Source organism: Leuconostoc mesenteroides subsp. mesenteroides (genome assembly GCA_009676745.1).
Taxonomy (GTDB): Bacteria; Bacillota; Bacilli; order Lactobacillales; family Lactobacillaceae; genus Leuconostoc; species Leuconostoc koreense.
Window position 1 is genome coordinate 270172 of record CP046062.1, and the last position, 57671, is coordinate 327842.

The following is a 57671-nucleotide window of genomic DNA, read 5'->3' on the forward strand; positions in this document are numbered from 1 at the left end:
TTCGTAGTTCCATGATCCTTGCAAGAATTGTGAACGCCAAGCAACTGACATACGATCTTTACGTGTTAATTCAAGTTTTTTTTCAGCCATCAGCTTGCCCCTTTCTAATACTTGTTCAAAATGTCGCCGACAGGATCGCCGCCACTATTTGAACCGCCGCCATTGTTGTTACCGCCCATCTTTGACAAGTTGATATAGATCAAAGCAAGTGCAAGACCAATTGCCCCTAAAGCAATCAATGTCAACTCACTGACAGCAGCAAGTGCAAAGCCAATAGCGAAGAATGGCCAGACTTCTCGAGTAGCCATCATGTTAATAACCAAAGCATAACCAACAGCAACAACCATACCACCACCAATGGTCATACCACCAGTTAACCATTCTGGCATAGCAGTCAGAGCAGACCTTACTGCTGAAGCTGGTACTGCTATCAATAATGCAGCCGGAATAGCTATACGCAGTCCTTGCAACACTAAAGCAAATAAGTGCAATCGCTCTATTGTATTTATTTTACCTTCCTTAGCAGCTGCATCGGCACCATGGGTTAATCCAACGGCAACAGTACGCACAAGCATTGTTAAGAACAAACCAGCAACAGCCAAAGGAATCGCTGAAGCTACGGCCACTGAGATTCCTGTATTAGAGAAATCACCACCTTTAACCATAATGATTGAGGAAGCTACTGAAGCCAAAGCCACATCAGGGGCAACGGCTGCACCAATGTTTGCCCAACCTAAGGCGATCATTTGCAATGTACCACCTAGAATAATTCCTGCTGTAAGATGACCAGTTACTAACCCAATCAGCGTAGCTGACACTAGCGGTTGATGAATTTGAAATTCATCCAAAATACCTTCCATACCTGCAAAGAAGGCAATAATTACGACTAAAACTATCGCAATAACAGACATATTAGACACCTTTCTTAATTAAACATTTTTCATGTCAAATTATTTAACATTCGCTTTCTTAATTAACTCAAACAAGTTAGCCTTACTATCATTAGGAACTTTTCGAACATCGAATTCAACACCTAAATCACGTAACTTTTCAAAAGCGGCCACATCATTTCTATCCATAGACAAAACTTTGTTGACCATTGTTTTTCCTTCTGAATGTGCCATTGAGCCAACATTCAATGACTTAATCGGCACACCACCTTCTACGGCAGTCAAGACATCTTCGACCGTTTCAAACAGTAGGAATGCATCAACGCCACCAAATCGATCATCTTTAGCCACTTCAATCATTTTACTGATTGGTACAATGTTTGCGCGTACATTGTTAGGCGCAGCTTGTTGTATCAAACTCTTACGTAATTCATCCTTAGCCACTGCATCTGAAACAACAATAATACGATTTGCTTTTGAATCAGGTGTCCACGCTGTGGCGACTTGACCGTGAAGCAAACGTGTGTCTAAACGAGCGAGCTTAATATTGATATGCCCTTCTTTTAAGCCAACAGTATTTTCGGAAGTTTTGGCTTCCGTTTCTTCTTTGGCTTCTGGAACTGATTTCACACCATCTTTAGCAACGGGAACTAAATATGTAGCTAATCCAGCAGCTGTATCGTGGCTCAAGCGGCCAGCATAAGCTTCAATCAGCATTGGCAAATTCAGTCCTGCAACGATAGCCATCTTTTCTGGATTTTGCTTTTGAATTAAACTAGCGCGGTTAAATGGTGAGCCTCCCCACAAGTCAACCAAAAATAGGATTTGGTCATCATTACTAAACCTCGCCAATGCCTCCTGGTAATGTTTATCTAAATCATCTGGACCTTCATTAGGCAAAAATGTCACAACTTCAACATTTTCTTGCTCACCGAAAATCATTGAGCCTGACATCAATATGCCTTTAGCAAAGTCTCCATGACTGGCAATAATTAGATTAACCATCCGGTTATCTCCTTCTCATTAAAATACTTACTATATGATTATAACGGAACAACACATTTTTGTAAACGCTTTCACTTGAGTTTTTTGTTACCGTTTACATAATTAATTATAATCCTAGTTTACAAAAAAGTACAAGTTTTCACTTTTTCTTACACACTTTGTATTTTCCTTTCATAAAAAAGTTTTCAAAAAGATAAATTATTAATGAAAACAAATGAAACTTCTGCTTAACACCTGGCAACGTTTTCTAAACTCACCTTACAAGCATGTCCATGTTTGTTGTTTCAGGTGTGACAAAACTGCGTATGATTGTCATATCGCCATCTAATCGATACTTTTTTGCATCACTCAATACTATAAAACTATTCCCTTTTTTGATTGGATCGGCATCAATAAAACCTGACCCTTCAATGACTGTAAACAATTCATAATCGTGCGTTTTTTTAAACAACGACGGACCACGAACCAACAACTTATCTATGGTAAATTTGGTTGCTACAACCAAACGTTCAATAACTGTTTGGTCAATAATCGTCGTATCTTGAATTAAAATAGGATCTACATGAGGTACGGTAGTAACCGCTAAAGCTTCTTCAATTTGAAGCGGACGCTTTTCTTTAGTACCGGCATCGATTCGATCAAAATCGTAAAATCGATAAGTTGTGTCAGAACTCTGTTGTATCTCCAAAGCAATAATGCCAGCCCCTAATGCGTGAAACGTACCAGAAGCGACATAAAAGAAATCACCTTTTTGTACTGGAATCGTACGTAATAACTTGTGCCAATCTTTTTGATCAACCATCTTTTTTAGTTCATCTTGTGTTTTCGCATGATGACCATAATATATTTTAGAACCTGGCTTTGCATCTAAAATATACCAACTCTCTGTTTTACCAAACTTTTCATGAGACTGCTCATCATTCGGATGAACCTGAATCGACAAATTTTCATGGGCATCCAAAATTTTTACTAATAGTGGAAATGCTTCGTCATGTCCATGACCACCAAACAACTCCGGATGATTTTGCCAAACTTGCTTTAATCCCTGACCCGCTAATTGCCCGTTAATTATAGTAGACTGTCCATTGTTATGGGCAGCAACTATCCAAGCCTCTCCAGTATGATTATTCGGTATTTTATAACCAAAGGTTTTTAGAGCACTTCCGCCCCACATCTTTTCATGCAACTCTGCTTGTAAATGTAATATCGTCATAATGTAATCGCTTTCATTTTTCTTCAAAAAAATTTTATTTTAAGTTAAATCCTTTATCTTTAGCATACTGCGTCAATAGTGGCGTTGTTTTTTGGTTACGAGTCAACATTCGAGCATTATTTTCTGTCCAAGAACGTTCAATGCCTCGATTTGCATAATATTCAACCATCACTTCATTATACACGGTAACTGCCTCTTCTAGCTGTGCTTGATTATAGCGATCTTTCATCAAAAAACCATTTTCATCAAGTTTTGGCTTAATACCCGGATTATCCGCCGGGTGACCAATTGAAAAGCCCATCACCGCTTTCACATAACGTGGCAAATTGAGATGCTCTTCGTAAATTTCAAAGGCTCCTAATGCGCCGGCCATAGTTACACTACCCAACCCCAACGATTCAGCCGCAACTTGAGCACGCCCGAGGGCAATTCCTGCACTCACGATGCCACCTTCAAGTAACGCATAACTTTGTATATTCTCTTCTGCCTGACGACGCTGCTCATCGTTTAATCCTATTAAGTCTTTATTATAATCAACTGTTATAACAAAATATCTTGCCGCAGTTTCAATATATTTCATACCTACCTTAGTAGTAATATCGGCTTTTATATCTTGTGATGTGATTTCTATAAAGGTTACTGGTTGATAATTATTCATATTAGGCCCAGCAGTTGCAGCATGAATAATTTCTGAAACTTGTTGATCAGAAACTATTTCATCTGTAAAAGAACGTATGGACATATGTTGATTAAGCACATCTAAAGTCGGGTTAGACATAGTACAATCCTTTCATGAAACCAAATAATATTCATAACTAGATAGTACCATAAAATTATGATAAAATAATAAAATATTAATTGGAGAAATTTATGCAATTCGGGAAGTTTCGATTAGGATTACGTACGTTAAAGACTGCTTTAGCCGTTATGCTCATCATTACATCATTTTATTTTTTTAATCGGCCGCCTTTTGTTGCCTGTTTGGCAGCGGTTTTTGCACTGCGAGAAAGTTGGGATAAAACGCTCAACTTTGCCAAAGTACGGTTGATTTCTAACACAGTTGGTGGTGCTTTTGCACTATTTTATTTTATCGTTCATCAACAAGCACACCAAGCTGCCTGGGTTTCCATGATTCTTTTACCGTTACTCGTCATTGTTGTGATTGTTTTATTAGATGGCTTCAACTACAATAGTGGTGTTATTGGAGCAATGGCTGCCTTATTAATGATTTCATTAAATATTCCAGCCGGTGCAACTATAGTTTATGTCATTGATCGTATCATTGATACTTTCATCGGTGTAGTTATAGCCATCATGATTAACCGATTCTGGTCACCAAAAAAAGCGACGTAAGCCGCTTTTTTAAATACCTAAATATTGCTCAATTGTCTTCAAAACGCCATCGTTTGTATTCACATCGACGGCTTTTTTAGTAACTCTTTGTTGCATAAATGGCTCCGCATTAGGCATCACGAACCCATTTTCATATTTAGTCAGCATTTCTAAATCATTGCCATTATCGCCAAACACCATTACTTCACTATCTAAAACATTATAGTAATCTTGCAAAACTTGTAGTCCAGTTGCTTTATCAACACCTTTTCCTAAAACATCAACAGATCCGAATCCGGACCCAGTTGCATGTAATTCATTGCCAAAAATATTTCTCAGCGCTGACACATGCTGATGCACTTCATTATTTGGCCACACAAAAGTAATACCCAAAATGCGATCGTCAACTTGCATTAACTTTTCGACTTGCTTAACATTGGGATAAAATTGAAAAACCATTTCTGCAACTTGACCAGTAGCGTGATTAGACACATATGTTCCTTTGTCACCTGTCATGATGATGATGTTTTCCGCTGACTCCGGATTTTTAGCATTCCAGTCAATGACTTTTGCTAATTGATTAGCTGACAAATGTACCGAATACAGCTGTTGTTCAAATGTCGATACAACTGCACCATTGGAACCAACAAAATCTATTTCAAAGCCATTATTAATTGTTGGGGCAAACAATTGTTGTAGATTTTTAACTTGGCGCCCTGAAGCTGCAACAAAGCGCATATCGCGTGCCTTCATGACTGATAAAACACGCTCAAATCGATCTTGACTATATACATCATTTGCTGTTAAAAACGTACCATCCATGTCCGACGCAATTAATTTAATTGACATTACTTGTCTCCTACTCGTAAATACTATCTTTCAATTGTACCAAAAAAGCGCTGTTAAGCGCTAATTTCATTTAAATTGTTTAAGATATTCTTGATAACCAGATTCATCAATTACCCAATCTAATTCGCCAATATACTCAGCATTAGGATCATGGTAAGCAAATGCATGCTTGAATATGTACAACCCATCTGAATCATCAAATTCACCAACACCACCAAAATCGTATTCAACTTTGCCTAGTTCAAGGCCCCATTTCAGCATTTCGTATTGGATAGCAGCAGGACCATTATGCTTTCCAAATTCACGATATGAACCAGCGTACATGTACCAAATTTCATCGCCATAAGAGAATCCAAGGCCACTGGCAATGACTTGACCTTCGTAATGCGCTAGATAAACACGAAATAATCCCGTACCCGCCCATAATTTTTGCATGCGTAAAAAATAGTCGATTGGTCGATGGGTAATGCCATGGTTCTTCGCCATCGACACATATGTATCAAACATTGCGCGAATGTCTTCTTCGCTGTCACCACTTGTCACAGTGACCCCATCACGAAAAGCACGCCGAATGCCATTTCTGGTTTTTGGCTTAAAATGAAGCATTAATTCCTCTTCATTTGTAATGGGCTTAGCTCCTTCACCGCGCCCATCATAGTACAAAACAATATTCTTACGTGGTTGAATATTGCCATGCATTTGCTTAACTTGTTTATTTCTTGTTTTAAATCCAGCATCAATATACTTTTGGTTTAACGCATCAGAATATGGCACCTCAGGATCCATACGTACTAAAAATACATTATCTGGTAAAGCTGCCAATGCTTCATCAATCATTGACTTCATCAAATCAATATCCCCAATATCTGCTACTGGCCCTCGGCCAACGTATGCTAATAGCTTCCCAGGTACTGCTTCGACGGTCAAAACAGACATGGCGGCATCAATTTTTCCGTCAGTTTCATGGTAAACATAAATGTGTCCCCAGTTAGATTTCAGCTCTCCCCACAATGGATCTTGTGTCACTTGCCCACGAGGATTTTCACGAACGAATTGCTGATAATCAGTTACTTTTTTGGAATCATCTAAATTTAAAATAGTCATGTGAAATTATAATCCTGTCGTAATCGAACCGTAGTTTTCGATGAAATAAACCAACGTCTGTAATTCATTTGTTAAGTCGACGTTTTGCACACGAACACCTGTTGGAACAGTCACACGTACTGGTGTAAAGTTCAAAATACCTTTGACACCCGTTTCAACTAACTGATTGGTAATTTCTTGTGCGACACCTTGTGGAACCGTCAAAATAGCAATATTGATACGTTGTGCTGTTATTTGCTCTTGTAACTCTTCCATTGAATAAATTGGTACACCTGACAAAATTGTGCCTGTGCGCTTTTCGTCTGCATCAAATGCTGCTGCAATACGCATATTTGATGATTGATGGAAGTTGAAGTTTAACAAAGCTTGTCCAAGATTACCAGCACCAATTAATGCCACATTAATCAAGCTGTCTTGGTCCAATACATTGGCGAAAAAATCTAAAAGCGCCTTAACATCATAACCATAGCCACGCTTACCTAGCGCACCAAAATATGAAAAATCTCGACGGATAGTTGCTGCATCGAACTTAATAGCTTCACTCAATTCTGATGAAGATATTCGTTCCTTGCCAGCATCATGTAAAAATGTTAGATAACGAAAATATATAGGTAGCCGCTTAGCAGTTGCACGCGGTATTTTAGGTTGTTGGGTCATAATTATCTCCATTAATTAAACTTGTGAACTTTTGCATAACTAGTATACCATATATAAAAAGGTTTTAGCAAAAGATAGTGATGTTTTCACAATGATATCAGGATTGTAACAATTCAAAATCTAATCCCGGATCCGTATTTAAATCTAAATCAGCAAAAATATTTTTCTTGTAGTTCCAATAACCAGCAGCACCAATCATTGCCGCATTATCCCCTGTATACTGAATTGGAACAGGTATAAATTCTGTTTTTGGAAAATCGTTCAATAGTATGGTCAATTCTTCACGTAATTGAGAGTTTGCGGCAACACCGCCGGCTAATACAAAGCTTTTAACGGGAAAGTTTTCTAGCGCTCGTTTCGTTCGACCAATTAACGCATCCACAACAGCATTTTGAAAGCTTGTCGCCAAATCATCTTGGTTGATTGTCTCTTCTTTTTGGTTGGCGTGATGCACATAATTAATTACTGCACTCTTCAAACCAGAAAAACTAAAATCATAGTTATCTTCATGTGCCATGGCAGTTGGAAATTTAATGGTTGGTTGACCTTTATGAGCCATTTCATCAATTGTTTTCCCAGCAGGATACGGCAAATTTAATAGACGCCCAACTTTATCAAAGCTTTCTCCAGCTGCATCATCACGTGTTTCACCAATGACTTCAAATTGGTTTTCTTCACGCATCAATACTAATTCAGTATGCCCACCAGAGACCATTAATGCCATCGCTGGATACTTAATCGGCTTGTTAAAATTTGCTGCCGCAATATGACCTGCTAAATGGTTAACTGGAATGACCGGCAAACCATGCGCCAGAGCAAATGTTTTCGCCCCCATTAAACCAACTAATAAAGAACCGACTAGTCCCGGTCCATATGTTACGGCAACCGCATCAAGCGCTTTTGGATCCACATGAGCCGTATTTAAAGCATCATCTAGTACTCGGGTAATCCATTCAATATGATGTCTGCTGGCTACTTCAGGCACAATGCCGCCAAAGCGTTGATGTGAATTGATTTGGGTAGCTACACTGTTGCTTAGAACAATGTGACCATCTTCAACAATAGCGACGCTTGTTTCATCCGCACTTGATTCAAAGGAAATTATTTTAGTCAATTTTTTTCTCCATCATAATTGCATCATCACCATTTCTATAATACTTTTCGCGACGATAATACTCCGTAAATCCTAGCTTTCTATATAGTGCTTGAGCGGCACCATTTTGAGCTGATACTTCAAGCAAAAATCGCGTAACGTGTTTCATATTAAAAATGTGTTTAAAAATATTCTGTGCTACACCTTTTTTTTGATAGTCAGGATGCACTGCAACACTAACAATTTCAGCTTCATCAAGTATTGTTGTAACACCAACAAAACCGCCATCCCCGATGAAATAAGTTGTCCTGGGACTAGCTAAATCATGTTCAAAAACACTTTTAGGCCAAGGGGATGATCCAAAAGCAGCATCGGCTATATGCCATATCAGGTCAATATCTTCAGTTGTTGCTCGTCGAATCATCAAAGTGTAGTGCCATCGATACCGCATCTTCACGATTATCGAGGTAATATCCTTTCTTAATACCTGTTCGCTTATAGCCTAGTCGCTCATATAATGCCAACGCGCCCTGGTTAGACACTCTAGCCTCCAAAGTCATTGATAACACACCTGTTTTTTTTGTAAACGATTTTAGTTCTTGCATGAGTATCGTACCTAAGCCGCTATTTTGCCACACTGGTAATACAGCTATGTTGGTAATATGCATATCATGAATGTCAGTACGTAAAGCAGCACCAGCAAAACCAACAATTTGTCCACGTCGTTCAATGACTAAATATAATCGAACATGAGGTCGTGACAGTTCACTCACAAAATCACGTAAAAGCCACGGTGCTGAACCATTATAAACTGCTTCCTCAATTTTTATTAGCATATCGATATCTGACATCGTAGCTCGCCTTAATAAAAATGTGATTCCTTGCACGTCAATAACTTTTTCGGTATATTTTGGCAAACTATTTAATAAATGCTTTGATTTTCTAAACTTCAAAAACATAGTTTTCTGGTTTATCCTCACCAGGATGAGCAGCAATCCAGTTGAGCTCTGCTTGTGTTTTGCGTAGATAATTTGGATTAAAATCTTGAATATTCTTTGTAGGTGTTTTTTGCAACCCGAGTGCTACAATACCCACTCCATCTGGTAAACTCTCTTCTGGCAACAAGATTTTTGCGCGTTCACCAAAAATTTCGTGCATTTCATCACTAAATTCCGACGTATCTCCCAAAAAAGTAACTGATTCGTCCCTTGTTTCCAAAAAAGTAAATAAATTTGTGATTGGCTGATGGGATTCAGTAAATATACTCTGACCATTTTGATATACACCAGCAAAAACATTTCTATTACGGGCATTGAATAATGGTACTACTAGTCCGTCAGTTTTAACTTGTTCTGCTAAAATTGCTAAGCTGGAGACACCACATAATTCGGCACCCAAAGTATCGGCTAACATTTTTGCTACTGTGACACCAATTCTTAATCCCGTAAACGATCCTGGGCCTTGGGCCACAACAATACGATCGATATCTTGCAGTGCCCAGTTTTCAGAGGCTACGATATCTCGAATAGCTGGCAGCAACTGAATCGAATGATTCCGTGCGACATTAGTAGTAAAAACGTTTTTTACGCTATTATTTTCTGCCAAACTCACTGTTAGTGGTTGGTTACTTGTATCAAATGCTAAAATCTTCATAAGTTTAATTTTATCACAAATAATAAAACTTGAATGAGAATTGTTATATTTATTTAGTAGTTGTAAAAATGATTATATACACACAAAAAAGCGCCAACGGCGCTTTTTATACTATTACTTTGTTGCTTCCTTAACTAACGCAATTACTTCGTCATTTGTTTCAACGTCTAATGCCTTTTCAGCCAATACTTTCATATCAACTGTATTGAGCTTTTTCATCAAGGAACGAGTTTGCAAAACTGATGGCGCACTCATTGAAAATTCATCTAATCCCATACCCACCAATAGTGGTACCGCTACGGGATCACCTGCCATCTCACCACACATTGCGACAAACTTGCCTTCTTTGTGCGCAGCTGAAATTACAGTATTAATTAATCGTAAAATAGAAGGATTATATGGCTGATACAAATACGCCACACGATCATTGCCACGATCCGCAGCCATTGTATAAGCAATCAAATCATTCGTACCAATGGAGAAGAAGTCAACTTCTTTGGCAAATTTATCGGCTAAAATTGCTGCAGCTGGAATTTCTATCATAATGCCCAACTTAATCTTACCCATAGCCACGCCCGCTTTTTCAAGCTTTTCACGTTCTTCAAGGTAAATCTTTTTAGCAGCACGGAACTCGCTTAGTGTTGCAATCATTGGGAACATAATCCATAAGTTGCCAAACGCAGACGCCCGTATTAATGCACGTAATTGTGTGCGAAAAATATCAGTCTGATCCAATGAAATACGAATAGCACGGTAACCTAAGAATGGATTTTCTTCTTCAGGTAATTTCCAATAATCAAGATGCTTGTCGCCACCAATGTCCATCGTACGAACTGTAACGGGCTTGTCACCCATTTGTTCAACAACAGCTCTGTAAGCTTCAAACTGTTCATCTTCAGTTGGTAAATGATCAGACTCCATGTACAAGAATTCTGTTCGATACAAACCAACACCTTCAGAACCATTGTCTAAAACTGCTTGCATATCTTTTGGTGCACCAATATTAGCGCCAACGATAAATTCTTTACCATCAGCAGATACTGACTTTTCATCCTTCAACTTAGCCCACTCTGCACGTTGTGCAGAATAATCAGATGCCTTTTTTTGATAAGCAGCAAGTGTGTCAGCATCAGGATTAATAATTACATCACCTGTTAAACCATCAACGATAACCAAGTCGCCACTAGAAACTTCAGCTGTTGCTTGTTCAGAACCAACTACTGCTGGAATTTCCAAGGTCCGTGCCATAATTGAGGCATGAGCCGTCCGACCACCAAGATCAGTTAAAATACCCTTTACGAACTGACGATCAAGTTGCGCCGTATCAGAAGGCGTTAAATCCTTTGATACAAGAATTACTTCTTCATCAATCAATGCTGGATTAGGCAAAGAAATATTCAATAAGTGAGACAAAATGCGCTTCGTTACGTCACGAATATCTGCAGCACGTTCTTGCATATATTCATTATCCGTCATCGCATCAAACATACTGATATACATGTCTGTGACTTCTTTAACAGCTTGTTCAGCGTTAACTTTGTCATCTTCTATTTTCTGTTGAATTGCACCAGACATTTCTGGATCAGCCAAAACCATTAGGTGTGCTTCGAATACTTCAGCCTCTGCAGCACCTAAACTTTCGGTTGCCTTTGCCTTTATCAATTTAACATCATCACTAGAAGCCTTCAAAGCATCGTCGACACGTGCTTGTTCAGCCGCCACATTTGTTATTGTTGTCTTCTCAAAAGACAAATCTGGATCAACTAACAAGTAGGCTTTAGCAATTGCTACGCCGTTACTTGCCGCGATTCCTTTGAAGTTTTTCGTCATTTTATTCTGCTAGTCCTTCTGTAGCCATTGCTTCAGCAATTGTTGTCATAGCTGCTTCTTCATCAGCACCCTCAGTCTTGATAGTAACATCGGCGCCTTGACCAACACCCAATGACATTACACCCATGATTGACTTCAAGTTAACATCCTTACCTTGATATGACAAAGTAACATCTGAAGCGAACTTTGAAGCTGCTTGTACTAACAAAGTTGCTGGACGTGCGTGAATACCTGTTTCTGCGATAATATGAAAGTCTTTTGATTGTGCCATGTTTAAAATTCTCCTTTGTGCTGTTAATCAGCTTCTGAATATAGTTTATCAAAGCGCTTACAAAATATCAAGTAAAATATTGCACAAACGACTGTTATATCAAGCACTAAAGCAAAAAACGCCTATTTAACGGCTTTCTTGATGAAAACGTTTACATTTGTTTTTTGTGCCCTTTTCTGAAAAATAGACCGTCCGTACTTGAAACAACTGATGTACACAATAAAAAGCGTTAAACATCATCTGTTCAACGCTTTTCTTAATCAAAATTTTCATACAAACTATTAACAAAGTCTAACCAGTACTGTGGGTTTAACGGTTCTCCTGTCGCATCTTCCAATACTTTATTAGGGTCTACAGCGCCACCATATCGCCAAATATGCTCCTTACGCCATTCAAAAATTGGTGAATAATCTCCCGATTCAAAGATAGCTTTAAAATCTAAGGTTTTTGTCATGGTTGCTCTAAATTGAGCTGCATATAAATGACCAAGTGCGTAACTTGGGAAGTATCCAAACGATCCACCTGCCCAGTGAATGTCCTGTAATATACCAGTCAAATCATCTGGTACTTCTAAACCAAGATACTCTTTATATTTCTTATTCCATAGGGCTGGCAGATCACTTATATCAACATTATCGTTAAAAATTGCCTTTTCAATTTCATAACGAATAATGATGTGCAGAGGATAAGTTAACGGATCCGCTTCCGTACGAATCAGTGTGGCTTCAGTTTTTAACCATGCTTGATAAAATTGATCGAAGTCAATGTCATCAAATGTCGGTGCCACAGCTGCTTGTAACTTTGGATATTCGACTGCCCAGAATTCTTTTGATCTTCCAATCATCACTTCATTAAACAATGACTGTGATTCGTGAATACTCATACTAATCGGCAAAACGGAACTTACGTCATCGTACTTAGAATCAACATTTTGTTCAAAAAGTCCATGACCTGCCTCGTGGAGAATACCTAGAACTGCCATTTGAAAATTATTTTCATCCCAACGTGTGGTGATACGAGCATCATCACGATTTAAAGCTTCCATAAATGGGTGAATCGTATCATCTAGCCGACCTTTATCTATGTTATAACCCAATCTTTGTGCAGCCGCCATAGCATATTTACTTTGCTGTAACTTAGTAACCTTACGACTTAGAAATTCATCACTGGGCATCGAATCACTAGCTGACAATTTGTGACGTAATGTTGTGATGCCATGCTTAACTTGATCGAATACTGCATCCAATTTTTCGACAGTCAGTCCCGGTTCATATTGATTTAATAAAACATCGTATGGTGTTTTTTCATTTTTTTGCCATAGTGGAATGAACTGCTTCAAATAGCTAATAATTCGTTCCAAATATGGCTGATACACTTTGTAATCGTTAGCCTCACGCGCTCTTGCCCAAAAATCTTGCGCTTCCGAAAGTGTTTTCTGAAAAGCGATAAAATCTTGTTCAGGAATATTACCTGTCATATCAAAATCTCTACGTGCCTTTTGAAGGACAATATGACCCAGATCATCTAATGATGAATCATCAGCTTCTAAATCTTCTAATATGTTTTTTCGAGCGGTTCCTGTTGAAACTTGAAATAGCTTTTCGGCCAGATAAGCGTCCATCTCTGCTCGAAAATGTCCTGCATCCTTTGGCATTCCAGTCAAAGCATCCCAACCTGAAAGTGCAGCTATTTGTGTCAAAATAGTCTGCTCTTTAACTGAATCAAATAAATCATGTTGTGTCGTCATACATAGCTCCTATTAGAATATTTTTATTTAATCATTATTTTATCATTTCATTTGAAGAAATGTGTCATCATTAATCATTATTTAGAAAACTGTCTTAATTAAAAACAAAAAAAAGAACTATACCTGTTAACAGATTTAGTTCCCACTATTTTTAGTTTTGAAATTCCTGATTCCCAGCTGCTTTGCCTAAACGGTTATTAAAGGCTTTACCAATACCAACCGGTGCCATCTTTTGAACATAAATCGTGTTTATCTGACGATCATCATCATAGAAACGTAATCCAGCAAATAATTGTTCAGTAGCAGTCTCTAAAGTGCTTCCTAATGACCACGCTTGACGATTCGTTAATGCCATTTTTTCAATCATATCATCTTGAGCCATTACAACATCATTTAAACTAAGTACTTGCTTCAAGTCTAAGGCATCTAATTCGTCAAACATCACAACATTTTTATCTGGCGCATAGTGACGATATTTCATGCCCGGTGCCTTGGGTGTTACATTGCTCGCAACAGATTCTGTACTAGTTGCATCAATGACCTTCATTTGTAAGATTTCTTCAAGCTGTGGTTGAATCACTGCGCCTGGTCGTAAAATAATCGGTGTCGTTGTCGACATATCGATAACTGTCGACTCAACACCTACTTGCGTTGGCCCATCATCAACAATACCGGCAATTTTATTTTGCATATCATGCCACACATGCTGTGCTGTTGTCGGAGATGGCTTTCCTGATGTATTTGCACTTGGCCCAACAATCGGTACACCAGCAGCGCGAATTAGTCTACGTGTCGCGTCGTTAGCAGGTAAGCGAAAGGCGACTGTTTGTAATCCACCAGTCACCAGCATAGATACCTTCCCTGGTTTGATAGGTAGGATAATAGTTAATGAACCTGGCCAAAAATGGTCCATCAATCGCCTAGCTTGAACAGAAATAGTTACAAATTCATCCAATTGTGTCGCGTCTGCTACGGTCATAATCAAAGGATTATCTGCAGGTCGTCCTTTAGCGACAAACACTTTTTTAACTGCTGATTCATTCGTTGCATCAGCTCCCAGTCCGTAAACTGTTTCTGTTGGAAAAGCAACTAATTCGCCGTGTTGGATCAGTTGACTAGCTTCTTCAATATCATTTTTAGTGGTTTCAAAAAGTTTTGTTTTCATTTTTCTACTCGAATCATGCGATCAAGACCGGAAAAATCTTGTCGCAAAGTTATCTTAGCTTTGGGCAATGCTGCCTGTAGTAATTGCTTTACTGCCTTCCCTTGCTTATAACCTATTTCAAAATACGCACGGCCATGTTCAGTTAAATGTGCATCTAATCCACGCGCAATCGTTTCGTAAATTGCTAAACCATCATTTTCAGCAAATAAAGCCGTGTGTGGTTCGAAGGTTAACACACTATCATCCATCTCATCTTTATCACTATTAGAAATATATGGTGGATTACTAACAATAAGGTCAAATTTCAATCCATTCAATGCGCTAAACACATCACTTTCAACGAAATGTAAATGTGATAAATTAAAACGTTGCGCATTCATTTCAGCTATCGTTAAAGCATCCTGAGAAATATCTGCCGCAAATCCTTTCACCCGGTCATTCTCAAGCATTAATGTTTCGATAATGGCTCCACTACCAGTCCCAATATCTAATACAGAAACTGGATGTTTAGCACGACCAGCATCTTTCAAAATCCATTCAACCAGTTGTTCGGTTTCTGGCCGTGGAATCAATACACGTTCATCTACCATAAATTCGCGTCCATAAAATGGTGCATGACCTAAAATATATTGTGGTGGCCTATTTTTAACTAATTCTGCTACCCAACTAGGCCAAAGTGCGGTCAAAGCCGCCGGCATTTGTCGTGACATATTTGCGCGTAGCATACCATAATTTACATTCAGTGCCCCACTAAGAAGAAAATCAATATTATCCTTAGCCTCGTCTGCTGACATACCAACACTAATTAGCTCTGCAAGGGCCCATTTTTTGGCCTCAAGTAATGAAATTTTCACTGTGGCTGGGTTAACTGGTTTTTTGATGTCGTCCCATTCAAACCGCTTTGGTGTATTTAATTTATTCGACAGTACTTTTGAATCTGATTGAGATTTTTTAAACTGATCTGGCGTCTCAAAATGCTTACCCGTCATTTGTTTAGTTCCGCCAACTTTGCTGTTTGATCAGCAATAACCAACGCATCGATTACTTCGCTAAGTTCTCCGTTCATAATACGGTCCAGCTTATTAAGTGTTAAACCAATACGGTGATCTGTTACACGATTTTGCGGATAATTGTAGGTTCTGATTCGTTCCGAACGATCACCAGTTCCAACTGCTGATTTACGTTGTGCTGCATACTCAGATTCATTTTGTTGTGCATAAAAATCATAAACACGACTGGCTAACAGCTTACGTGCTTTATCACGGTTTTTAATTTGCGTTCGCTCTTCTTGCATTTTAACCATAATACCAGTTGGCTTGTGAATTAAACGAACCGCTGTTGACACCTTATTGACGTTCTGTCCGCCCGCACCACCTGAACGGAAAAATTCTTCTTCCAAATCTGATTCATTCAATTCAAAGTCAATTTCTTCAAACTCTGGCATAACACCAACTGTAGCTGTTGATGTATGGACACGACCTTGCGTTTCGGTGGCTGGCACGCGCTGTACACGATGAGCACCAGATTCGAATTTGAGCTTAGAATAAACATTGTCACCAGTAATCATGACTGCCACTTCTTTGTAACCGCCCACCTCAGTGGTGCTTTCATCAATAATGCTCAAAGACCAATTTTGACGTTCTGCATAACGTCGATACATATCCAACAAATCCGCAGCAAACAATGATGACTCATCTCCACCAGCTGCGCCACGTATTTCCATAATAATGTTTTTATCATCATTTGGATCCTTAGGTAGCATCAATATTTTTAACTGTTCTTCTAGTTGTTCTTTTTCAGGTTTTAAGGCGTTAAGGTCTTCCTTAGCCAAAGGTGCCATTTCAGCATCGCCCAACAGCTCCTCTGCATCCTGAATATCTTGAATAACTTGTTTGTAGCGGGTGTAAACTTCAACTGTTTGACGTATTTCGCCTGCTTCTTTTGACAGCTTCATATACTGTTGACCACTATTCATGACTTCCGGATCAGCCAACTGTTCATTGAGCTCATCATAGTGATCTATAACGGTTTGTAGTGATTGAAATATAGGATCCATTTTACTCTCCAATAATTGTTTTTAGTGGTATTTAGACCAAAGATTACTTGATGAATTGAATTATTTAACTGGAAACATCTCAGCTATTTTATCGAAATCAGGATTAAACCAATGATGACGGCATGTAGGAATATAAGCTTCATCCCCGCCAATAAAAACTTGCGCACCTTCCCGTTGTGGCTGTCCATCAACAATACGCAATTGCGTTGTTGCTTTTTTACCGCAAAATGAGCAAATGGTTTTCATTTCTTCTAACTTATCAGCCAACTCTATTAAACGTTTTGATCCTTCGAATAAATGATTGAAGGCATCTTGCTTCAACCCAAAAGTCATTACTGGAATGTTCAAATGATCAACCACGTAAGCTAGCTGATCCACTTGTTTAGTAGCGAGAAACTGTGCTTCGTCAATTAAAACTACTGCCAAATGATCATCTTTCATACTCGCAATCAATTGGTATAGATCGTCTTCTGGTTGGACTGCCACAGCCTCTCTAGAAAGACCAATGCGACTAGCAACGACACCAGCGCCAGCTCTTGTATCCATAATTGGTGTCATCAATAACACTTTACGTCCCTGTGATTCATAATTATGCGCAACCTTAAGAATTTCAATAGACTTTCCGGAACTCATTGCGCCATACTCAAAGAATAATTGTGCCATTTTCTTACTGTGTTTACGAGCTATCGAAAACACGATTCCCCTTTTGATTAACTTAAAAAGTCCGTGTATATCATAAAAATAATAATATTTATCAACAACATTATGTGTCTAAACAAAAATATAGACAATACTAATAATATTATAGCAATATTTACGATAACAAAAAAGCCACGATTAAGTGACTGGAACCGAAAAAGATATTATATAGATAAAAATCATACACCTGTTTCACGACGAACTGTTCCTGGCTTTAACAAATCGCCCCATGTCAATGTTTTAGACGTTTTATAATTAACTAACTCATTTAAACGGCTAATGGCTACACCATTAGTGGGCGATGAATCATGCAAAATAAAACCATTACCAAGATAAATAACGGCATGAAGACGATCTTCAGTATAGGTATTTGGTGTCACTAGCACATCACCACGTTGCATATTAGACCATGCAACCTCTGTACCAGTTTGTGCTAATGAAGTTGTTGACGCTGCTGATTGCACAACTAACGGTAAACCAGCCTTTCGGTAAAACCAAGCGATGAAGGAAGAACAATCAAATTCGTTTTTAGCTATAGAACTATCAGTACGACCACCACCATAGACATACGGGCTTTTCCCAACTAATGTCATACCGCCTGAAATAACCTCTTCAATGATTTTATTATCACTTTGAATAGATGGCGCAATTTTTTCGTATGCTATGGCAGTATTATTCACGCCATTTTTATCAAAATAATAATAATCGTCATTAATTTTCTGCAAACCATACACCATTTCACCAGTTTGAGGTGAGAAGTAATATTCTTTTTGACCGATTGTTTGTAGTCCTGTTAACTTCTTTTGAGTTGTATCTGAAATCAAAAAAGTTTTCCCTAAGATAGTTGTCTTTAAAACAACCTGTTCACCACTAACTGTTGTGTGTGTTTGTGATGTATGCCTCAATAGTGTTGCGTTCAACACCTTTTGTGGCAATACTTTTATATTATCTGGTAGGCTGATGCTGTTTGTTCTAATCGTATACATTCCGGCTAAACCACTAATAATCAGTACGGCAACAATCCACGAGTATCTACGTCGTGGATACTTTCTTGATTTTGATACTTTCTTTTTTGATTTCATCTATCCTATTTTCCTTCATAAAAAAGCAGCTTAAGCTTCACTTTTAGTCTAGCAAATGGACCTTATAATAAGATTAAATATTTGTTGAATTCTAGAAGTTCCCAATTATTTATGAACCAAACTTGCTAATTCAGCAGGTTGCAATTGTGCCAACAGGTTTTTTGCAGCACGCCCACGATGTGAATAAGATACGCGAATGTCAGTTGGCATTTCTGCAAAAGTCTGACCATTTTCGGCTTCAAACAAGGTATCAAATCCTACCGAAAACTGACCGCGTTCGGCCAAAGCTAACTTAGTTCCACCTCGCCCGATGGCACGTTTCACTTGGTCATCTGGTGTTAATAAGACAAATAAAGCCTCTAAATAAGCACCTCGGTCCATATCGGATGTATACAACTCCAATAAGTATTCATCTTCTTCCTGAATAGATTTAAGTCCCAACCTTTTAAATTCACGAGCAATAGTTAATCCAAACCTGTCTGGAAAGGCGGCAAAATACGTACCTGTATCATCAGCTAAAACCCATTCTTTTGGCAAAAATTGCTTAATAAAACGTGCCTTAGCTAAAGCATTTTCAAATTGATCATCAGTCGTTTCTTCTGGAAACTTTTTTTCACTGATTATTGAGCGATAATTGACCACCTGGACACCAGACTCAGCAAACACTTGTTGAATCTCCCGTGTTTTAGCTGAATTATTCGATGCAATGACTATTTTCTTCATTGGGACGCCTTTCCAAAGTAAATTCATACGACATTATTGATTATCGTCAGCAGATTATGGTTGATTTTCTGACTGTTATGTTGTTTTCATTTTAACATGACTGCATAAGGATATTTTAGTTTGGTTGTTTCCTTACTGTTAAACATGCTTCAAAATGATACTTTATAAATGTCTATGCAAACATTGTATGAAATTCCCCACCGCACACTTGTTCATGGTAAAATTAAAATCATGAAAGTGGGGATATTATGACAGTTAAAAGTTCAATTGCACGCGTCACAGCAAAAACTTCGTACTGGTTTTTACGAAATATTTTACATCGTGGTGGAACCAGTTTACCCGGTAAACTAGCTGTTTCGATTGATCCTGACATCTTAAAAACAATTCAACAAGATTTTGATTTGATTATTGTCACTGGAACCAACGGAAAAACACTCACGACTGCATTAATCACTCGTGTTTTACAAGCTGGTGGCTATCAAGTTATCACTAACCCTTCTGGGTCAAACATGATTCAAGGTATTACCGGAACCTTAGTGACGACAAAAATTAAAAAATCACCTAACGGTAAAAAACCACTAGCCGTGCTCGAAGTTGATGAAGCCAATGTTGAAAAAATAACGGCAGCAATCCAACCAAAAATGTTTGTACTAACCAATATTTTCCGTGATCAGATGGATCGCTATGGGGAAATTTACACGACTTACGAAAAAATCGTTTCTGGAATTAAGAACGCACCGGAAGCGCTTGTTCTAGCCAATGGTGATTCACCTATCTTTACGCGTGGTAATTTCACCAACACACGTCGTTATTTTGGTTTTGATCATATTGTACCAACAGATTACAATCCTAATGTTGCACCAATTAACACGGATGGTATCCTGTCACCAACCGATAATTCCGTACTTCACTATGATTTTATTACTTACGCTAACTTGGGTAAGTATTTTAGTACAACTGACGAGTTTTCACGCCCTGAGTTAACTTATCGCATCACCAGTGTAGATAAGTTAACACCACGCTATTCAACTTTTAGTATTGACAACACACCCTTGCGTATTGAGATTGGTGGTTTATATAATATCTATAATGCTTTAGCAGCTTTTTCTGTAGGGCGTGAATTTGGTGTCGCTCCTGAACAAATCAAAAAAGCATTTGAATCAAATGCGCAGATTTTTGGCCGTCAAGAAGCCATTAATGTTGATGGCAAAGATGTAATTATCGTATTGATTAAGAATCCTGTCGGTACTAATTCAGTCATCGACATGATGCTCACCGAAAAAGATGAATTCTCTCTTTTGGCACTATTAAATGCAAATTACGCTGATGGCATTGATACCAGTTGGATTTGGGATGCTGAATTTGAGAAATTACATGATACAAAAATACAAGCCGTAGCGACTGGTGGCGAACGTTATCAAGACTTACGTGTGCGTTTGAAGATGGCTGGTTTTACAGACCAAACTGTTCATGAAGATCTCTCAGAAGTCGTGACAGCTATCAAATCTCTACCAACCCAAAAAGTTTATATTGCTGCTACTTATACGGCAATGTTACAATTGCGCGAACAATTAAGTGCTAAGGGCTATATCAAAGGAGGTTTCTAATGGCTGGTTACGATATTTCTATAGCGCATTTATATGGCAACCTAATGAACACCTATGGTGATTATGGCAATATCATTGCCTTAACCTATTATGCTAAGCAAATCGGTGTTGCTGTTGATTACCATTTGGTATCTCTTGGGGATGAATTTAATGCTACCGCATATGATTTTGTCTTATTTGGTGGTGGCCAAGATTATGAAGAGACGATTGTCGCCCATGATCTGAAATCCAAAGCGAACCCTATTCGAGAGTATATTGAAAATGATGGTGCATTATTAGCCGTCTGTGGTGGTTTTCAACTATTAGGTAAATATATGCTCATGGCTGATGGAACAAAAGTCGATGGTATTGGTGTAATGGATCACTACACCACCAATATGCATGACGAAAAATTAACAACACTAAAAGGCAAGCGATTGACCGGTAACATTGTAATCAAAAACAACGAAACCGGTGAAACCTACCATGGATTTGAAAATCATCAGGGGCGTACTTTCCTAGGTAAGAACGAACGAGCATTAGGTTCTGTTGTTTCCGGTAATGGAAATAATGGTATAGACAACACTGAGGGTGTTATTTACCGTAACGTCTACGGTTCCTATTTTCATGGACCAATTTTCACACGCAACGGTAATTTAGCTAAACGTGTTTTAACAACAATCTTAAATAAAAAATACTCAACGATTGATTGGCAAACGAAACTAAATCTGATTGAAACAGAGACATTTTAAAAGCTATAAAAAAGCAACAACTGGCCGACCAGTTGTTGCTTTTTAAATATTTTTGTCCTGATTATTAATTTTTTCATGCTCTTCGGCTTGTTGCTTTTTAACCTTAGTCACTTCTCTATGGTACCAACGCATAATCATAATTAGACCTACTGTTGAAATCAACATGGCAATGACTACCCAAATAAAAAATAAAATTAATTTTGTGTCCTGTGACATTACTATAGCTCACACAGATTAGCATAGAACCTGCATTTTTCCTTTCAAATTACTATATGTACACAACCCGATGGGTTGTATTTAATTTACTCTGATAAATGATAATAATATGTTGATACCGAAATATCCTCACGGGCCGCAAAGGCTGCACGCAAGCGCAACGAATTTTGGTTATGCAAGATATTTTGCCAAGGTTGCTTGGGAACAAATTGGGGTATCAACACAGTGACAGAATGGTTGCGCTTCTTTGCCTGCTTCACCACAGCATCTACAAAACTCAAAGAAGGTTTAACAATCGAGCGATAAGAAGAATGAATATCAACATAACGCACATCAGGAAAATCTAATTTAAATTGCGTGGATGTTTTTAACTCTTTTTTCGGATTAACATCAAAACTAACGTGCATAGCAACCACATAATCTCCAATAGATTGTGCATAATCAATGGCCTCCATCGTCACTTTTGTAATGTTTGAAACTAAAACAATTACTGTTGCGCCGTCGTAATGGTGACGCTCAGCATTATCATTTTTTAGATATTGTAAACGTAATTGTTTACCAATACTCATATAATGATGTTTAATTTTCAAGAACATAAACAAAATTATGGGCATAATGAAGAGGTATGGCCAAACATGTTCAATTCTCGTTGCAAAAAGTGTGATAACTAAAACGGCGGAAATAAAGGCACCAATAAAATTAATAAACGCCTTAACTAACCAATTTTGTGGTTTAGTACGCCACCAGTGAATAATCATACCCGATTGTGATAATGTAAACGGTACAAAGACACCAACTGCGTATAGTGGAATCAAAGCATCTGTTGACCCATGAAAAATCATGATAAGCACAATTGCACCAAAGGCCAGAGAAAGAATACCATTAGAATAGCCCAACCGATCACCCCTATCCATATAAAGATGCGGGAGATATTTATCGCGAGCTAAATTTAATGCAAGCAACGGAAAGGCAGAAAAACCGGTATTGGCAGCAACAGCTAAAATCATTGCTGTTGCAAATTGTACCATATAAAAACCGACGTGATAACCACCAAATGTGATTGCAGCAATCTGTGATACTACGGTCGACTTACTATTTGGCGTAATACCTAACCAGTAACTCAGAAATGTAATACCACCAAAGAAAATTGCCAAAATAACAGCCATTGTTGCTAATGTTGCGGCTGCATGCTTTTCTTTTGGTTCCTTAAAGTTAGGCACAGCGTTAGAAATTGCCTCAACACCTGTCAACGAAGATGATCCACTTGAAAAGGCACGCATGAATAAAACTAACGATAAACCACTAAAACTCGTACCAATTTTTGCGGCTGCATGATATGGCAATTGTCCTGTCAACGCTTGGAAAACACCCCAAGCAATCATAGCTACTATCACCACAATGAAAAAATAAACTGGTATCATCAAAAAATTAGCACTTTCGCGTAACCCACGCAAATTCATACCTGTTAGTAGTAAAACAATAATAATGGACAACGGCACGGTAAATGGTAGCGTAGCCGGAAATGCGGCCGTGATTGCATCGGAAGCAGCTGAGGCGGAAACGGCCACAGTCAACATATAATCAACAAGCAACGATCCACCAGCGACTAGCCCTGCTTTTGCTCCCCAATTCTCACTGGCTACCGCATAAGCACCACCACCTGACGGGTAAGCATGGATAATCTGCCGATAACTCATGACGATAGCAGATAATAATACTAAAACAAGCAATGCAATGGGAACTTGTAACCATAAGGCCATTGCACCTGCAGCCAATAAAGCAGTTGTAATTGACTCAGTACCGTAGGCTACCGATGACAAAGCATCGGATGATAAAAGTGCCAATGCTTTGGTTTTAGATAACGATTGACCACCTTCATCAAGTGTCTTCAACGGTTTACCAATCAATGTTCGCTTAACATTTTCAAACATATCATTTCTCTCAATACAATTATTTATTACTCAACATATTCTACGCTATTTTGTGTAGTAAAAAAAGCCGTCTATATGACGACTCGATGACATTTGCATTGATTGTACATTTTCGAAATTTAATTATTTTTATACTACATCCAGATGCAGATCGTTCTTCTTGGTTTTACCAAGCTTTTTCAAAACATAATAGAATACTAGTCCTGCAACAGTTGGTACAACAACTCCGAAGATGATCATTAGGACAAGGCCACGTGGGTCTGACGTTGCCAAAGCAATTGGGGCGATGAAGCCATTCAAACCTAATCCGGCGATTGCATAAGGAACCTTAAAATTGAAGACACCAACAGCAAATATGGCTGATACACCTGCAATTAGTGCTGGTCCAAATAACAATAACGGACTTTTTAACAGATTGGGAAATTGCACTTTGGGTGTAACGATGACTTGCGCTAGGTTAGCACCCAAATCATTTTGCTTCCAACCCATTGCTGTGTACATTACAAATCCTGCCGTTGTACCAACTAATGCGGCACCACCTGATAAAGGATCTAACATAACTGCAATGGCTAAGGCCGCTGATGAGGCCGGTGTCATTAAGAATAAGAACCACACAACAGCAACCACGAAAGCTCCTAAGAACGGATTAATCTTCATCGTCGAAGCTAATTCTTCAGATACCCAATTTAGAAATGGCGTCGTGACAGATGCTGTTGCTAAACCAAAGAATGTTCCTGCTAATACGGCACCCAACGGTACTAACATCATATCTAATGGTGTTTTACCTGTTAACCAGTTACCAACAAGTACGGCCAATAGTGCTGCCAGCACCGCAGAAATTGGTTGTCCAGATGTCATCACTATTGAACCCGCAGCTTGATCAGCCACCCAACCAGTGGCAGTATGTGTTGCTGGCGCAACCGTCGATGTAAAGTAAACAGCGTTGGATCCAACTGTTGCGGCAATCAATGCAGCACCTGTTGTCAGGATATTTGCACGCATCATCATAGCAATACCGACACCTAACGCTGGTGCCAACATTTTTTGGCCCATTAATCCAGCCTGAATTAGCGGTGTGTAGTTAAATATATTTCCTATTGATGCCATTAGTAGTCCCATACCAAGGACGGCTAAGATGGCATTGGAAATTCCTTGTGAAACATCAAAGACAACTTCACTTACTTTACGTGGTCGTTCTTTCATATCACTTACTGTTTTGGCCTCTTCTTTGGCCGTTGTTGTAGACAATGGTGCATCCATAGTCCTGTCCTCCTATATTATCAATAAAAATCACTCTCTACCATAATTGTTTATACGATTATGGTAAAACTATAAGAAAAAAAGAAGCGCTAGATAAACTAGCGCTTCTTAAAGTATGTTGAAAAAATCCAACCACTCCACGCCAGCCTTTTTTCAAGGCTGGCATCAAAAAGTAGACCAACCTCGAAGTCAAATAATAATGACGACGTTGATCTTAATGATTTGTGTGAAGTTAGTTGAACTTAAACTATTCATAAGATTTTTTCCTTTTAGTTAATAGAATCATTATGTCACAAAGAGTATAAAATGTCAATAGTCTAATTATACTAATTTAAAACACATTTATAGAAAGCAGCTTATTCTTACAAACATCAACCATTGCTCCTAATTTCAGATATAATAGATACTACAATTACTTGGGGGAAGTTACATGAATCTACTAGAAACTATTCAGAAAAGAATACCTTATCGCTATGGTGTTTTGTTAATTATTATTCTTCTGATTATTGCTTTAAAACAGTTCATGTCTTTACTGTTATTAACAATTATATTTTCTTACCTAGCAATGAGTGTTGCTAAGCCATTAACTCATTTTTTGAAAATATCTCGTGCTGTATCAATTGCGTTAGTGTATATTATTTTTATTAGTGTTGTGTCATTAGCCATTCAACACGGTGCTACTACGCTAATTGAGCAAATGAAAAGTATGATTAATTTATCCATGAGTTGGAATTGGCAAGACAATGCTCTGTTGCAAGATGTATACAAAAACATTCATGAATATACTTCTATGTTTAACAGTAAGGACTTAATTTCTGAAAGTTTATCGCAATTAAATCATATTGGCCACGTGATTTATCAATTAGTGTTAGCTTTACTATTTAGTTTTATATTTAGTATGACTTATCCAAAATTACGTTTATGGAGCATGAATTTTTTACATAGTCCATTCAAAAAATTTTTTGGTGAGTTCTATATCATCGTCCATCGTTTTATTATTATTTTGGGTAAATTGTTTGAAATCCAACTCATCATTTGTACCATTAATACAGCGCTGATGTTCTTAGTGCTCTTATCATTACATTTCCCCTATTTATTAGGATTTACGATTTTAATTTTTGTATTGGGATTAATCCCTGTATTTGGGGTTGTTATTTCATTGGTTCCTTTGACTATCACTGCTTTCATCATTGGCAATTGGAATACCGTGATTGTCATTGTGGTTGCTGTTGCTTTAATACATCTGTTCGAGTCTTACTTCCTACATCCCCATCTAATGTCTCAAAAAACACACATGCCTATTTTAATTATCTTATTAAACTTAATTATCATGGAACACTTTTTTGGTGTTTGGGGACTAATTATCGGATTACCCATTTTGACTTTCTTACTTGATTTTTTTCAAATACAAAAATTCAATCATTAAAAAAGATGACCCTCTCCGGTCATCTTTTTTATTCTACCCGTTACTAGCTATTTCAGAAAAAACTAGCTTTCGCGCAGCTTCCAGGTTTTGCAATGCTTCAAGTGTTTGCTTTTCGTTACGTGTTTTTAAACCACAATCTGGATTAACCCAGAACTGATGATGATTAATAACTTTTAGACCACGGCGGATATTGTCCGCAATCTCTGCCACTGAAGGAATACGAGGCGAATGAATGTCATAAACACCTAACCCGATTTGCTTATCATACTGTGCCTCTTCAAAAGCTGAAATAATTTCGCCATGTGAACGCGAAGTTTCAATGGAAATCACATCAGCATCTAATCCGGAAATAGTGCTAATAATGTCCTCAAAATCTGAATAACACATATGTGTGTGAATCTGCGTCTCATCACGCACACCAGTTGTAGTGATTTTAAATGAATAAATAGCTTCGTCCAGATAATTTTGCCAATTACGTTGTTTCAATGGAAGCCCTTCACGTAGAGCTGGTTCATCTACTTGAATAATTTTAATACCAGCCTTTTCCAAATTAATAACTTCTTGACGCAACGATAGGGCAATCTGATTCTGAACCGTAGTTCGTGGGATATCATCACGCACAAACGACCAATTAATAATTGTTAATGGCGCAGTTAACATCCCCTTCACTGGTTTATTAGTTTGTGCTTGTGCAAAGGCTGACTCTTTCACAGTAATAGGCTCAATATAATCAACATCTCCAAAAATAACTGGTGGACGAACGCCACGTGAGCCATAAGATTGCACCCAGCCATTTTGTGTAGCAAAAAATCCAGCTAATTTTTGCCCAAAGTATTCCACCATATCAGTACGTTCAAATTCGCCATGGACCAGAACATCTAGACCAATATCTTCTTGTAGTTGTATCCAACGCTTAGTTTCTGATTCAATAAAATCATTGTATTGCGCATCAGACAATTCACCCTTACGCCAGGCTGCACGCTTAGAACGTACATCGGCTGATTGTGGAAACGAGCCAATTGTAGTTGTTGGCAACAACGGTAAATGCAAACTGTCCTCTTGCTTCTTAGACCGTTCGGCATACTTTGAATGACGTTCGAACTGTTCCTGTGATAAATGTTGTATGGCTTCTTGCACTACTTTATTATTCCGGGCTTGTGAACGATTTAATGTCTCCAGAGCAGCAGCATTTTGTTCAAATATTGCTGACACATCATCACCATTCAACTTTTTAGTTAAAGCAACTAACTCTTGTACTTTTTCGTCAGCAAATGCTAAGCCACCAAACAGCTCAGGACTGGCTTTGGTTTCATATTTTTTTGTAATGGGTACATGAAGCAGCGTATTGGAAGGCTGTATCCATAGTTTTGGTGCTATCGTGCGTAATTCTTCAGCAAAATTAGCTTTTTCTTGCAAATTAGCTGTCCAAACGTTATGCCCATCAATTATTCCTGCGGCCAATATTTTGTCTGCTGGAAATCCAAATTTGCGAATATTATCGGAATTTTCACCGTGATCATGAACAAAATCTAACCCGAGTGCTTGTACGGGTAGTTTAGTCACCGCTTGATAAGGATCAATGGAATCAAAATATGTTTGTAGTTCAATGTTTAATTTTGGTGCCACCTCATTCAGATACTCCGTGGCACGACGATATGGTTCCACTTCAGCTTCATCCGCTACTTTGACTAGTGTAGGTTCGTCTAGTTGAATCCATGTCGCACCAGCTGCCTGCAACTCCTTAAATACTTGTCCATAAAGTGGTAAAATTTGTTCTAATAATTGATTAATATCTGCTGGCGTAGATACATATTCACCATTCAACTTACCAAGTTTGATTAATGTTACAGGACCAACAATGACAGGCTTACCATTGATATCTAATTCATCTTTAGCTTCCTGCCAATACTTTAACCAACGGTTGTCTAACAAACGTGGCGTTGTATTATCAAATTCAGGAACCGTGTAATGATAATTAATATTAAACCACTTTGTCATATCAGCAGCCACGTTATCCTTGTTCCCACGAGCTACTGAAAAATATTCATCCAGTGTTAAAGGACGATCATAACTCCCAAATCGAGTAGGAATTAAGTTGAAAGCAGCTATCGTATCTAATACATGATCGTAGTTTGAATTGTCTGCGACAGGAACAATATCCAAACCAAATTCAATTTGTTTTTTTAAATGAATTAAACGTAGTTTTTTAGCAGTTTCATTAAACTGCACTTCATCTATTTTACCTTGCCAATAAGATTCAAGTAGTTTTTTCCATTCACGGTGTTCGCCTAGTCGTGGGTAACCTAAATTTGATGATTTTACTGTATTTGTCATATTTTTCTCCTCGTTTTAAATAATCTGGTAATTGACAAATAACTTCATTTAAACCTATCAACAGAACCACTACCAGTAAGAAAGACAGCCGTTAGAATTTTATTAGTATGCAAGTAATAGACTTTTCGACATGTTACTTTCATGAGCTTCTTCTTTCGTTTATTGCATCAAAATGTTAATTTTTTTGATCGAATGTGCTTATTAATTTCGGGCAACATTGTCTCCAAAACGTTTGGTTGGTTCATCGCATACAAATGAATACCGTCAACCCCATGATCTAACAAGTCATGGATTTGCTCTAATGCATATTCAATTCCCGCCTGTTGCAAGGCCTCTGGTTGATTTTCATATTTATGAACAATTTTCGCCAAACGTGCCGGCAAAGATGAACCAGTCATATAGGTAATACGTTCAACCTGCGCACGGCTAATGATAGGTAAAATACCAGCAGATACTGGTACCTTGATATAATTTTCTTTAAGTGCCTCTTGCATGTTATAGAAAACGCCATTATCAAAAAATAGTTGAGAAATTAGAAATTCTGTACCACTAATTACCTTTTCTTTAACCCCAGTCACACTGATTCCTGTCATTAGATTATCAACATGCCCCTCTGGATAAATTGCTGCACCAATATCAAACCGCCCGTCGTTTTTAATCTCTTTGATTAGATCTTTTGCAAATGGATAATATTCATTCACGTAATCCTTTGTCGGTGTATCACCACGAAGTGCAAATACGTTTTCAATGCCTACCTTACTTATCTTTTCAAGAGTATCTTTTAAACTATTTGGTGTTTGGTTAATACCAGTCAGATTATGTAAAGCTGTTGTACCACACTGCCTTTCGATATATTCTGCAATTTCTTTGGTTTTTTTATGATTACTACCACCGCCAGCACCATATGTCACACTAATATAATCAACGCCAGTTTCTTTTGGATTCACTTCTTGTAAAGTTTTATACAATGCGTGTAATCCATCTTCTGTTTTTGGTGGAAATAGTTCAAAAGACAGTACTGGGGCTGATTTCTTTTTATAAATGTCCGTAATTCTAGTCATAGATATCCTCTCAATTTTTACTACCAAGTCAGTGAAAATTGAATTCATATAACCGCATCAACGGCCCCACTGCCATTTAAATAAACTGCTGTCGTTATTTTATCAGTGTGTAAATAATAAATTGTTTGATTATTTACGCGCACAATCTTCTCTCCTTGCTAATTAAATTCACCTTAGCAAACTCTCTACTCTTAAAGTATAAAAAAATCCCGCGATCCGAAAAAATTCAGATTGCGGGACGATTCCTCGTGTTACCACCCGTTATTCGTATGCTTTGATGCACACCTTAACTTCAGCCTTCCAATACAGTATTAGAAAACTAAAACAGCTATAACGGGCTTTCCCGGCCATAGTTTACGTCGCTTTGATTTTAAAAATCATACCACGCTCACTAAAACGAAACTCTAAGACCATCTTCATGATATGCCATTACCTGTTTTCACCAAATACAGGCTCTCTATCAATGCACCAATCACTACTCATCTTTTCTTCGTGTAAAACTATTTATTTTTCATAACAAATGCGTCAAATATTTTTTGAGCATCTAGATGACACAGTACTGTATCAATGACTACTTTTTATATTTTCTCGCTTTCAGATACATGAATAGTGTCATTTTAACACGCCTCTGACTGAATAAAAACAATAATCGCCATTAAATGCTGTTAAATCTTTCCACAGTAGTAAACATTACCTATTTTACATATGCTAATGCTTCATCTAAAGCGTTAATTAAATCATCCACATTTTCGATACCAATCGAAATACGTATCAAATCTGGTGTAATACCTGCTGCTTGCAGCTGATCATCATTTAATTGGGCGTGTGTTGTTGATTTCGGATGAATAATCAAAGACTTAGCATCTCCAACATTAGCCAATAACGAGAAAATATCTAAGTTATTAATCAATGTTTCTGCACCAGATTCGCCAGCCTTTAAGCCAAATGTGAAAATCGATCCAACACCGTTCTTAAAATATTTGTCAGCGAGTGGCTTATATGGCGAATCATCTAATTCTGGATAACTGACCCATGCTACTTGATCATTATTATTCAAGTAAGAAACAATTTTACGTGTGTTTGCTACGTGGCGCTCAATACGCAAAGATAGTGTCTCTAATCCTTGTAACAGATAAAACGCTGATTGTGGTGATAAGGTTGCACCCGTGTCACGTAAATGTTCTGCACGAATTTTAGTTACAAATGCACCACCTTTCAAATCAGCCCAAACAATACCGTTATAAGATGGTGTTGGTGTGGTGAAATCAGGATAGCGCCCGGAGGCTTCGTAATCGAAATCTCCTTTTTCAATCACTACGCCACCCAATGTTGTCCCATGTCCACCAATAAACTTAGTCGCTGAATGAACAACTACATCAATACCGTATGCCAACGGACGAGTCAAAAACGGTGTTGCAAAGGTAGAATCTACAATGGAAATAATACCATGCTTTTTCGCAATGGCTGCAACAGCTTCAAAATCAATAATATTTATTTTGGGATTTCCTAAGCTTTCAAAGAAAATAACTTTTGTATTATCTTGAATGGCCTTTTCAAAATTTTCTGGATCATCTGGATCTACAAATGTTGTATCAATAGATAGCTTCTTCAATGTTTCTGAAAACAACTCGATTGTACCACCATACAGCGTTGAGGCAGCAACAATATGATCGCCAGCCCCAGCAACATTTAATATTGCTGCGGTAATTGCAGCTGCGCCAGAAGCTAATGATATAGCCGCTGTGCCACCTTCAAGCGCTGCAATTCTTGCTTCAAAAGCTGAATTGGTTGGATTAGTTAATCGCCCATAAATATTGCCAGCATCTGTTAAAGCGAATCGCCCAGCCGCTTGTTTAGCATCCTTAAAGACAAAAGACGTTGTCTGATAAATTGGTACAGCACGCGCACCTGTCGCCGAATCTGCCTCTTCTTGGCCAGCATGTAGTTGTAGTGTTTCAAATGCATATTTTTTCTCTGGATTAGTCATAAAATATTTTCCTCATGTAAGTGATATTTATGCCACGTTTAATGAAACGATTACTGATACCACATTCGTGTTTGCACTAAACCGCAACCAAGAAGTGTACTTAATGCTCGTGTTGTTTCAAAAAATTGATTAGGTATTGTTGCTTGCATTTTTCTACTCCTTACAAATATCGTATCCTAGACGATGCATTTATCTATCCCCAAACTTCATCGAGGATTTCTTTAACAAGTGCCAACTTGGCCCACTGTTGTTCTTCGGTTAAAATATTGCCTTCTTCAGTAGAAGCGAATCCGCACTGTGTTGACAACCATAAACGATCCAAAGGTAAATATTTTTCCGCTTCATGGATTCGCTTAATAATATCTTCTTTCTTTTCTAATTCACCTGTTTTAGTTGTAATCAGACCGAGAACAACTTTTTTATCCCCTGATACTTTAGCCAAAGGTTCAAAACCACCTGCTCGTTCTGAATCATATTCTAGGAAATAACTTGATACATTTTCTTGGCCAAATAACTCATCAGCAACCGCATCATAACCACCAGAAGCTGCCCAATCCGAATGGTAATTTCCACGGCAGATATGTGTATTAATGGTCAAATCTTCTGGTAAGTTAGCAATTGCACCGTTGTTCAAGTCCAAATACAGCGTTTTCAATTGTTGAACATCAAAACCTGATCCAGCCATTTTTTCCCAGAAATCAGTATCTACAAGCATGCCCCATGTACAGTCATCTAATTGAACTGTTTTAGCTCCTGCTTCATATAATGCAAGGATTTCTTCATGGTAAACACGCTTAATATCTGCAAAAAATTCTTCATCAGTAGTATAGAAGTTTGATACAACATCAGCATTGGTACCACGAACTAGTTCCGCATAAAATTGTGATGGTGACGGAATGGTAATTTTCGCTTCTACACCAGCTTCATCAGCCAGTGCTTTAAGAAACTTAAAATGTTTAATAAATGGGTGTACGTTGGCATCAAAACTTAATTTCCCATTTAAACGTGCTGAATCATCACGTGTTTCTTCATGGGCGAAAAAGTAGCCTTCTCCGTAGTTTAATCTTTCAACACCACCGAATCCCCAGAAATTATCTAGGTGCCAATATGAACGACGAAATTCGCCATCTGTCACCACCGCTATTCCAGCAGCAATTTGTTGATCAACCAAATGCGCAATCGCTGAATTTTCAACACCTTCAAGTTCTTCTTGTGTCAACTTACCAGCTTCAAAATCTTGCCGTGCTTGTTTTAATTCAGCTGGTCGTAGAAATGAACCAACATGTTGAAAGCCTAGTGCCTTTAGTGTCTGAGTTGTCATAATTTTTCCTCTTTTTTTCGAATTTTATTAGTGGTTACAAAACAACAAAAAATCCCGCAGTCTAATTAATTTAGACTGCGGGACGACTCGTCGTGTTACCACCCGGTGTTTATGTGTCGACAAAAAGCCTGCACACCTCAATATCAATCATCTTTATCATGCTTCGAGAATATCTGTACATAATATTGAGAATTGATGTCGCTATATCGGGCTCTCCCGGCCATTGCTTGCGTCGTTTCAATAAATGAATCAGCGTGCGTTCGCAATAACAGTAACTCCAAGACCATTTTCATGTGTTCGCGCTGTCTACTTTCACCAAACGTAAACTCTCTTTTTAACGCTACAACACTACTTATCTTTTCTTTGTTAGAATAATCATACTATATTATAATAATTTGTCAATGCTTTTTTCATTAAAAATTAAACAATTTTACGTTCAAACGCATCACTGGAAATACCCTGTGCCAAAATAATTTTGGCCCATTCTTTAGCTGAATGTAAGCTATGATCTTTGTAGTTCCCACAACTCTCGATTTCTGCTGCAGGTACTTCGGTTACTTCATCACTAACAATTCTTTCTAATACTTTTTTGAAAACTTTAGCTAGTGTTTCTGAATCGTAATTTACCCATGAGATGACATGGAATCCAGTGCGACATCCAAATGGTGACATATCAATAATACCATCAATTTCATCGCGAACTAGGCCTGCAAATAAATGTTCTAGGGTATGCAATCCACCTGTTTCAATAGATGTTTCATTAGGTTGTGTTAACCGTAAATCATAATTAGTAATGCTACCACCATTAGGACCGGCTTGTGTTTCAATCACACGAACATAAGGTGCCTTAACCTTTGTATGATCCAAAGTAAAACTTTCAACAACTGTTTCTGACATTATTTTTCTCCTTCAAGATAAGATAATGGCTTAATGACCTTGGTCTTTGTGCCATACCATTTCTTAGCGATAGACTATTGGAACGTTTTTGCGCGGTACAACGTTACCAATATTTTATCTGTCTCATGATTTTTATTATTAGCCGCGGTTACTATTATATTAACATTTTACAGATGTGATTGTTAATACATGTGTTCATTTTCAAGCAAGTTGCGTATCAGCAATATGTTTAATCAAGGCTAATTTTTTCCATTGATCAGGAATCGTTAAGATATTCCCCTCTTCCGTTGAAGAAAATCCACATTGTGTTGATAGGGCCAAATTAGACTTAGGTACATAGTTTGCTGCCTCGTTAATTCTTGCAACAACTTCATCAACATCTTCTAAATCTGCTGACTTAGAAGTTAACAATCCTAGTACAATTTCAACATTTTGGCGATTGTTATATATTTCTTTCAAAGGCTCAAATCCACCTGAACGATCATTATCATATTCTAAGAAAAAGGCGTCATAGTCTAGTTGTCCTAAATACTTTGCAATTGGCTCGTAACCGCCTTCAAACAAGTAAGTCGATTTAAAGTTACCACGACAAATGTGTGTTGCTAATTTCAGATCTTCTGGTAATCCAGCCAGCGCCTTATTAATTACATAAACATTATCGACTGCTGTTTGTTCGAAATTTGCACGTTCCTCGGGATTGTCAGAATGGGCGTTCAACTGCGCTATCAAGTATGCCCAAGTTGTATCATCAATTTGTACATAACGCGCACCTAAATCATAGAACTTCTGGAGTGTATCATGATAAGCTTGAGCTAAATCGTCTAAAAATTCTGACCATGAATCATAATATTTTGACCATAAATCAGAACGGTGATCACGATTAATAATCAAACTCGGTGATGGAATCGTTTGTTTTGGCTCCACCCCCGCAGGTGTCACTGATTTCAAATATTCAAAATCCTTAAAGAATGGATGGTCTAAATTCGCATGAACTTTGCCATTTAAACGAACATTAGTTGATCGCGTTTTTTGACCGTGAAACTTGTACGAGTCATTTTGATCATAAAACTCAAATCCACCGAGTTGACCTAAAAAGTCTAAATGCCACCATGAACGATTGAATTCACCATCAGTGACAGCCAATAGACCAACCTTAACTTGTTTATCAACTAGATTTTTAATTTCATCATGTTGCACTTTTAGTAAATCATCGCGCGAAATTGTCCCTTGCGCATATTGCTCACGTGCTTCTTTCAAGCTTTCTGGACGTAAGTAAGACCCCACTTGATCAAAATGATAATTTAATTTTTTTGTTTTTGTAGTTGTCATATTTTTCTCCTTAAACACTGGTATTTGAATAACCTACACGTAATCTATTAACCTAAATTAAGGCTAAGGCACTATCTAAATCTGCAATTATGTCTTCCGTATCCTCTAATCCAACGGAAAGACGTAACAAACCTGGCGTAATACCACATTTAGCCAGCTCACCAACGTTTAACTCTGCGTGGCTCATTTTTGGCGGGTAACTAATAATTGTTTCCACCGCTCCTAAACTAACTGAAAATACTGGGATATGTAAGGATTCCACTACTTTCTTAGCATTTTCTTGACTGCCAACATCAAAGCTCAACACCGCCCCACCACTTTTAGCTTGTGACGCATGAACTTCATAGCCTTTATGTGTTTTCAACCCTGGGTATAGGACATTTGATACTTTTTCATGAGCCTCTAAATGCTCAGCTATTTTATAAGCTGATTCACTTGAATGCGTCATGCGAACACCAAGTGTTTTTATGCCACGCAACAACAGCCACGTATCAAAAACACTAAGTGTTGCCCCAACTGAATTCTGAATAAAATAAATTTGATTTGCTAACTTTTTATCATTGACTACGACAGCACCTGCAAGAATGTCAGAATGTCCTGCTAAAAATTTTGTTGCCGAATGAACTACAATATCAACACCTAAATCCAAAGGCTTCTGCAGAAAGGGTGATAAAAATGTGTTGTCAGCAATTGTAAACAACTGATGTTTCTTTGCAATATCAACTACCCCACGAATATCAGTAATGTTCAAAACTGGGTTCGAAGGGGTTTCAATATATAATGCTTTGGTTTCTGGTTTAATAGCCTGCTCGATAGCTGTTAAATCACTAAAGTCAACAAAGTCATGTGTGATACCCCATCTTGGTAAAACATCTTCTAAAACACGAAATGTGCCACCATAAACATGTTTACTAACCACAATATGATCTCCAGCTGATAAGGTAAACAGCACACCACTAATTGCTGCCATTCCAGTACTAAAAAGGTACCCATACTTTCCATGTTCAAGCTGCGCAATTGCTTTTTCACCTGCGTCACGAGTGGGATTGCCAGATCGAGCGTAGTCATATTCACCAAATTCATCAAAAGATTTTTGACTAAAGGTTGAACTAAATTGAATCGGTGTATTAATTGCACCTGACAATGGATCATTTGTTGTTGCTACATCAATAATATTTGTCCAATCACTCATCGCTTTGCTCCTTCAACTGCTTGCCTTAAATCTGTCAATAGATCCTCTTTATTTTCTAATCCAGCACTGACACGAACCAATTGGTTGGTAATGCCCAAGTGATCGCGTTGCTCTTGACTCATATCGTGATGTGTTTGTACCGCGGGAATCGTAATCAACGTTTCTGGGCCACCCAAGCTTTCCGCAAAAGATCCGATATGTAATCCTTTCAAAAAAGCATCTACATCATAATCGTTTGACAAATAAAAACTTAACATACCACCAAGACCAGCATACAAAACTTTATCTATACCAGAAATACACGGTAATTTTTTGGCCAAATATTGTCCATTTTCATTGTGCCGTTGCATACGAAGATGCAATGTTTTCAAACTACGCAACAATAGCCAAGAACTAAACGAATCTAAAACTTGTCCGCGTGTCGTCAGTGATATTTCTAATTTTTCGGCTAACTCATCACGATTAACGACTACTACCCCAGCCAAAATATCATTATGTCCACCAAGATATTTTGTAGCGGAATGAACAACAATGTCCGCACCGAGCGTCAATGGTTGTTGAAAAATAGGCGTTAGGAAAGTGTTATCAACAGCAATTAAAATATCAGGATTGATGTTTTTTACTTTTGCACTTAACTTCTGAATATCGATTACTTTCATCGTTGGATTAGATGGTGTTTCCAACCAAACAAGTCGCGTATTTTCGTTAATTAAGGTCGAAATATCAGCTACCCCATTCCAAACATCATAGCTCACACCACTCTGTTCAACAATGGCATCAAAATAGCGATATGTGCCACCATATAGATCATCCGAGGTAATAAAATGCTCACCATTTTTAATCAATGAAGCAAATAAAAGATCAATCGCTGCCATACCAGAGCTAGTAGCAAATGCTTGAACCCCTTGCTCTAAATCCGCTAACTGCTCTTCCAGTATTTGACGTGTCGGTGTTTGTAAACGTGCATAGTCAAAGCCAGATGACTCACCCAAATTAGGATGTCGATAAGCCGTTGAAAAATATAGTGGACTCACTACCGCCCCTGTTTTGATGTCATCACTGCCGTTTCCGCCCTGTGCTAATAAAGTATCAATTTTAATGCTCATAAGTATTTACATTGCGAGGTCCCTAAACCCAGCTTGTTCCTCTCTTGATTTAATGTTGGTATTGTTGATTTTGATGAAATCATTTTTTCTATTAACAGTTCCCCCCAATTTATAAAAAATTTTTCAGCATCACTCTGCCATGTATTCGTTGGCTTATTATGATGAAAATAGTTCTTAGGTGCAATTGTGTTCGGGTCAATAACTATGTCACGAAGATATTCGTTCTCTAGAGTCTCTGTATCATATTCGAAATGTCCAGTAATGTAGGTTGAGCTTACATGTTCATCCCTCAAAATGAACGCGCCCAAAATATCGTCACCAGCGACTTTCAATCGTCTAGCTACACCAAAATTTGGTACCGTAAAGTAACGAGATTGTGGCATATTAATGTGTTCCAAATCTTTTAATAATGAATGCCGTTTAAAAATTTGGCTAGCTTGAAATACACCTGAAATTTTTTCTGACAAAGCTTTGACAGGAAAATTCCGCTCTGCGTAGCCAGCGCCATACGCTGCCCAACATGCAAATAGACTTTCAGTTACATGTGTTTTTCGCCATTCTAGTAAATAACAAAATTCATCCCAGTAATCAATTTGTTCAAATTTCATGCGATCTACCGGCGCACCCGTAACAATCAATCCGTCAAATGTTTTATGCCAAATATCGTTGAGTTTGACATAGTTAGTTATAATTGCGTCTGTTTCATGGCGAATTTTATGTTCACTTGGCACTGCAAATGTTACTCGAACATTGACAGATAAATGACTCAGCAATTTCGTAAACTGCTTTTCAGTTTGTAATCGATTGGGCATTAAGTTAACCAAAAGTATATTGATAGTCGGTTCTAATACTTCAAAACGACCAATTACAAAGCTTTCCCGTTTCAACAAACCGTTATTTAATATAACACTCATGTGCTTCCTCCAAATTCTTAGAAAATAAAAAAGCCCCGTAGTATCCAAAGATACTACGGGACGTTAATTGACGTGTTACCACCCGGTATTTATGTAAACATTGCCAGTTTACACCTCCAAACGTACGCCAAAAACTTTCGTCGAGAACATCTGTGAAAGCTTTGGTTTATACGCTGTCCAGTAACGGGGACGCCCGATTTCAACTTACCGCGTAGCACATATGAGTGTTCGCTTGCTCGTATCCGTAAAAAAACTCCAAGACCATTTTCCAACTGATTATCTTGCTCGCTTTCACCAAACACGAACTCTCTAACTAAGATTCAAAGATGTACTTATCTTTTCAACGTTTATATTGATTATTACTATAACTTTTAATTTAATATATGTCAATAGTTTTTAATATTTCTCATTATATTTTCTTTTATATCGGTTTCATATTCAGCATTAGAAACTACTTTATGGTACAATTCTACTAGAATTTAGTGAGGTAAATAAATTATGTACGAACCAACACATAATACAAATACAGTTGTTGAAGAACATATAAACAAGCCCGGTCGTCATGTTATGTTCCTTTCTGCAGATTGGTGTGGTGATTGTAAAGCTATAAAGCCTTTTGTTCAGGCTATCAAAGATGAAGTTACACAAAGTGCTGAATGGTTTGATGCTGATAGAGATGAAAATATTGATGTTGCAACAAAGCATAACATGCGTGGTATTCCGTCTTTCGTTTTGTTTGAGAATGGACAAGAAATTTCACGTATCGGACACGGTGAACGCCTAACACCAAAAGAAATCGTAGATTGGTACCATTCTACACTTTAATTTTAGTACCAAAATAGCCCATAAATATCTCAAGAAATTACTAAACTTGTGATATTTATGGGCTATTTCTATGATACTTACTATACTGGTTGCTACTTTTCGGTATTTTTAATAAATGTCTGAACAATATCTGCTGGAATAGCAAATCCCATGCCTTCAACACTCGTACCATCCGTAGAAGAAGCTATTTTTGATGAGTTAATACCAATTACCTCCCCCTTCAGGTTAATTAATGGTCCACCTGAATTTCCAGGATTAATGGCAGCATCTGTCTGAATAGCAGTCGTTTCTGAAGAACCCGTTTCTTCAGCAGAAAGTGTACGGCGCGGAGCTGAAACAATGCCGCTAGTCAAAGAAGTAGCATAATCTGATCCCAAAGGAGACCCGATTGCTAAGACCTGTTGACCAGACTGCAATTTTTGGGAATTACCAAAAGATGCTGTTGTTTTGATGTCTGTTGTTTTTGCTTTTAACAGCGCCAAATCTTTGCTTGAATCTGTGCCAACAATAGTTGCTTGGATTTTTTTACCACTAGCGGTAATTAATTGTAGTTCGTCTGAATCTGCTACCACATGATTATTAGTAATAATATACGCATATTCACCTGAAATTTTATAAACAACACCCGAACCTTCTGATGCTGTTTCCAATTCTGAACTACTCTCTGGCTGATTCTGTTGGAAAAATGATGACCAACCATTACTTGATGGTGTTTTCTGTAAATTCTGAACAGTAACCACAGCACTTTTCACTTTATTATAAGCTGTTGTTGCCGTATCACTGCTTGTGTAAGCCGTCTTGGCGACGGTCGTTGTGCCAGCTGAATTGCTTGTTTTTGTTGTATTTGTCCGTTGCTGGAACCAAGAATCTGGCTGCAATCCAGAATAAACAACGAAACTTGCTACCAATGCTGAAACTATAGCAACAATAATTAAAGAATGCTTTTTCATAATTCGCCCTTTCATATGTGTACGTGATTACTTTTCTGACAAAAATTCATACTCTATTATATTCATAATAATGGCATAAAGTAAATTAAACATTACAGGGGCAAAATGACTTTAAAAATAGCACCTCGTGGTTGATTATCTGCTACTGTTATTTTACCACCATGAGCATGAACTACCCACTCAGCAATCGATAATCCAAGTCCGGTGCCACCAGTTTGCCGATTACCAGTTTTATCTTCACGATAAAAACGATCGAAGACATGTTTTTTAGCTTCATCACTAATACCACGACCAGTATCAGCAATGGTAAGGACAAATTTTTTCTTTTCAATACCAGCTTTCACAGCAATTGTCGCACCAGCATCTGAGTATTTCAAGGCGTTATCAAGTAACAAAACTAGTAACTGATGAATTCGTTTTTGGTCTATAAAAATCGCTTGATTGACATCAACTTCAAGTGTTACAGATTTCTCTTCAAACTCTGCCATTTCTTGATATGGTGTAATAATGTTCTCTAAGAATTGCTTGACATTAGTAGATTCTTTTTCAATGGTGGTCATATTAGACCCTGTCTTTGCTAACGTTAACATGTTATTTGTTAATGAATTTAACCGTCGTACTTCAGAAAGCGACAAAATAATAGCATTTGACTGCTCACGAACCGTTGATTCCGGTTTTGTCAGCATTGTCTCCAGCTTCCCCTGAATGACAGCCATAGGTGTCCTTAACTCATGAGCAGCATTATTAACGAAGTCTTGTTGTTGTTGCCAAGATTTTAATATTGGTTTCATATTTCGACGAGCAATTAAATACGATATGATTACTAACAAAATACCAAAAAGACCAAAGGACCAGAACAATACTTTCTTAAAATTGTTCAAATTATCAACCGTGTCTGTAACATTAACCGTTACCATACCATGCACTGCAATTTGATTATAACCCTTAGCGGCATTCTTTTTGAACTGAAAACCAATAATTCGGTAATAATTACCATAAAATTTATAGGTATTGGGTTTAACTGTCATTGTTGCTTTATCAAATTTAATGGCTTGTTGTAACGCCTTTTGCAAAGCTGCTTGACGTGCATCTTCAGTATTACTATCAATTATCAACTGACCATTTTTGTCAAATAACCATGTCTCTGTTCGGGTACTAGTATTATTGTACAAAGGTTGTGGCTTCTTAACATCCTTGTCAGAAGTCGAAAGTAACCCATTGCTGTCGTACATCGAAATCGTCTGATTGATTGCCGAATCCGCACTGTTAAAGACCGTTCGAGTGTATGATACGAAAATCACACTAGCTAAAGTTGAAAATATAACAAAAAAGCTGGCGAGTAACCAGATAAATCCACGTACTTGCTGCTTTTTATTAATTGCGTTCGGCATCCTCTACCTCTAGAATAAACCCTATATTACGTAAGGTTTTAATTAAATTATTTTGTCCAACCGCTTCTAATTTTCGCCGTAAATTATTCAAATAAATATTAACAACATTGATTGTCGTATCTGAGTCTATACCCCATACGCGATCAAAAATTTGATCACGAGTGACAATAATATTTTTATTTTGTGCTAGATAAGTTAAAATATCAAATTCTTTACCAACCAATTTAACTGGTTGACCATGTACTTGTACACCACGATTTTCTAGGTTGATCATCACATCCCCAACTGCTAGCGTGTTATCCTCAGAATAGACCCCCGAACGGCGCAAAAGTGCTTTTACACGAACAAGTAATTCCTCTCGATGAAAAGGTTTCGTTAAGTAATCATCAGCACCAACATTGAAACCTTCTATTTTGTCATCTAATGATGTTTTAGCTGTCAAAATCAAAACAGGCGTTTCAACATTATTAGAACGTAAATTTCTTATTAGCTCTAAGCCAGTTTCACCAGGTAACATAAGGTCAGAAATAATCAAATCATATGGTGCCTCTTGTGCCTCAAATTCACCATCAAGTCCATCTGTAACAGCATTGATATCTGCAAAGTCATGCAAGAAACCCACAATATTATCTGCTAGATTCACATCGTCTTCGATTAATAGTATTTTAATTGCTTTTGACATTTTCATATTCCTGTTTATCTGATTTACTATATTCATCATACAAATCGTAGGTTAAAAATAAGTTAAATTCTATGATAACTTTACTTCAATCCTACACTAATCCGCAAAGCATGTGCCACAAGTTGCATTTCATTTGAAGAAGCATTAATATGTGCAATCTTGTCACGCAAGCGACGCTTATCTATAGTTCGCACTTGCTCTGCCAAAATGACTGAATCTCTTTTCATCCCACTCATATGTTCGGGTAGTAATACATGTGTTGGCAATTTCGGTTTGGAAATTTGGGACGTTATCGCAGCAACAATCGTTGTAGGTGAATTGGCATTGCCCACATCATTTTGAATGATTAAAACGGGCCGTACACCTGCTTGCTCAGAACCAATTCCCTGCTTTAGATCGGCATAAAATACGTCACCACGCATAATTGCTTGATGTTCTTCTGTCATAATATTCTCACTTCTATGTACGCGTCGTGAGACGCTTTTCAATAAACTCTAGGTAACCGAGCACTAAAATTTGTTAATATTTCGTGCGGAATCGTCTGAGCATATTCCGCCACCTCTTCAATCGATATTTGATTTTCCCCTTCAAGGCCAATCAAAGTTACAGTTTTCCCAACAGGATATTTCTGCTTTAATGTTATCACAATCTGGTCCATTGTGACACGCCCAATTACATGTTCGATATGTCCATCAACCAAGACTTTCATTCCACTCATGCGCCGCAAATAACCATCTGCGTAACCTATAGGCAATGTCGCTATCCATTGTGGTTTCTCTGCCGTATAGGTTGCACCATAGCTGACTGATTCACCAGTTTTTAGCTGATGTACTGCCCCCAACTTTGATTTCAATTGTAGGACTGGTTTCAATGTCAAGGGCATCTTTTTTTCAGGGGCACCAGGATTATACCCATAAAGCACAGAACCAACCCGGATTGTATCGGTATAAATTTCATTATGATGCCAAACCGCAGATCCTGAATTTGCTAAATGCCAATATTGTTTAGGGATACCAGCTGACTGTACCCACTGGTAAAAATGCTGGACTTGTTCATCATAATATTTTTGATTATTATCATCAGCTGTTGCAAAATGAGTAAACACACCTGCTAGTTGCAATTTTTTAGTATTTTGAATCAGATGATACATGTCTGCAACAGTACTTGCTGAATGAGCACCCATTCGTCCCATACCAGTATCAACGGCTAATTGAACATTCAATTTTTGCCCATCTTTAATATAACTTACTGCCTCATCCAGCCACTCAGTTGTTCCAACAGCTGGTGATAACCGATTTTCCACCATGACTGCTGTTTGGGTAACATCTTGGACACCAAGCAAAAAAATATTTATTTCCGTTTGAGGATATTGTTTACGTAAGTCAATACCTTCACCTATCGTCGCTACCGCAAAATCAGAGACACCCACCTTAAGTAAAGCACCCACAACTTGTTTAGCCCCGTGTCCATAAGCGTCGGCCTTAACCACAGCAATCAATCTTTGTGCGTCTGAATGCTTCATAATTAATTTGGCATTTGTCTGAATGGCTTTTAAATCAATATCTAGCCATGTCGGCCTTAAACATAATATATCATTATTTATCATGATAATACTCCTCGTTTGGGAAATAGCTTTATACTCATTTTTTCCAGCAGAGTCAAACGTTCAATAATAACAACTGTATTTACTTGATCACCACTATGCGTGATTGCAACATAAGTATGATAAGGAAAGTTTTTCACTTTCATTACAGGTCGTCCATTTGGCTCATTTAAAATTTCAATATCTTGCCACTGAACTTTTTCACCAATTCCATAACCGGTAGCTTTTGAAAAAGCTTCTTTGGCAGAGAAACGTCCAGCAATATATTCGTTTTGATGCTTACCTTTTCGCTCAGCCGCTGCAGCACGTTCTGCTGGCGTCAAAATGAGTGTTATAAAACTCTTCTGACGATCGACTATTTCTGCAACTCGACTAATCGCTTCTGTATCATTTCCAATTCCTATAATCATGGTTCTATTGTAACAAAAGGTCAAGTGTTGACAAAGTTTTTTTGCCTACACTTAACCTTTTTAACCCCTATTATTTAAAATTTTTAAGATTGTTGTCTATTGGTACTAAATTTTGCCATTTTTTGGACAGATAATTATCATTAATATGATATGTTGGTTCTTGATAGCCTCTTGCAAAAAAAGGCTTTATTTCCGTATCAGCAGCTATCCATCCGCGCCATCCCATATGGATAGTATCTTGCATGAAGTACTTTTGCCCACCATCATGAGAAAAGTCAGCAATCTGGTTAAAGCCCTGTGACTTTAACTGTTTTTTTACTTTATCCACACTCTGATAATACCTTTTTGTACTTAGCCCAGTATATTTTGACCACTTTCTATTAACAGGCTGAATAATGAACAAGACGTCAGTATTTTCCTTTGCAAACTCTTGCAATACAGCTTGAAAGTCTGAATACTCATCAGACTGTCGGTAGTCGAAATGACTTTGAGAGTTTTCCAACTTCTTCAAACTTGGTTTGACTCGCATTCTGAAAAATGAATTTTGAATGCCAAATTCATTATTACCAGTTTGCTGCTTCGCAACTTTCATCGCTTCTCGCTCGAGCAATGATACATTATCAGTTTTTGGTAACGATTTTAGTGCGGGTTCAACTTGCCTGTCCCAATTATTAGACACTGTAAAATTTGAAAATAGTTGGTCTTCGCGCAATAACATTCTATTTCGTAATATTAACAAACTCTGATCAGTTTCTGACAAAGGTTCGTTGTTTTTAATCTTAGTAACAAGGCGAGTATAAAAACTGTTATCAGTAATTTGCTTTTGTTCTAATAATCGTTTCGCAATAAATCGATCAGTTGGCGTAATTGTCTTAATATTTCGTAACCAGTTAACGGTCTGTAATGGTGAGTAAAATTGTGGAAATGCCCACTTACTATCACGTTTGGTAAACCACTGTTGCGAAATAATAAATACTGCCTGTTTTTTATGCAAAGCCGGTGTCATTTCCTGCATCCCCAAGTAATGTGAAAGAGATTCAGTTCCAGCCTGACCAAGCAAAAATGGCTGATAATTACGCCGATACTTAGCAGCTAACACTGACGGATGCATTGAATCTAAACGGAGAAGTTCGCTTGATCCAAAGAAAGGCACATAGTTTGTCTTTGAATTGTTAAAGGCTGCCATTTTGACGCTTTCACCTTTAAAAACATTTTTAGAAAATGACACAGACGCTTTTTGAATATCTTTATTCGATAAATAACTTAATGAAAATGGTGCCAAAAATAGTGCAGTAACCATGACGAATGCCAAGACTACCGGACCAAATATCCACCATAGCCCCCGTTTTTTTAGCATTTTTTTATCCAATCAATGATTCAACTTTAGCAACCACCTTGTTTGGTGTATTCCATTCTTCACGATTAAATTCAGAAACAGGTGCTTGAATATTGAATTTACTTTCTAAATCAAGTAATAATTCTACCGTTGCCATTGAATCCAATAACCCATTCTCAAAAAAATCATCGTCCATTTGGTCAGAAATGTCTTCACCAATAATTGTGTTTAATATTTCTACTACTTGTTTTTTCAAATCCATTATTTTTTCCTCGTTTTCTAATACTATCGTTGATATGATCGTTATCTTCTATTTATTTGCTTTACACTAACGTTGAAACCAGATTTTGTCTAACAAACCACTAAATAATAAGAAACTAACCATTACTACATTGAATGTTATCACAATCGCTAACGCATTCGTAAACTTATTATGCGGTACATGATGTTTTTTCTTATAGCGTAACCATACATCATTGATAACAAGACCAATGCCATGAAACAAACCATAAGCGATATAGTACCATTTTAATCCGTGCCAAAATCCCATAATCAACATATTAATGATATAGGCCACGTTTGACGTTGTGACTCGACTTTTGAACCACTTTTTCTTCATCATCAGAAACACGAGTCTCATAAAGACGAAGTCACGGAACCAAAATGATAGTGTCATATGCCAACGGTTCCAAAACTCTTTTAAATTTTTGGACAAAAATGGTAAATTAAAGTTCATTGGTACTTCAATTCCCATGACATAACCAGTTGCTACAGCGAACATTGAGTATCCAGCAAAGTCAAAAAATAAATTTAAGCCGTAAATATACATATACGCCACTATCCACCATGACCACCCACCTTGAGCGTGTGCAGAAATAATCGCCATACGCTCGACATTTGGCATTAATACAGTTCCCAAAACATGAGACACGATGAATTTATACAAAAAACCGATAAAAAGATATTTGACGGATTTACCAAGCATGTCTAGATACTTATCGCGTGTTGGTGCTTTCTCAACATCCGTTACAAAACGACGGTAACGATCAATAGGACCTGACGAAATTGTTGGCATGAACAGCATGAAACGCAAGAAAAGCCAGGGATTAAATTCTTGAATTGAACCATCACGTATTTCCATCACCATACCAACTGAACGGAATGTCAAATATGAAATACCCATAAATCCGAGTAAGGTTGTCACTTGCAACCAATGGACAACCGGCGCAATTTTAATTAATACTAGTGGCAAAATAGCTAAAATAGTCGTGACATAAAACACCCAAGTTTGATTATACTTTTTACGATATAAAGTATAGGACCAAACAAGCAGCCATTGCCAAATCATGTAAGTAATTAATGCAATACCTTCATGATACTTCTTACCATCAAACATTAAGAAAATAAAGACAAGTGAGACCAATACTTCATACCAAGCTAAACGCTTTCCAAAGTATAAACCAATGGCTAGAGGCACTAGGGCCAACAATAAAATAATGAAGTACTGGGGATCTGCATAGGGTTGTAGATTAAGCATTACCATTCACCTCGGCAATCAACCCTTTTAAATCAATTTTACCATTTGGTGTTAATGGCATTGACTCGCGATATATAAATCGACTTGGCATCATATAAGACATCATAATGTCTTTCATGTCATCTTTAATTGCATTTGTTAACATCATAGGCTTAGGAAAATCATTTTCTTTAGGTACCACAATGGCTAACAACTGCTTAACTTTACCATCAGCATCATAACGTGGTACAGCGACTACTTGTTCTATCCATTGACTTTGTTGTAGTTGTTGCGCGACTTCTTCCAACTCAATTCGGAACCCATGCAATTTGATTTGAAAATCACTACGCCCTTTATAATGCAGTAACCCATTTTCATCAACTGTTGCTAAATCACCTGTTTTATATGCTTGTTCACCGTTAAATTTAGTGAAAGCACTATCTGTTTTTTCAGGGTTATTCAAATAGCCTTTAGAAACGGAAGGACCAGAAATAACAATTTCACCTTTTTCCCCAGAAGGAACTTCTTGATCATTGCTACTCTGAATACTAATTACTGTATCTTGCTTTACGTAGCCAATTGGCATTTTATCGTAATTTTCGATAATTTCCTTAGTAATGCGAATACTTGAAACAGCCACCGTGGCTTCAGTCGGTCCATATGTATTGTATATTTTTACCTTTGGAAAGCGTGCTAGTAACTTCTCTGCTGTCGTACGTGTCAGCACTTCGCCACAAAACAAAAAAGTCTTCAAATTTGGATTGTTCGCTTGGTTAAATTCTGGATCCAAAAGGGCAACATCAGCAAATGATGGTGTCGACACCCACATCGTTAAATCTAACTTTGGCAAAGTGGCGAACAGTAGTTTAAAATCCTCAGCTACTGACTTAGGTAATGCTTTCAAAGTGCCACCCGTAACAATTGTAGGAACCCAATCCATCACTGATAAATCAAAAGAATACGGTGGCTGTGACAATACATTGCTACTTTCTTGCCAATCAAATGTGTCGCCAATCATCCAATTCGTAAAACTTAACAGGTTATGATGTGAAATTTGAACGCCCTTTGGACGCCCTGTTGTTCCAGAAGTGAAAATAATATAAAAATTATCATTTTCTTGAACAGCATGTGTTAATTCATAAGATACATTCGTAGAAAATATACGATCAAGACGCTCTTTATCAATTGTTAAGATATCTGAAATGGCTGCTGGCAATTCATCAATAGCTAAAATCACTGCTGGCTTAGCAATTTCAATAATATCTGTCAATCTTTCATCTGCTGAATTAACATCAACTGGAATGTAGGCATGCCCTGATTTGGTACTACCTAAGAAACTAGCAATCATCTCAAACTGCTGGCCACCGTACACCATAACTGGTGCTTTTTCCGGCAAATTTAGCTCATCTAAAATATGAGCCAAACTATCAGATGCCTTTTTCAACTGTTCATAAGTATGCTTTTTCCCTAGTTCATCATACGCAACTTTGTTAGGCTGCGTTGTCGCGATGAAATCAACCTGTTCTAACACATTTTCAATCATATGTGTTCCCCCATTTAAAATTCATTGTAAAGAAAATGTCCTTCCCCAACGCCAGAATAGCCGTATAAGTACAAAAGTGATAAAATGATTAAGAAATAAAAAAAAGTACGCCCAACAAAATTAATAACTGGACGTTGGAAAAAATGCTTTAACATTCGCAATAACCCCCGTATAAGTTATCTCTTTAAAAGTTATTCATTTTAACTTTAAAGTATCGTCAATAATATAATGAACCTTATTATAACATAAATATTTCAGAATGTTAAATTTATATATCAAAGAATGGAACAATAGATTACTATGATTAAAAAATGTTTCTCGCTTATTGTTAAACTAGACAATATTGTATTCGATAACTTTATTTTCCAAGCAATATTCTCAGCAATGCGACAAACATTCCCAGCTCTGGTAATCAACGTTTACTTGCATCTGTTGTTCGTATTATTTTTAGCACCGAATGCTTTATTTTCTGTTATTTTTAATATCAATTTAAGAATTACAGGTTTACAAATAGTTCTTTCTATTTTGGACATCGTTATTCTCATGATTTTTGCCGCTGCCTTGACAAGTAAGTACTTAATTTATCGTGGCATAAAAAATAATATATTGCCAATATTAACTAATTTTTTGGCTACCTACCTCCTTTTCACTATTAATACACAGGATTTTTCACATAATGTTTCACAATATTTAGTCGTTACCATATTAACTTTACTCAGTAGTGAATCCTACTATCAATACCAAAGGCTCTTTCGCAAAAACTTACAACCTTATTCGGCAAGATTTTTAGTTTGGTCCGCTTTTATTCTTATCCTTTATTTTTTGGTTCAACCGTATGTTCAACAAACTACGTTACAGTTACTGATTAGTAATATTTTGTCATCTAATTTTTTCACAACATTCGTCGGTCTACTGATAGTGGGAGCTTGTGCACCAATTCTGTATTTGTTAGGTATTGCATTACCAAACGAACTAACTTCCAATCAAGCAACAATTAATGCTGTCGTCAGAAATTTAGATGTTATTTTGAAAAGTCCTCATACAGCATTGCCATACCCTGAAAATCTCTATAGTGTGTATGGTACGTTTTCATTACTTGGTGGCATTGGTAATACACTAGCAATTAGTTTTTTGCTTTTATTTATGTCATCAAAAAGGAAGCAAAATTTAGGACTGCTATCCGTACTCCCTAGCTTATTCAATAATAATCAATTGCTCTATTTTGGATTACCACTATTCTTAAGACCGCTGATGTTAGTTCCTATGGTTTTATCTAGCGTAGTAGGTACCTTGGTTGGTTATTTAGCAATTGCCACACATTTGATAACGCCGACTGCCTTAGTGATACCAAATAATGCACCCAATTTGTTAACCGCATTCTTAGGAAGTGGTAACTTATCTTCCTTAATTGTAGTAGCAATCGTCTTTGTTTTGACAGTATTGATTTACAAACCATTTATCAAAATTGATAATGCTGAGGTGCAAAATGAGAAATAAATTAATCATCTTCTTCAGCTTCATATTATTAATAGTAGTTGGCATATTTAGTCATAGTTGGGTTGTCCACACTCGTACCGCACAATCGAAAATACAAACATCACATATGTCACCAATCATTCTAGTTCCAGGTTCGAGTGCTTCAGTCAATCGCTTTGATAGTCTGTTAACTAAGCTCAACACCAAGAACCAGCGACACGATATTTTAAAAGTTTTAGTCACTAAAGATGATAAACTGATATATAGTGGCAAAATTCGTTCTAGCGATGAGCAGCCATTTATTATCATTGGGTTTCAAAACAATGCTGATGGTTACAATAATATTAAAAAGCAGGCTAAATTTCTAAATACTGCTCTTACTGATTTACAAAGTCGTTATCATTTCCATAATTTTCAAGGCATTGGTCACTCAAACGGCGGGCTCATTTGGACTAGGTATTTAGAAAGCTACTACAATGCTGACAATTTCAATATGGCAACTTTAATGACGCTAGGTACCCCTTTTAACTTTTCTGAATCCTCATCACAGCGTCGGACAGTCATGTTAAAAGACTTTGTTGAAAAAAAAACCAAATTACCCTCTAATTTAGTTATGTATTCCATAGCTGGTACAGAAGATTATACAGATGACGGCATTGTTCCAGTTCAAAGTGTTTTAGCCGGAAAATATATTTTCCAAAAACATGTCAAATCCTATACTCAAATTACTGTTTCTGGAGATGATGCGCAACATTCAAGTCTTCCAGAAAATACAGAAGTTGTGAAATTAATACAAGAACATTTACTGAAAGAAAACTCTAGCAATAACTTTCGAAAACCACAATAAAGGCAGCCCAGATGGGCTGCCTTTATTTTATAGCAATCTCTGTTATGATCTTTTTTAGACGATATTGCATTTGCTCAAATCGTCGTTTTTCACTATCTTCAATATCATATTTAAGTACTCCTATGATTTGCAATAGTGCTTCCTTAAAAGCCACGGATTCAGCCATATTTATTTTTGAAAGTGATTCACGTAATGCAAAAATATGCTCTGGATTATACGTGTCAGTTCCTACATTAATAGTCGTTTCGTCGTCATCGATAGCTAGCATTTTATGATTAAATTGCCCCTTTTCAGTGTAGTGATGACGAACCAAATCAGTAGCCCTATTTGACAAAGCCGTAATAAAATAAGTCGAAAATTTAGCGCGTGGCCGATTACAATCATATTTTTGTACACACTTCATTAGGATTTCTAATCCCTCTGAATACCAATCATCCTGTTTTATTCGACCACTAATTTTTCGCGAATGCACATCAAATATAGCCGCTTGTAAATGTTTAATTAATACATTATATGCAAATTCGTGCCCCTTTTGCGCCGCGATAACTACCCCGATTAATCTATCTGTCCCCAATTATATGCTCCCGCCATATTAGTCGTTTAATCAACTACTTATAACGGATTTCGTGAATTATATCCTTGATAAATCAACAAACTAGCAGCGACACTAGCATTCAAACTCTGAACATGCCCCACCATTGGAATCGTGACCATACCATCAACTTTTTTCTTTAATAATGGTGAAATACCTCTTCCTTCATTACCAATAATCAATGCTACCGGACCATTTGCATCCCAACGACGATAATCATCACCAGCCATATCTGTTCCAAAAACCCAAATATTACGCTTCTTAAGCTCTTCCACTACGTTTACTAAGTTCGTCACTCGAGCAACAGGAACATGTTCAATGGCTCCAGTGGATGTCTTAGCAACGGTTGCTGTCAGTTGAACTGCCCGACGTTTTGGGATAATGATACCGTGAACTCCAGCTGCGTCAGCAGTACGCAAAATAGACCCTAAGTTGTGTGGATCTTCAATACCATCTAAAATAATGAAAAATGGCGCTTCACCTTTTTTGTCAGCCTGATCAAATAAATCATCAATTGATGCATACTCAAAGGCAGCCACACTTAGAACAACACCTTGGTGATTAGCTCCATCAGTTAGCTCATCTAGTTTTGACTTTGGGGCCTGTTGAATGACTAACCTTTTTTTCTTGGCCAATTGCGTTACTTCGTTACGAATCTTATCTTGTAACCCTGTTTGTAGCCAAACCTTATTGATTTCCTGCGTACTTTTCAACGATTCAACACTGGCATGATGCCCATAAACGAATTCTGTCAATTGATTTGGTCTCATTTGTTTGTACTCCCTGTCTCCACCTGTTCAAAAATCCATGTCATCAGTTCTAAGATACGCTCACGCTGTTCAGACATATACAAATAACCAAATAATGCTTCAATACCTGTTGAAATTCGATATGTAATGACATCAGTATTTTTTGCTTTGGTATGTGATTTAGCATTACGACCACGTTTAAAATAATCTAATTCATCATCGCTTAGAATATCGCTTACCATCATTTGCTCAAATAACGCAGCATGTGCTTTCGCAGAAACATAATGTTTACTACGTCTTTGTAGTTCGTTTACTTTTGTTAAGCCCAAAGACAATAAATGCCGTCGTACTTCTAGTTCGTAGATTGCATCGCCAATATAAGCCAGCGATAATCCGTTCATTTGTCTGTAATTTAAATTATGCATAATTCAATTATACGCAATTATGTTGACTTGCGTGCAAATTTTAATAAATGTTCTGCAGAACTATTTAAGTTTATCTACTTTTAATGAAATTGAGAAGCACTTTGGCATAAACGGTAGCATTTTTGGCATAATATGCACTTTTATTATGAAAACATGCTTTTAATAATTAAAAAAAACACTTATCATGTACGATAAGTGTTTTTAAATACTATGTTTTTAGTTATCAAATGTTTTTGCAACATCGTCTAACTTAGGAATATCTGAAGCTTCTTCGTCTTCAGAATCAGGTTGAGCAATAACATCCCCGACAACTTTACTCTTGATCTTACGATATTCAGCCATACCAGTTCCGGCAGGAATAATCTTACCAATAATAACGTTCTCTTTCAAACCAACCAATGGATCGTTTTTGCCACGAATAGCAGCATCTGTCAAAACACGTGTTGTTTCTTGGAATGATGCGGCAGACAAGAATGAATTTGTCTCAAGAGCCGCCTTAGTAATTCCCAGCAGAACTGGACGAGCAGTCGCTGGTACTAATCCTTCAAACAATGCTGGTTCGTTAGCGCGCTTGAAATCAGCAATATCCATTAACGTTCCTGGCAACAAGTCTGTTTGGCCTGGATCCATGACACGGATTTTACGTAACATTTGACGAATCATTACTTCAATATGTTTGTCAGAAACTTCAATACCTTGCAAACGGTAAACCTTTTGAATTTCAGTTAGCATATATGACTCTGTTGTCAAAGTATCTGTAACAGCTAACAACTCTTTAGGATCAATTGGCCCTTCGTTGATAGCTTCACCACGCTGAATCTCGTCCCCTTCACCAAAACGCATACGTGTTGTCAAAGGTAGCGTATAAGTTCTTGTATCAGTTTCGCCTTCAATTGTAACTGACTTTGTGCGGTCTGCAGGATTTTCTTCAATCACAGTAATTGTACCCGTAACTTCAGAAATTTCTGCACGTCCCTTAGGAATACGTGCCTCAACAATTTCTTGAACACGAGGCAAACCTTGTGTAATATCATTACCACCAGCAACACCACCCGTGTGGAAGTTACGCATAGTCAATTGTGTACCTGGTTCACCGATTGATTGTGCAGCAACAGTTCCAACAGCTTCACCAACTTCAACTTCTTCACCAGAAGCTAGGTTACGACCGTAGTCAAGCACTGAAACACCGTGTTCCGTTGTTGATGTAAAGACTGAACGAATAGTGACTTCTTTAATACCAGCATTCACAATCTTCTTGGCAACATCTTCATCAATCATTTCATTACGTGAAACGATTTTTTCAGCTGTTTCAGGATCAAACACAGACTTCATTGCATAACGACCAAGAATACGATCGTACAATGGTTCAACCACAGATGTACCATCCATAATTGCTTGAACGGCAACACCACGATCTGAATCGTTGTCAAACTCACGTACAATAACATCTTGCGCAACATCGACTAATCGACGTGTCAAGTAACCTGAGTTGGCTGTCTTCAAGGCCGTATCTGACATTCCCTTACGTGCTCCGTGAGTAGAAATAAACATTTCCATCACTGTCAAACCTTCACGGAAGTTAGCTGTAACTGGCAATTCAATAATCTTACCACCAGGTCCAGCCATCAATCCACGCATACCAGCTAATTGAACGAAGTTCGAAATGTTACCTCGAGCCCCAGAATCTTGCATCATAAAGATAGGGTTCGTTGGTTCAAACGATTCAATCAACTTGTCTTGAATAATATCCTTAGCTTTTGTCCAAATTTCGGTTACACGTTGATAACGTTCTGAATCAGTTATCAAACCACGACGGAACTGCTTTGTTACTGTGGCAACTTGACTATGAGCATCTTCAAGAATAGCAGGTTTTTCCTCTAATTCCAAAACATCCGTCATCGACACTGTTAAGCCAGATTCAGTAGACTTGTCGTAACCCAAATCTTTCATACGATCCAACAACAATGAGGTTTCCGTCACCTTGTAACGCTTATATACTTCAGCGATAATATCTGACAAGAAGCCCTTCTTGAAAGGATTAACAATTGCTGTATCAGCTAAATAATCATGTATATTTTCACCAGCGTCAATAAAGAAACTATCATCAACTCGCTTAAAGTTATCTTCCGATGGTTCATTGATGTATGGGAAATCTGAAGGCAAAATTTCGTTAAAGAATAACTTACCAACCGATGTGATCAATACTTTTGAACGTTGATCGTCAGTAAATGGCTTTTCACTTGGGAATGAAGAAGTCTGAATACCTACTCGTGTATGATAATGAACAACTTTGCTTGCAAAAGCAATTCGTGCTTCATCAACGCTAGAGAAAATCATTCCTTCGCCTTCACGACCAGCTTCCTCAGTAGTCAAATAGTAGTTTCCAATAACCATATCCTGTGATGGCGCAACAATTGGCTTTCCATCTTTAGGTGCCAAAATATGTCCGGCAGCAAGCATCAACAAACGTGCTTCAGCTTGTGCTTCATCAGACAATGGTACGTGGATGGCCATCTGATCACCATCGAAATCGGCGTTATAGGCTTCAGTAACCAATGGGTGCAACCGCATTGCTTTACCTGAAACCAACACTGGCTCAAACGCTTGGATTCCCAGGCGGTGCAATGTAGGTGCTCGGTTCAACAGAACAGGGTGCTCCTTGATAACATCTTCCAAGACATCCATCACATCACCGTCAGCTTTATCAATCTTGCGTTTAGCAGACTTGACATTACCAGCCAACTTACGTGTTGTTAATTCTTTCATGATAAATGGACGGAATAGCTCAATAGCCATTGGCACTGGCAATCCCATTTGATTCATCTTCAAGAAAGGTCCAACATCGATAACTGAACGGCCAGAATAATCAACACGCTTACCAAGTAGGTTTTGACGGAAACGGCCTTGCTTACCTTTCAACATGTGTGAAAGTGATTTCAATGGACGATTACCTGGACCAGCAACCGGACGACCACGACGACCATTATCAATCAACGCATCAACAGCTTCTTGTAACATACGCTTTTCATTTTGCACGATAATGCCTGGCGCATTCAAATCAAGCAAACGCTTCAAACGATTGTTACGGTTGATGACACGGCGATATAAATCATTCAAATCGGATGTGGCAAAACGGCCACCTTCCAATTGAACCATCGGACGCAAATCAGGAGGAATAACTGGAATAACTTCCATTACCATCCATTCAGGTTTGTTATCTGACTGGAGGAAGGCTTCAATTATATCCAAACGACGAACCGCACGTACTCGTTTTTGTCCCGTTGCTTCTTGCAATTCACGCTTCAATTCATCGGCTTCTGTAGCTAAATCAACGTTTGCAAGTAATTCTTTAATTGCTTCTGCGCCCATGCCAGCCTTAAAGCCAGCTCCATATTCTTTTTTCAGTTGACGATACTCACGTTCCGTCATCATTTGCTTCTTTTCAACAGGTGCATCACCTGGTTCAATAACGACATAAGAAGCAAAATAGATAATTTCTTCAAGTGAACGTGGGGACATGTCTAATACAAGTCCCATACGTGAAGGAATACCCTTAAAATACCAAATATGTGTAACAGGAGCAGCTAATTCGATGTGACCCATACGTTCACGACGAACTTTTGATGATGTTACTTCAACACCACAGCGGTCACAAACAATACCCTTATATCGGATTCGTTTGTACTTACCACAGGCGCATTCATAATCTTTTGTAGGTCCGAAAATACGTTCATCGAACAGGCCATCTTTTTCCGGCTTAAGTGTTCGATAGTTAATCGTTTCTGGCTTCTTTACTTCGCCATAAGACCATGAACGAATCTTATCAGGTGAAGCCAAAGCGATTTGCATACTTTCGAATTTATTAACATCGATTGCCATCTATTTGCTGTTACCTTTCTAAATTATTTTTCTTCAAATGTTTGACTTTGTTCTTCAACCTTAGAAAAGGCTGCAGCAACTTCTTCATCATCTTTGTTCAACAGATCAGGATTTGTACGAGCTAGCTTTTCAAGTGCATCAACAGGCAAAATTGAATCATCTTCATCCATTTGACGTAATTCAACTTCATCACCGGCACCATCTAGTACCTGCATGTCCAAACCAAGTGCTTGTAATTCTTTGACCAAAACACGGAAAGACTCAGGTACGCCAGGACGAGGAATTGGTTCACCCTTAATAATTGATTCATAAACTTTGACACGTCCTGCAACATCATCTGACTTGTACGTCAAAATTTCTTGCAAGGTGTAAGCTGCGCCATAAGCTTCCAAAGCCCAAACTTCCATTTCACCGAAACGCTGTCCACCAAACTGAGCTTTACCACCCAAAGGCTGCTGTGTAACAAGTGAGTAAGGTCCGATTGAACGGGCATGAATTTTATCATCAACCATGTGGGCTAGTTTCATATAATGCATGACACCAACACCAACACGCTTATCAAAGGCTTCACCAGTACGTCCATCATAGACAACTGACTTACCGTCTTGTGGTAACCCAGCTTCACGTAAGGCCATTTCAATTTCATCATCACTGGCTCCATCAAAGACAGGTGAAGCAACATGGATACCAAGTTTCTTGGCGGCAAATCCTAAGTGCAATTCAAGTACTTGCCCAATATTCATACGTGATGGCACACCCATGGGTG

55 protein-coding genes and 1 other annotated feature (2 of these 56 only partly in view) are annotated in these 57671 nt (G+C 37.7%); of the genes, 7 read left to right on the plus strand and 48 right to left on the minus strand.

The window, feature by feature from the left end; all coding sequences use genetic code 11:
- From GJV51_01280 to GJV51_01300, 5 genes are all read right to left on the minus strand, one after another.
- Positions 1-90: the 5' end (the start) of a PTS mannose family transporter subunit IID gene (locus tag GJV51_01280; protein ID QGM24703.1), read on the minus strand. 825 nt of this gene lie to the left of the window's left edge; only the first 90 of its 915 coding nucleotides appear in the window; its start codon is at positions 88-90; the stop codon falls past the left edge of the window.
- A 14-nt stretch (positions 91-104) separates the two neighbouring features.
- Complete coding sequence (locus tag GJV51_01285) at positions 105-911, minus strand: mannose/fructose/sorbose family PTS transporter subunit IIC (GenBank protein ID QGM24704.1); 807 nt, start codon at positions 909-911, stop codon at positions 105-107.
- Between the two features lie 39 nt (positions 912-950).
- Positions 951-1895, minus strand: a complete 945-nt coding sequence (gene manX / locus GJV51_01290) for a PTS mannose transporter subunit IIAB (protein ID QGM24705.1) — start codon at positions 1893-1895, stop codon at positions 951-953.
- 253 nt (positions 1896-2148) lie between these two features.
- Positions 2149-3108: a mannose-6-phosphate isomerase gene (locus tag GJV51_01295; protein QGM24706.1), complete on the minus strand. Its 960-nt coding sequence runs from the start codon at positions 3106-3108 to the stop codon at positions 2149-2151.
- Positions 3109-3142: 34 nt separating this feature from the next.
- Positions 3143-3886, minus strand: a complete 744-nt coding sequence (locus GJV51_01300; protein ID QGM24707.1) for an NADPH-dependent oxidoreductase — start codon at positions 3884-3886, stop codon at positions 3143-3145.
- 92 nt (positions 3887-3978) lie between these two features.
- Here GJV51_01300 and GJV51_01305 point away from each other — a divergent pair, with 92 nt between their 5' ends.
- Positions 3979-4461 carry a hypothetical protein gene (locus GJV51_01305; GenBank protein ID QGM24708.1) on the plus strand — a complete coding sequence of 161 codons (483 nt, stop codon included), beginning with the start codon at positions 3979-3981 and terminating at the stop codon, positions 4459-4461.
- Between the two features lie 9 nt (positions 4462-4470).
- On the opposite strand, the gene GJV51_01310 is transcribed toward GJV51_01305, so the two are convergent.
- From GJV51_01310 to GJV51_01385, 16 genes are all read right to left on the minus strand, one after another.
- Positions 4471-5289 (minus strand): HAD-IIB family hydrolase, encoded by an 819-nt coding sequence (locus tag GJV51_01310; GenBank protein QGM24709.1) that lies wholly within the window; start codon positions 5287-5289, stop codon positions 4471-4473.
- Positions 5290-5355: 66 nt separating this feature from the next.
- A complete protein-coding gene (locus GJV51_01315; GenBank protein ID QGM24710.1) occupies positions 5356-6393 on the minus strand; it encodes a peptidoglycan bridge formation glycyltransferase FemA/FemB family protein in 1038 nt (345 codons plus the stop codon).
- A gap of 6 nt (positions 6394-6399) precedes the next feature.
- On the minus strand, positions 6400-7050 hold the full coding sequence (locus tag GJV51_01320; protein ID QGM24711.1) for a redox-sensing transcriptional repressor Rex: 651 nt from the start codon (positions 7048-7050) through the stop codon (positions 6400-6402).
- Positions 7051-7147: 97 nt separating this feature from the next.
- A complete protein-coding gene (gene tsaD / locus GJV51_01325; GenBank protein ID QGM24712.1) occupies positions 7148-8164 on the minus strand; it encodes a tRNA (adenosine(37)-N6)-threonylcarbamoyltransferase complex transferase subunit TsaD in 1017 nt (338 codons plus the stop codon).
- Complete coding sequence (gene rimI, locus GJV51_01330; GenBank protein QGM24713.1) at positions 8157-8567, minus strand: ribosomal-protein-alanine N-acetyltransferase; 411 nt, start codon at positions 8565-8567, stop codon at positions 8157-8159. Before rimI (GJV51_01330) ends, tsaD begins: the two co-directional genes overlap by 8 nt.
- Positions 8545-9102, minus strand: a complete 558-nt coding sequence (rimI, locus tag GJV51_01335; protein ID QGM24714.1) for a ribosomal-protein-alanine N-acetyltransferase — start codon at positions 9100-9102, stop codon at positions 8545-8547. The genes rimI (GJV51_01330) and rimI (GJV51_01335) overlap by 23 nt, the downstream gene beginning before the upstream one ends.
- Positions 9086-9796: a tRNA (adenosine(37)-N6)-threonylcarbamoyltransferase complex dimerization subunit type 1 TsaB gene (tsaB, locus tag GJV51_01340; protein ID QGM24715.1), complete on the minus strand. Its 711-nt coding sequence runs from the start codon at positions 9794-9796 to the stop codon at positions 9086-9088. Before tsaB ends, rimI (GJV51_01335) begins: the two co-directional genes overlap by 17 nt.
- 114 nt (positions 9797-9910) lie before the next feature.
- Positions 9911-11626 carry a phosphoenolpyruvate--protein phosphotransferase gene (gene ptsP, locus GJV51_01345; GenBank protein ID QGM24716.1) on the minus strand — a complete coding sequence of 572 codons (1716 nt, stop codon included), beginning with the start codon at positions 11624-11626 and terminating at the stop codon, positions 9911-9913.
- A gap of 1 nt (position 11627) precedes the next feature.
- Entirely contained in the window at positions 11628-11897 is a 270-nt protein-coding gene (locus tag GJV51_01350; GenBank protein ID QGM24717.1) for a phosphocarrier protein HPr, read from the minus strand.
- A 256-nt stretch (positions 11898-12153) separates the two neighbouring features.
- Entirely contained in the window at positions 12154-13644 is a 1491-nt protein-coding gene (locus tag GJV51_01355; GenBank protein ID QGM24718.1) for a carboxypeptidase M32, read from the minus strand.
- Between the two features lie 151 nt (positions 13645-13795).
- A complete protein-coding gene (locus GJV51_01360) occupies positions 13796-14809 on the minus strand; it encodes a threonylcarbamoyl-AMP synthase (GenBank protein QGM24719.1) in 1014 nt (337 codons plus the stop codon).
- Positions 14806-15798: a peptide chain release factor N(5)-glutamine methyltransferase gene (gene prmC, locus GJV51_01365; GenBank protein QGM24720.1), complete on the minus strand. Its 993-nt coding sequence runs from the start codon at positions 15796-15798 to the stop codon at positions 14806-14808. Before prmC ends, GJV51_01360 begins: the two co-directional genes overlap by 4 nt.
- Entirely contained in the window at positions 15795-16865 is a 1071-nt protein-coding gene (gene prfA / locus GJV51_01370; protein ID QGM24721.1) for a peptide chain release factor 1, read from the minus strand. Before prfA ends, prmC begins: the two co-directional genes overlap by 4 nt.
- Positions 16866-16925: 60 nt before the next feature.
- Positions 16926-17528 carry a thymidine kinase gene (locus GJV51_01375; GenBank protein QGM26091.1) on the minus strand — a complete coding sequence of 201 codons (603 nt, stop codon included), beginning with the start codon at positions 17526-17528 and terminating at the stop codon, positions 16926-16928.
- Between the two features lie 215 nt (positions 17529-17743).
- Positions 17744-18646, minus strand: coding sequence for a gamma-glutamyl-diamino acid-endopeptidase (locus tag GJV51_01380; GenBank protein ID QGM24722.1), 903 nt, complete (start codon positions 18644-18646; stop codon positions 17744-17746).
- 105 nt (positions 18647-18751) lie between these two features.
- Positions 18752-19369 (minus strand): non-canonical purine NTP pyrophosphatase, encoded by a 618-nt coding sequence (locus tag GJV51_01385; GenBank protein ID QGM24723.1) that lies wholly within the window; start codon positions 19367-19369, stop codon positions 18752-18754.
- 248 nt (positions 19370-19617) lie between these two features.
- Between GJV51_01385 and GJV51_01390 the strand changes: the two genes are divergently transcribed.
- Positions 19618-20976 carry a DUF1727 domain-containing protein gene (locus GJV51_01390; protein QGM24724.1) on the plus strand — a complete coding sequence of 453 codons (1359 nt, stop codon included), beginning with the start codon at positions 19618-19620 and terminating at the stop codon, positions 20974-20976.
- A complete protein-coding gene (locus tag GJV51_01395) occupies positions 20976-21707 on the plus strand; it encodes a glutamine amidotransferase (protein ID QGM24725.1) in 732 nt (243 codons plus the stop codon). The genes GJV51_01390 and GJV51_01395 overlap by 1 nt, the downstream gene beginning before the upstream one ends.
- A gap of 302 nt (positions 21708-22009) precedes the next feature.
- Here the strand turns inward: GJV51_01395 and GJV51_01400 are convergent, their stop codons facing one another.
- Positions 22010-23854, minus strand: a complete 1845-nt coding sequence (locus GJV51_01400; protein QGM24726.1) for an amino acid permease — start codon at positions 23852-23854, stop codon at positions 22010-22012.
- 129 nt (positions 23855-23983) lie between these two features.
- The gene (locus GJV51_01405; GenBank protein ID QGM24727.1) at positions 23984-25114 is read right to left on the minus strand and encodes a PTS sugar transporter subunit IIC; all 1131 of its coding nucleotides are present in this window, start codon (positions 25112-25114) and stop codon (positions 23984-23986) included.
- Positions 25115-25544: 430 nt separating this feature from the next.
- Here GJV51_01405 and GJV51_01410 point away from each other — a divergent pair, with 430 nt between their 5' ends.
- Positions 25545-26540 carry an AI-2E family transporter gene (locus tag GJV51_01410; protein QGM24728.1) on the plus strand — a complete coding sequence of 332 codons (996 nt, stop codon included), beginning with the start codon at positions 25545-25547 and terminating at the stop codon, positions 26538-26540.
- A gap of 33 nt (positions 26541-26573) precedes the next feature.
- On the opposite strand, the gene metE is transcribed toward GJV51_01410, so the two are convergent.
- The 9 genes from metE to GJV51_01455 all read right to left on the minus strand — a co-directional run bounded on the left by metE (position 26574) and on the right by GJV51_01455 (position 38681).
- The gene (gene metE / locus GJV51_01415; protein QGM24729.1) at positions 26574-28874 is read right to left on the minus strand and encodes a 5-methyltetrahydropteroyltriglutamate--homocysteine S-methyltransferase; all 2301 of its coding nucleotides are present in this window, start codon (positions 28872-28874) and stop codon (positions 26574-26576) included.
- A 167-nt stretch (positions 28875-29041) separates the two neighbouring features.
- The gene (locus GJV51_01420; protein QGM24730.1) at positions 29042-29935 is read right to left on the minus strand and encodes a methylenetetrahydrofolate reductase; all 894 of its coding nucleotides are present in this window, start codon (positions 29933-29935) and stop codon (positions 29042-29044) included.
- A 694-nt stretch (positions 29936-30629) separates the two neighbouring features.
- Entirely contained in the window at positions 30630-31922 is a 1293-nt protein-coding gene (locus tag GJV51_01425) for an aminotransferase class V-fold PLP-dependent enzyme (GenBank protein QGM24731.1), read from the minus strand.
- Positions 31923-32115: 193 nt separating this feature from the next.
- Positions 32116-33243, minus strand: coding sequence for a 5-methyltetrahydropteroyltriglutamate--homocysteine S-methyltransferase (locus GJV51_01430; protein QGM24732.1), 1128 nt, complete (start codon positions 33241-33243; stop codon positions 32116-32118).
- 420 nt (positions 33244-33663) lie between these two features.
- Complete coding sequence (locus tag GJV51_01435; protein ID QGM24733.1) at positions 33664-34140, minus strand: S-ribosylhomocysteine lyase; 477 nt, start codon at positions 34138-34140, stop codon at positions 33664-33666.
- A 201-nt stretch (positions 34141-34341) separates the two neighbouring features.
- Entirely contained in the window at positions 34342-35469 is a 1128-nt protein-coding gene (locus tag GJV51_01440) for a vitamin B12 independent methionine synthase (GenBank protein ID QGM24734.1), read from the minus strand.
- 52 nt (positions 35470-35521) lie between these two features.
- Positions 35522-36661 carry an aminotransferase class V-fold PLP-dependent enzyme gene (locus GJV51_01445; protein ID QGM24735.1) on the minus strand — a complete coding sequence of 380 codons (1140 nt, stop codon included), beginning with the start codon at positions 36659-36661 and terminating at the stop codon, positions 35522-35524.
- The gene (locus tag GJV51_01450) at positions 36658-37767 is read right to left on the minus strand and encodes an aminotransferase class I/II-fold pyridoxal phosphate-dependent enzyme (GenBank protein QGM24736.1); all 1110 of its coding nucleotides are present in this window, start codon (positions 37765-37767) and stop codon (positions 36658-36660) included. The genes GJV51_01445 and GJV51_01450 overlap by 4 nt, the downstream gene beginning before the upstream one ends.
- Positions 37764-38681: a homoserine O-succinyltransferase gene (locus GJV51_01455; GenBank protein ID QGM24737.1), complete on the minus strand. Its 918-nt coding sequence runs from the start codon at positions 38679-38681 to the stop codon at positions 37764-37766. The genes GJV51_01450 and GJV51_01455 overlap by 4 nt, the downstream gene beginning before the upstream one ends.
- 53 nt (positions 38682-38734) lie before the next feature.
- Positions 38735-39034 (minus strand) — a binding site (T-box leader).
- 145 nt (positions 39035-39179) lie between these two features.
- Here GJV51_01455 and GJV51_01460 point away from each other — a divergent pair.
- Positions 39180-39506 (plus strand): thioredoxin, encoded by a 327-nt coding sequence (locus GJV51_01460; protein ID QGM24738.1) that lies wholly within the window; start codon positions 39180-39182, stop codon positions 39504-39506.
- A gap of 92 nt (positions 39507-39598) precedes the next feature.
- Here the strand turns inward: GJV51_01460 and GJV51_01465 are convergent, their stop codons facing one another.
- The 11 genes from GJV51_01465 to dltX form a co-directional block, all read right to left on the minus strand.
- On the minus strand, positions 39599-40456 hold the full coding sequence (locus tag GJV51_01465) for a trypsin-like serine protease (protein ID QGM24739.1): 858 nt from the start codon (positions 40454-40456) through the stop codon (positions 39599-39601).
- 92 nt (positions 40457-40548) lie between these two features.
- Entirely contained in the window at positions 40549-41847 is a 1299-nt protein-coding gene (locus tag GJV51_01470) for a sensor histidine kinase (GenBank protein QGM24740.1), read from the minus strand.
- Positions 41831-42529, minus strand: a complete 699-nt coding sequence (locus GJV51_01475) for a response regulator (GenBank protein ID QGM24741.1) — start codon at positions 42527-42529, stop codon at positions 41831-41833. The genes GJV51_01470 and GJV51_01475 overlap by 17 nt, the downstream gene beginning before the upstream one ends.
- Before the next feature lie 80 nt (positions 42530-42609).
- Positions 42610-42975, minus strand: a complete 366-nt coding sequence (locus GJV51_01480; protein ID QGM24742.1) for a type II toxin-antitoxin system PemK/MazF family toxin — start codon at positions 42973-42975, stop codon at positions 42610-42612.
- A 38-nt stretch (positions 42976-43013) separates the two neighbouring features.
- Positions 43014-44135, minus strand: coding sequence for an alanine racemase (gene alr, locus GJV51_01485; protein ID QGM24743.1), 1122 nt, complete (start codon positions 44133-44135; stop codon positions 43014-43016).
- Positions 44132-44542, minus strand: a complete 411-nt coding sequence (locus GJV51_01490) for a holo-ACP synthase (protein ID QGM24744.1) — start codon at positions 44540-44542, stop codon at positions 44132-44134. Before GJV51_01490 ends, alr begins: the two co-directional genes overlap by 4 nt.
- Positions 44543-44612: 70 nt before the next feature.
- Positions 44613-45899: a D-alanyl-lipoteichoic acid biosynthesis protein DltD gene (dltD, locus tag GJV51_01495; GenBank protein ID QGM24745.1), complete on the minus strand. Its 1287-nt coding sequence runs from the start codon at positions 45897-45899 to the stop codon at positions 44613-44615.
- A gap of 4 nt (positions 45900-45903) precedes the next feature.
- Positions 45904-46140 carry a D-alanine--poly(phosphoribitol) ligase subunit DltC gene (gene dltC, locus GJV51_01500; protein QGM24746.1) on the minus strand — a complete coding sequence of 79 codons (237 nt, stop codon included), beginning with the start codon at positions 46138-46140 and terminating at the stop codon, positions 45904-45906.
- 66 nt (positions 46141-46206) lie between these two features.
- Positions 46207-47415, minus strand: coding sequence for a D-alanyl-lipoteichoic acid biosynthesis protein DltB (dltB, locus tag GJV51_01505; GenBank protein QGM24747.1), 1209 nt, complete (start codon positions 47413-47415; stop codon positions 46207-46209).
- The gene (dltA, locus tag GJV51_01510; GenBank protein QGM24748.1) at positions 47408-48937 is read right to left on the minus strand and encodes a D-alanine--poly(phosphoribitol) ligase subunit DltA; all 1530 of its coding nucleotides are present in this window, start codon (positions 48935-48937) and stop codon (positions 47408-47410) included. Before dltA ends, dltB begins: the two co-directional genes overlap by 8 nt.
- 14 nt (positions 48938-48951) lie before the next feature.
- A complete protein-coding gene (gene dltX / locus GJV51_01515; protein ID QGM24749.1) occupies positions 48952-49092 on the minus strand; it encodes a teichoic acid D-Ala incorporation-associated protein DltX in 141 nt (46 codons plus the stop codon).
- A 145-nt stretch (positions 49093-49237) separates the two neighbouring features.
- On the opposite strand from dltX, the gene GJV51_01520 reads away from it, so the two are divergent.
- On the plus strand, positions 49238-50434 hold the full coding sequence (locus GJV51_01520) for a PTS sugar transporter subunit IIC (protein ID QGM24750.1): 1197 nt from the start codon (positions 49238-49240) through the stop codon (positions 50432-50434).
- On the plus strand, positions 50424-51260 hold the full coding sequence (locus GJV51_01525; GenBank protein ID QGM24751.1) for an alpha/beta hydrolase: 837 nt from the start codon (positions 50424-50426) through the stop codon (positions 51258-51260). The genes GJV51_01520 and GJV51_01525 overlap by 11 nt, the downstream gene beginning before the upstream one ends.
- 22 nt (positions 51261-51282) lie before the next feature.
- On the opposite strand, the gene GJV51_01530 is transcribed toward GJV51_01525, so the two are convergent.
- The 5 genes from GJV51_01530 to GJV51_01550 form a co-directional block, all read right to left on the minus strand.
- Positions 51283-51834 carry a sigma-70 family RNA polymerase sigma factor gene (locus GJV51_01530; protein QGM24752.1) on the minus strand — a complete coding sequence of 184 codons (552 nt, stop codon included), beginning with the start codon at positions 51832-51834 and terminating at the stop codon, positions 51283-51285.
- Between the two features lie 38 nt (positions 51835-51872).
- Positions 51873-52622 (minus strand): 23S rRNA (guanosine(2251)-2'-O)-methyltransferase RlmB, encoded by a 750-nt coding sequence (rlmB, locus tag GJV51_01535; GenBank protein QGM24753.1) that lies wholly within the window; start codon positions 52620-52622, stop codon positions 51873-51875.
- Positions 52619-53026, minus strand: coding sequence for a Mini-ribonuclease 3 (locus tag GJV51_01540; GenBank protein QGM24754.1), 408 nt, complete (start codon positions 53024-53026; stop codon positions 52619-52621). The genes rlmB and GJV51_01540 overlap by 4 nt, the downstream gene beginning before the upstream one ends.
- Before the next feature lie 216 nt (positions 53027-53242).
- Positions 53243-56905, minus strand: coding sequence for a DNA-directed RNA polymerase subunit beta' (rpoC, locus tag GJV51_01545; GenBank protein ID QGM24755.1), 3663 nt, complete (start codon positions 56903-56905; stop codon positions 53243-53245).
- A gap of 23 nt (positions 56906-56928) precedes the next feature.
- Positions 56929-57671 carry the final stretch of a DNA-directed RNA polymerase subunit beta gene (locus tag GJV51_01550; GenBank protein ID QGM24756.1) on the minus strand. Its footprint extends 2866 nt past the window's final position, so only the last 743 of its 3609 coding nucleotides appear in the window; its start codon lies off the right edge, out of view; its stop codon occupies positions 56929-56931.

Bases quoted from the DNA above. Each gene is read 5' to 3' on its own strand.
- GJV51_01285 (QGM24704.1), bottom strand. From the start codon at position 911: ATGTCTGTTATTGCGATAGTTTTAGTCGTAATTATTGCCTTCTTTGCA.
- manX (QGM24705.1), bottom strand. From the start codon at position 1,895: ATGGTTAATCTAATTATTGCCAGTCATGGAGACTTTGCTAAAGGCATA.
- GJV51_01295 (QGM24706.1), bottom strand. From the start codon at position 3,108: ATGACGATATTACATTTACAAGCAGAGTTGCATGAAAAGATGTGGGGC.
- GJV51_01300 (QGM24707.1), bottom strand. From the start codon at position 3,886: ATGTCTAACCCGACTTTAGATGTGCTTAATCAACATATGTCCATACGT.
- GJV51_01305 (QGM24708.1), top strand. From the start codon at position 3,979: ATGCAATTCGGGAAGTTTCGATTAGGATTACGTACGTTAAAGACTGCT.
- GJV51_01310 (QGM24709.1), bottom strand. From the start codon at position 5,289: ATGTCAATTAAATTAATTGCGTCGGACATGGATGGTACGTTTTTAACA.
- GJV51_01315 (QGM24710.1), bottom strand. From the start codon at position 6,393: ATGACTATTTTAAATTTAGATGATTCCAAAAAAGTAACTGATTATCAG.
- GJV51_01320 (QGM24711.1), bottom strand. From the start codon at position 7,050: ATGACCCAACAACCTAAAATACCGCGTGCAACTGCTAAGCGGCTACCT.
- rimI (QGM24713.1), bottom strand. From the start codon at position 8,567: ATGATTCGACGAGCAACAACTGAAGATATTGACCTGATATGGCATATA.
- rimI (QGM24714.1), bottom strand. From the start codon at position 9,102: ATGTTTTTGAAGTTTAGAAAATCAAAGCATTTATTAAATAGTTTGCCA.
- tsaB (QGM24715.1), bottom strand. From the start codon at position 9,796: ATGAAGATTTTAGCATTTGATACAAGTAACCAACCACTAACAGTGAGT.
- ptsP (QGM24716.1), bottom strand. From the start codon at position 11,626: ATGACGAAAAACTTCAAAGGAATCGCGGCAAGTAACGGCGTAGCAATT.
- GJV51_01350 (QGM24717.1), bottom strand. From the start codon at position 11,897: ATGGCACAATCAAAAGACTTTCATATTATCGCAGAAACAGGTATTCAC.
- GJV51_01355 (QGM24718.1), bottom strand. From the start codon at position 13,644: ATGACGACACAACATGATTTATTTGATTCAGTTAAAGAGCAGACTATT.
- GJV51_01360 (QGM24719.1), bottom strand. From the start codon at position 14,809: ATGAAAACAAAACTTTTTGAAACCACTAAAAATGATATTGAAGAAGCT.
- prmC (QGM24720.1), bottom strand. From the start codon at position 15,798: ATGACGGGTAAGCATTTTGAGACGCCAGATCAGTTTAAAAAATCTCAA.
- prfA (QGM24721.1), bottom strand. From the start codon at position 16,865: ATGGATCCTATATTTCAATCACTACAAACCGTTATAGATCACTATGAT.
- GJV51_01375 (QGM26091.1), bottom strand. From the start codon at position 17,528: ATGGCACAATTATTCTTTGAGTATGGCGCAATGAGTTCCGGAAAGTCT.
- GJV51_01380 (QGM24722.1), bottom strand. From the start codon at position 18,646: ATGAAATCAAAAAAGAAAGTATCAAAATCAAGAAAGTATCCACGACGT.
- GJV51_01385 (QGM24723.1), bottom strand. From the start codon at position 19,369: ATGAAGAAAATAGTCATTGCATCGAATAATTCAGCTAAAACACGGGAG.
- GJV51_01390 (QGM24724.1), top strand. From the start codon at position 19,618: ATGACAGTTAAAAGTTCAATTGCACGCGTCACAGCAAAAACTTCGTAC.
- GJV51_01395 (QGM24725.1), top strand. From the start codon at position 20,976: ATGGCTGGTTACGATATTTCTATAGCGCATTTATATGGCAACCTAATG.
- GJV51_01400 (QGM24726.1), bottom strand. From the start codon at position 23,854: ATGTTTGAAAATGTTAAGCGAACATTGATTGGTAAACCGTTGAAGACA.
- GJV51_01405 (QGM24727.1), bottom strand. From the start codon at position 25,114: ATGGATGCACCATTGTCTACAACAACGGCCAAAGAAGAGGCCAAAACA.
- GJV51_01410 (QGM24728.1), top strand. From the start codon at position 25,545: ATGAATCTACTAGAAACTATTCAGAAAAGAATACCTTATCGCTATGGT.
- metE (QGM24729.1), bottom strand. From the start codon at position 28,874: ATGACAAATACAGTAAAATCATCAAATTTAGGTTACCCACGACTAGGC.
- GJV51_01420 (QGM24730.1), bottom strand. From the start codon at position 29,935: ATGACTAGAATTACGGACATTTATAAAAAGAAATCAGCCCCAGTACTG.
- GJV51_01425 (QGM24731.1), bottom strand. From the start codon at position 31,922: ATGACTAATCCAGAGAAAAAATATGCATTTGAAACACTACAACTACAT.
- GJV51_01430 (QGM24732.1), bottom strand. From the start codon at position 33,243: ATGACAACTCAGACACTAAAGGCACTAGGCTTTCAACATGTTGGTTCA.
- GJV51_01435 (QGM24733.1), bottom strand. From the start codon at position 34,140: ATGTCAGAAACAGTTGTTGAAAGTTTTACTTTGGATCATACAAAGGTT.
- GJV51_01440 (QGM24734.1), bottom strand. From the start codon at position 35,469: ATGACAACTACAAAAACAAAAAAATTAAATTATCATTTTGATCAAGTG.
- GJV51_01445 (QGM24735.1), bottom strand. From the start codon at position 36,661: ATGAGTGATTGGACAAATATTATTGATGTAGCAACAACAAATGATCCA.
- GJV51_01450 (QGM24736.1), bottom strand. From the start codon at position 37,767: ATGAGCATTAAAATTGATACTTTATTAGCACAGGGCGGAAACGGCAGT.
- GJV51_01455 (QGM24737.1), bottom strand. From the start codon at position 38,681: ATGAGTGTTATATTAAATAACGGTTTGTTGAAACGGGAAAGCTTTGTA.
- GJV51_01460 (QGM24738.1), top strand. From the start codon at position 39,180: ATGTACGAACCAACACATAATACAAATACAGTTGTTGAAGAACATATA.
- GJV51_01465 (QGM24739.1), bottom strand. From the start codon at position 40,456: ATGAAAAAGCATTCTTTAATTATTGTTGCTATAGTTTCAGCATTGGTA.
- GJV51_01470 (QGM24740.1), bottom strand. From the start codon at position 41,847: ATGCCGAACGCAATTAATAAAAAGCAGCAAGTACGTGGATTTATCTGG.
- GJV51_01475 (QGM24741.1), bottom strand. From the start codon at position 42,529: ATGTCAAAAGCAATTAAAATACTATTAATCGAAGACGATGTGAATCTA.
- GJV51_01480 (QGM24742.1), bottom strand. From the start codon at position 42,975: ATGACAGAAGAACATCAAGCAATTATGCGTGGTGACGTATTTTATGCC.
- alr (QGM24743.1), bottom strand. From the start codon at position 44,135: ATGATAAATAATGATATATTATGTTTAAGGCCGACATGGCTAGATATT.
- GJV51_01490 (QGM24744.1), bottom strand. From the start codon at position 44,542: ATGATTATAGGAATTGGAAATGATACAGAAGCGATTAGTCGAGTTGCA.
- dltD (QGM24745.1), bottom strand. From the start codon at position 45,899: ATGCTAAAAAAACGGGGGCTATGGTGGATATTTGGTCCGGTAGTCTTG.
- dltC (QGM24746.1), bottom strand. From the start codon at position 46,140: ATGGATTTGAAAAAACAAGTAGTAGAAATATTAAACACAATTATTGGT.
- dltB (QGM24747.1), bottom strand. From the start codon at position 47,415: ATGCTTAATCTACAACCCTATGCAGATCCCCAGTACTTCATTATTTTA.
- dltA (QGM24748.1), bottom strand. From the start codon at position 48,937: ATGATTGAAAATGTGTTAGAACAGGTTGATTTCATCGCGACAACGCAG.
- dltX (QGM24749.1), bottom strand. From the start codon at position 49,092: ATGTTAAAGCATTTTTTCCAACGTCCAGTTATTAATTTTGTTGGGCGT.
- GJV51_01520 (QGM24750.1), top strand. From the start codon at position 49,238: ATGATTAAAAAATGTTTCTCGCTTATTGTTAAACTAGACAATATTGTA.
- GJV51_01525 (QGM24751.1), top strand. From the start codon at position 50,424: ATGAGAAATAAATTAATCATCTTCTTCAGCTTCATATTATTAATAGTA.
- rlmB (QGM24753.1), bottom strand. From the start codon at position 52,622: ATGAGACCAAATCAATTGACAGAATTCGTTTATGGGCATCATGCCAGT.
- GJV51_01540 (QGM24754.1), bottom strand. From the start codon at position 53,026: ATGCATAATTTAAATTACAGACAAATGAACGGATTATCGCTGGCTTAT.
- rpoC (QGM24755.1), bottom strand. From the start codon at position 56,905: ATGGCAATCGATGTTAATAAATTCGAAAGTATGCAAATCGCTTTGGCT.